The 55,090-nt window shown below is 65.8% G+C and carries 54 protein-coding genes, 1 tRNA gene, 1 pseudogene and 1 riboswitch (2 of these 57 cut by a window edge); of the genes and pseudogenes, 20 read left to right on the top strand and 36 right to left on the bottom strand.

All coding sequences use genetic code 11. The features are described from left to right. From HZZ16_RS15000 to HZZ16_RS14990, 3 genes are all read right to left on the bottom strand, one after another. A protein-coding gene (locus tag HZZ16_RS15000; protein ID WP_197949204.1) for a PAN domain-containing protein crosses the window boundary here: on the bottom strand, positions 1–406 show its 5' portion. 161 nt of this gene lie to the left of the window's left edge; only the first 406 of its 567 coding nucleotides appear in the window; it begins with the start codon at positions 404–406; the stop codon falls past the left edge of the window. 116 nt (positions 407–522) lie between these two features. Beyond that, positions 523–1,893 carry a glutamate--cysteine ligase gene (locus tag HZZ16_RS14995; RefSeq protein ID WP_197949203.1) on the bottom strand — a complete coding sequence of 457 codons (1,371 nt, stop codon included), beginning with the start codon at positions 1,891–1,893 and terminating at the stop codon, positions 523–525. A 99-nt stretch (positions 1,894–1,992) separates the two neighbouring features. Further along, positions 1,993–2,487 carry a MarR family winged helix-turn-helix transcriptional regulator gene (locus tag HZZ16_RS14990; RefSeq protein WP_197949202.1) on the bottom strand — a complete coding sequence of 165 codons (495 nt, stop codon included), beginning with the start codon at positions 2,485–2,487 and terminating at the stop codon, positions 1,993–1,995. 147 nt (positions 2,488–2,634) lie between these two features. Between HZZ16_RS14990 and HZZ16_RS14985 the strand changes: the two genes are divergently transcribed. Both HZZ16_RS14985 and HZZ16_RS14980 read left to right on the top strand, forming a co-directional pair. Then, positions 2,635–2,796: a glutathione S-transferase family protein gene (locus HZZ16_RS14985; protein WP_197949201.1), complete on the top strand. Its 162-nt coding sequence runs from the start codon at positions 2,635–2,637 to the stop codon at positions 2,794–2,796. Positions 2,797–3,096: 300 nt separating this feature from the next. Further along, on the top strand, positions 3,097–3,405 hold the full coding sequence (locus HZZ16_RS14980; RefSeq protein WP_210342468.1) for a hypothetical protein: 309 nt from the start codon (positions 3,097–3,099) through the stop codon (positions 3,403–3,405). A 356-nt stretch (positions 3,406–3,761) separates the two neighbouring features. Here the strand turns inward: HZZ16_RS14980 and HZZ16_RS14975 are convergent, their stop codons facing one another. The 4 genes from HZZ16_RS14975 to HZZ16_RS14960 are packed head-to-tail and all read right to left on the bottom strand — an operon-like array spanning position 3,762 to position 9,476. Next, the gene (locus HZZ16_RS14975; RefSeq protein WP_197949200.1) at positions 3,762–5,975 is read right to left on the bottom strand and encodes an FAD-dependent oxidoreductase; all 2,214 of its coding nucleotides are present in this window, start codon (positions 5,973–5,975) and stop codon (positions 3,762–3,764) included. A 19-nt stretch (positions 5,976–5,994) separates the two neighbouring features. Continuing rightward, a complete protein-coding gene (locus HZZ16_RS14970) occupies positions 5,995–7,203 on the bottom strand; it encodes an acetyl-CoA C-acetyltransferase (protein ID WP_197949199.1) in 1,209 nt (402 codons plus the stop codon). Between the two features lie 55 nt (positions 7,204–7,258). Beyond that, positions 7,259–9,049 carry an acyl-CoA dehydrogenase C-terminal domain-containing protein gene (locus tag HZZ16_RS14965; RefSeq protein WP_197949198.1) on the bottom strand — a complete coding sequence of 597 codons (1,791 nt, stop codon included), beginning with the start codon at positions 9,047–9,049 and terminating at the stop codon, positions 7,259–7,261. A gap of 40 nt (positions 9,050–9,089) precedes the next feature. Next, on the bottom strand, positions 9,090–9,476 hold the full coding sequence (locus HZZ16_RS14960; RefSeq protein WP_197949197.1) for a nuclear transport factor 2 family protein: 387 nt from the start codon (positions 9,474–9,476) through the stop codon (positions 9,090–9,092). A 196-nt stretch (positions 9,477–9,672) separates the two neighbouring features. Between HZZ16_RS14960 and HZZ16_RS14955 the strand changes: the two genes are divergently transcribed. The 3 genes from HZZ16_RS14955 (at position 9,673) to HZZ16_RS14945 (ending at position 16,086) form a co-directional block, all read left to right on the top strand. Further along, positions 9,673–10,260, top strand: a complete 588-nt coding sequence (locus tag HZZ16_RS14955) for a PadR family transcriptional regulator (protein WP_197949196.1) — start codon at positions 9,673–9,675, stop codon at positions 10,258–10,260. A gap of 370 nt (positions 10,261–10,630) precedes the next feature. Further along, entirely contained in the window at positions 10,631–14,044 is a 3,414-nt protein-coding gene (locus tag HZZ16_RS14950; RefSeq protein WP_197949195.1) for a tetratricopeptide repeat protein, read from the top strand. Between the two features lie 398 nt (positions 14,045–14,442). Further along, positions 14,443–16,086: a lysine--tRNA ligase gene (locus tag HZZ16_RS14945; protein WP_197949194.1), complete on the top strand. Its 1,644-nt coding sequence runs from the start codon at positions 14,443–14,445 to the stop codon at positions 16,084–16,086. Between the two features lie 11 nt (positions 16,087–16,097). On the opposite strand, the gene HZZ16_RS14940 is transcribed toward HZZ16_RS14945, so the two are convergent. Together HZZ16_RS14940 and HZZ16_RS14935 are read right to left on the bottom strand one after the other, a co-directional pair. Next, the gene (locus HZZ16_RS14940) at positions 16,098–16,583 is read right to left on the bottom strand and encodes a cupin domain-containing protein (protein WP_197949193.1); all 486 of its coding nucleotides are present in this window, start codon (positions 16,581–16,583) and stop codon (positions 16,098–16,100) included. 194 nt (positions 16,584–16,777) lie between these two features. Continuing rightward, complete coding sequence (locus tag HZZ16_RS14935) at positions 16,778–17,548, bottom strand: helix-turn-helix domain-containing protein (protein WP_197949192.1); 771 nt, start codon at positions 17,546–17,548, stop codon at positions 16,778–16,780. Between the two features lie 215 nt (positions 17,549–17,763). Between HZZ16_RS14935 and HZZ16_RS14930 the strand changes: the two genes are divergently transcribed. Continuing rightward, positions 17,764–18,120 (top strand): antibiotic biosynthesis monooxygenase family protein, encoded by a 357-nt coding sequence (locus tag HZZ16_RS14930; RefSeq protein WP_197949191.1) that lies wholly within the window; start codon positions 17,764–17,766, stop codon positions 18,118–18,120. On the opposite strand, the gene HZZ16_RS14925 is transcribed toward HZZ16_RS14930, so the two are convergent. Both HZZ16_RS14925 and HZZ16_RS14920 read right to left on the bottom strand, forming a co-directional pair. Continuing rightward, entirely contained in the window at positions 18,099–18,851 is a 753-nt protein-coding gene (locus tag HZZ16_RS14925) for a carbonic anhydrase (RefSeq protein WP_197949190.1), read from the bottom strand. The two genes, HZZ16_RS14930 and HZZ16_RS14925, sit on opposite strands and share 22 nt — an antisense overlap. A 102-nt stretch (positions 18,852–18,953) precedes the next feature. Further along, positions 18,954–19,610 (bottom strand): S24 family peptidase, encoded by a 657-nt coding sequence (locus HZZ16_RS14920; protein WP_197949189.1) that lies wholly within the window; start codon positions 19,608–19,610, stop codon positions 18,954–18,956. Here HZZ16_RS14920 and HZZ16_RS14915 point away from each other — a divergent pair. The 3 genes from HZZ16_RS14915 to HZZ16_RS14905 are packed head-to-tail and all read left to right on the top strand — an operon-like array spanning position 19,572 to position 21,342. Further along, positions 19,572–19,901, top strand: a complete 330-nt coding sequence (locus HZZ16_RS14915) for a hypothetical protein (RefSeq protein ID WP_197949287.1) — start codon at positions 19,572–19,574, stop codon at positions 19,899–19,901. The two genes, HZZ16_RS14920 and HZZ16_RS14915, sit on opposite strands and share 39 nt — an antisense overlap. Positions 19,902–19,903: 2 nt before the next feature. Continuing rightward, positions 19,904–20,248, top strand: a complete 345-nt coding sequence (locus HZZ16_RS14910) for a DUF952 domain-containing protein (RefSeq protein WP_197949188.1) — start codon at positions 19,904–19,906, stop codon at positions 20,246–20,248. Then, on the top strand, positions 20,245–21,342 hold the full coding sequence (locus tag HZZ16_RS14905; RefSeq protein ID WP_197949187.1) for a quinone-dependent dihydroorotate dehydrogenase: 1,098 nt from the start codon (positions 20,245–20,247) through the stop codon (positions 21,340–21,342). The genes HZZ16_RS14910 and HZZ16_RS14905 overlap by 4 nt, the downstream gene beginning before the upstream one ends. 151 nt (positions 21,343–21,493) lie before the next feature. Here the strand turns inward: HZZ16_RS14905 and HZZ16_RS14900 are convergent, their stop codons facing one another. The 5 genes from HZZ16_RS14900 to HZZ16_RS14880 all read right to left on the bottom strand — a co-directional run bounded on the left by HZZ16_RS14900 (position 21,494) and on the right by HZZ16_RS14880 (position 26,858). After that, a complete protein-coding gene (locus HZZ16_RS14900) occupies positions 21,494–22,819 on the bottom strand; it encodes an MATE family efflux transporter (RefSeq protein WP_197949186.1) in 1,326 nt (441 codons plus the stop codon). A gap of 3 nt (positions 22,820–22,822) precedes the next feature. Then, complete coding sequence (locus tag HZZ16_RS14895) at positions 22,823–23,557, bottom strand: MBL fold metallo-hydrolase (RefSeq protein ID WP_197949185.1); 735 nt, start codon at positions 23,555–23,557, stop codon at positions 22,823–22,825. 27 nt (positions 23,558–23,584) lie between these two features. Then, positions 23,585–23,890, bottom strand: coding sequence for a DUF6460 domain-containing protein (locus HZZ16_RS14890; RefSeq protein ID WP_197949184.1), 306 nt, complete (start codon positions 23,888–23,890; stop codon positions 23,585–23,587). 272 nt (positions 23,891–24,162) lie between these two features. Next, positions 24,163–25,824, bottom strand: coding sequence for an ATP-dependent DNA ligase (locus HZZ16_RS14885; RefSeq protein ID WP_197949183.1), 1,662 nt, complete (start codon positions 25,822–25,824; stop codon positions 24,163–24,165). Continuing rightward, on the bottom strand, positions 25,821–26,858 hold the full coding sequence (locus HZZ16_RS14880; RefSeq protein ID WP_197949182.1) for a ligase-associated DNA damage response exonuclease: 1,038 nt from the start codon (positions 26,856–26,858) through the stop codon (positions 25,821–25,823). Before HZZ16_RS14880 ends, HZZ16_RS14885 begins: the two co-directional genes overlap by 4 nt. A 133-nt stretch (positions 26,859–26,991) precedes the next feature. Between HZZ16_RS14880 and HZZ16_RS14875 the strand changes: the two genes are divergently transcribed. Further along, entirely contained in the window at positions 26,992–27,918 is a 927-nt protein-coding gene (locus HZZ16_RS14875; RefSeq protein ID WP_197949282.1) for a class I SAM-dependent DNA methyltransferase, read from the top strand. Between the two features lie 115 nt (positions 27,919–28,033). Further along, entirely contained in the window at positions 28,034–29,263 is a 1,230-nt protein-coding gene (locus HZZ16_RS14870) for an ABC transporter substrate-binding protein (RefSeq protein ID WP_197949181.1), read from the top strand. Positions 29,264–29,516: 253 nt separating this feature from the next. Here the strand turns inward: HZZ16_RS14870 and HZZ16_RS14865 are convergent, their stop codons facing one another. The 8 genes from HZZ16_RS14865 to HZZ16_RS14830 all read right to left on the bottom strand — a co-directional run bounded on the left by HZZ16_RS14865 (position 29,517) and on the right by HZZ16_RS14830 (position 38,227). Continuing rightward, positions 29,517–30,359 carry an amidohydrolase family protein gene (locus tag HZZ16_RS14865; RefSeq protein ID WP_197949180.1) on the bottom strand — a complete coding sequence of 281 codons (843 nt, stop codon included), beginning with the start codon at positions 30,357–30,359 and terminating at the stop codon, positions 29,517–29,519. A 3-nt stretch (positions 30,360–30,362) separates the two neighbouring features. After that, complete coding sequence (locus HZZ16_RS14860; protein ID WP_197949179.1) at positions 30,363–31,340, bottom strand: aldo/keto reductase; 978 nt, start codon at positions 31,338–31,340, stop codon at positions 30,363–30,365. Between the two features lie 103 nt (positions 31,341–31,443). Next, positions 31,444–32,376, bottom strand: coding sequence for a sugar-binding protein (locus HZZ16_RS14855; RefSeq protein ID WP_197949178.1), 933 nt, complete (start codon positions 32,374–32,376; stop codon positions 31,444–31,446). Positions 32,377–32,469: 93 nt separating this feature from the next. Next, positions 32,470–33,540, bottom strand: coding sequence for an ABC transporter permease (locus tag HZZ16_RS14850; protein ID WP_197949177.1), 1,071 nt, complete (start codon positions 33,538–33,540; stop codon positions 32,470–32,472). Then, positions 33,540–34,298, bottom strand: coding sequence for an ATP-binding cassette domain-containing protein (locus HZZ16_RS14845; protein ID WP_197949176.1), 759 nt, complete (start codon positions 34,296–34,298; stop codon positions 33,540–33,542). The genes HZZ16_RS14850 and HZZ16_RS14845 overlap by 1 nt, the downstream gene beginning before the upstream one ends. Before the next feature lie 13 nt (positions 34,299–34,311). Further along, on the bottom strand, positions 34,312–35,634 hold the full coding sequence (xylA, locus tag HZZ16_RS14840) for a xylose isomerase (RefSeq protein WP_197949175.1): 1,323 nt from the start codon (positions 35,632–35,634) through the stop codon (positions 34,312–34,314). Continuing rightward, a complete protein-coding gene (gene xylB / locus HZZ16_RS14835) occupies positions 35,635–37,086 on the bottom strand; it encodes a xylulokinase (protein WP_197949174.1) in 1,452 nt (483 codons plus the stop codon). 82 nt (positions 37,087–37,168) lie between these two features. Then, positions 37,169–38,227: a LacI family DNA-binding transcriptional regulator gene (locus HZZ16_RS14830; RefSeq protein WP_197949173.1), complete on the bottom strand. Its 1,059-nt coding sequence runs from the start codon at positions 38,225–38,227 to the stop codon at positions 37,169–37,171. A 110-nt stretch (positions 38,228–38,337) separates the two neighbouring features. Between HZZ16_RS14830 and HZZ16_RS14825 the strand changes: the two genes are divergently transcribed. Then, positions 38,338–38,865, top strand: coding sequence for a DUF1003 domain-containing protein (locus HZZ16_RS14825; RefSeq protein ID WP_311974138.1), 528 nt, complete (start codon positions 38,338–38,340; stop codon positions 38,863–38,865). Position 38,866: 1 nt separating this feature from the next. On the opposite strand, the gene HZZ16_RS14820 is transcribed toward HZZ16_RS14825, so the two are convergent. The 4 genes from HZZ16_RS14820 to HZZ16_RS14805 all read right to left on the bottom strand — a co-directional run bounded on the left by HZZ16_RS14820 (position 38,867) and on the right by HZZ16_RS14805 (position 40,433). Next, positions 38,867–39,340 carry a GNAT family N-acetyltransferase gene (locus tag HZZ16_RS14820; protein ID WP_197949171.1) on the bottom strand — a complete coding sequence of 158 codons (474 nt, stop codon included), beginning with the start codon at positions 39,338–39,340 and terminating at the stop codon, positions 38,867–38,869. Positions 39,341–39,364: 24 nt separating this feature from the next. Beyond that, entirely contained in the window at positions 39,365–39,946 is a 582-nt protein-coding gene (locus tag HZZ16_RS14815) for a helix-turn-helix domain-containing protein (RefSeq protein WP_197949170.1), read from the bottom strand. Between the two features lie 160 nt (positions 39,947–40,106). After that, positions 40,107–40,316 (bottom strand): hypothetical protein, encoded by a 210-nt coding sequence (locus HZZ16_RS14810; protein ID WP_197949169.1) that lies wholly within the window; start codon positions 40,314–40,316, stop codon positions 40,107–40,109. Between the two features lie 43 nt (positions 40,317–40,359). Next, positions 40,360–40,433 (bottom strand) — tRNA-Gly (locus tag HZZ16_RS14805). A 173-nt stretch (positions 40,434–40,606) separates the two neighbouring features. Between HZZ16_RS14805 and HZZ16_RS14800 the strand changes: the two genes are divergently transcribed. From HZZ16_RS14800 to HZZ16_RS14775, 6 genes and pseudogenes are all read left to right on the top strand, one after another. Continuing rightward, positions 40,607–41,185 (top strand): methylated-DNA--[protein]-cysteine S-methyltransferase, encoded by a 579-nt coding sequence (locus HZZ16_RS14800; protein ID WP_197949168.1) that lies wholly within the window; start codon positions 40,607–40,609, stop codon positions 41,183–41,185. 10 nt (positions 41,186–41,195) lie between these two features. Continuing rightward, on the top strand, positions 41,196–42,035 hold the full coding sequence (locus tag HZZ16_RS14795; protein ID WP_197949167.1) for a helix-turn-helix transcriptional regulator: 840 nt from the start codon (positions 41,196–41,198) through the stop codon (positions 42,033–42,035). 106 nt (positions 42,036–42,141) lie between these two features. Next, positions 42,142–42,423 carry a hypothetical protein gene (locus tag HZZ16_RS14790; RefSeq protein ID WP_311974137.1) on the top strand — a complete coding sequence of 94 codons (282 nt, stop codon included), beginning with the start codon at positions 42,142–42,144 and terminating at the stop codon, positions 42,421–42,423. A gap of 101 nt (positions 42,424–42,524) precedes the next feature. Continuing rightward, complete coding sequence (locus HZZ16_RS14785) at positions 42,525–42,884, top strand: VOC family protein (RefSeq protein ID WP_197949166.1); 360 nt, start codon at positions 42,525–42,527, stop codon at positions 42,882–42,884. Between the two features lie 145 nt (positions 42,885–43,029). Then, positions 43,030–43,431, top strand: a complete 402-nt coding sequence (locus HZZ16_RS14780; RefSeq protein WP_197949165.1) for an SRPBCC family protein — start codon at positions 43,030–43,032, stop codon at positions 43,429–43,431. Positions 43,432–43,544: 113 nt separating this feature from the next. Further along, a pseudogene (locus HZZ16_RS14775) lies at positions 43,545–43,957 on the top strand (hypothetical protein). Here the strand turns inward: HZZ16_RS14775 and HZZ16_RS14770 are convergent. From HZZ16_RS14770 to HZZ16_RS14760, 3 genes are all read right to left on the bottom strand, one after another. Then, the gene (locus HZZ16_RS14770; RefSeq protein WP_197949164.1) at positions 43,954–45,396 is read right to left on the bottom strand and encodes an MATE family efflux transporter; all 1,443 of its coding nucleotides are present in this window, start codon (positions 45,394–45,396) and stop codon (positions 43,954–43,956) included. The pseudogene HZZ16_RS14775 and the gene HZZ16_RS14770 sit on opposite strands and share 4 nt — an antisense overlap. A 166-nt stretch (positions 45,397–45,562) precedes the next feature. Beyond that, the gene (locus HZZ16_RS14765; protein ID WP_197949163.1) at positions 45,563–46,615 is read right to left on the bottom strand and encodes a hypothetical protein; all 1,053 of its coding nucleotides are present in this window, start codon (positions 46,613–46,615) and stop codon (positions 45,563–45,565) included. A gap of 193 nt (positions 46,616–46,808) precedes the next feature. Further along, on the bottom strand, positions 46,809–47,945 hold the full coding sequence (locus tag HZZ16_RS14760; protein WP_376707570.1) for a 2'-deoxycytidine 5'-triphosphate deaminase: 1,137 nt from the start codon (positions 47,943–47,945) through the stop codon (positions 46,809–46,811). An 80-nt stretch (positions 47,946–48,025) separates the two neighbouring features. Beyond that, a riboswitch (SAM riboswitch) is annotated at positions 48,026–48,105 on the top strand. Between the two features lie 75 nt (positions 48,106–48,180). On the opposite strand from HZZ16_RS14760, the gene HZZ16_RS14755 reads away from it, so the two are divergent. Then, on the top strand, positions 48,181–49,368 hold the full coding sequence (locus HZZ16_RS14755; protein WP_197949161.1) for an O-succinylhomoserine sulfhydrylase: 1,188 nt from the start codon (positions 48,181–48,183) through the stop codon (positions 49,366–49,368). Between the two features lie 114 nt (positions 49,369–49,482). Here HZZ16_RS14755 and HZZ16_RS14750 read toward each other — a convergent pair whose 3' ends face one another. Genes HZZ16_RS14750 through HZZ16_RS14740 form a run of 3 tightly spaced genes read right to left on the bottom strand, consistent with a single transcriptional unit; the run spans position 49,483 to position 52,517 of the window. Further along, positions 49,483–50,469, bottom strand: coding sequence for an SGNH/GDSL hydrolase family protein (locus HZZ16_RS14750; RefSeq protein ID WP_197949160.1), 987 nt, complete (start codon positions 50,467–50,469; stop codon positions 49,483–49,485). Positions 50,470–50,481: 12 nt separating this feature from the next. Then, positions 50,482–51,261, bottom strand: coding sequence for an SGNH/GDSL hydrolase family protein (locus tag HZZ16_RS14745; protein ID WP_197949159.1), 780 nt, complete (start codon positions 51,259–51,261; stop codon positions 50,482–50,484). Further along, positions 51,261–52,517 carry an OpgC domain-containing protein gene (locus tag HZZ16_RS14740; protein ID WP_197949158.1) on the bottom strand — a complete coding sequence of 419 codons (1,257 nt, stop codon included), beginning with the start codon at positions 52,515–52,517 and terminating at the stop codon, positions 51,261–51,263. The genes HZZ16_RS14745 and HZZ16_RS14740 overlap by 1 nt, the downstream gene beginning before the upstream one ends. A 193-nt stretch (positions 52,518–52,710) precedes the next feature. On the opposite strand from HZZ16_RS14740, the gene apaG reads away from it, so the two are divergent. Beyond that, positions 52,711–53,103, top strand: coding sequence for a Co2+/Mg2+ efflux facilitator ApaG/CorD (gene apaG, locus HZZ16_RS14735; protein WP_024337101.1), 393 nt, complete (start codon positions 52,711–52,713; stop codon positions 53,101–53,103). A gap of 167 nt (positions 53,104–53,270) precedes the next feature. On the opposite strand, the gene HZZ16_RS14730 is transcribed toward apaG, so the two are convergent. Beyond that, positions 53,271–54,278, bottom strand: a complete 1,008-nt coding sequence (locus tag HZZ16_RS14730) for an Hsp33 family molecular chaperone (RefSeq protein WP_197949157.1) — start codon at positions 54,276–54,278, stop codon at positions 53,271–53,273. A gap of 278 nt (positions 54,279–54,556) precedes the next feature. Continuing rightward, positions 54,557–55,090: the 3' portion of an ornithine carbamoyltransferase gene (argF, locus tag HZZ16_RS14725; RefSeq protein ID WP_036042744.1), read on the bottom strand. 402 nt of this gene lie beyond the right edge of the window; the window shows 534 of its 936 coding nt (coding positions 403–936); its start codon lies off the right edge, out of view; its stop codon occupies positions 54,557–54,559.

The raw sequence follows: 55,090 nt of genomic DNA, 5'->3' as shown, positions 1-55,090 counted from the left end.
TTTCGCCGTCCTTGATCTCGAAATTGCGCAAGTCGCCGCCGGGGCGGTCGATCGACGTCTCGACGCCTTCGACGCGCGGCTCGATCACGCCGGCGCCGCGCACCCCGGAGATACAGCAGCTGCCCGGCACGCGCGCGGGCACGGTGTTCTTCAGCCAGCACACCGCCGAGCCGCCTTCGATATCGGGATAATTGAAGCTCCAGGAGCGGCAGCGGCGATCGCGCTCGCACAGCAGCGCGCAATCCTCGGGATCGCCCGAGGTGACAGGCGTACTGAAATAGTCGCCGCCGGGCCGGTCGAACGCCGTCTGGGCAAGCGCCGGCGCGCTCGCAAATGCAAGCGCAAGCAGCGTGACACATGCCGCGACGCTGGCCATGACGGCCCCGGACAGGCGGCCCTTCCCCATCGGAACAGCTTTCGAGTTATTGACGACGCTCAGGTTTTTTTTCAGCCGGTCATTTGATCGCCGCAAACCTGTATGGGCGATGAACGGCTGAATCCCGGATGCCCGGCTTCAGAGGTCTAGAACGCGTATTCCGCGTAGGCCGGTTCCACCGAGTTCTTCCAAGAACCGTTGAATTTATCCAGCATCTCCTCGGCCGGCGTCCGACCGGAATCGATGATGCGATCGAGCGGCTCGAGATGCCGCGTTTCGTCGCGGCCGAGTTGATCGATCCGGCCGCGCCGGCGCAGGCCGGCATGGGCAAGAACGAGGCATTCCTTGGCGATCTCGAACAGATAGCGGTCCTTGATCCGCGCCTTGAAGCCGAGACGTGGCACGTCGTCGCGCAAGGCCTGGCGCTCATGCGAGGTCCAGTGCTTCACAAGGTCCCAGGCGGCATCGAGCGAAGCGTCGTCGTAGAGTAGGCCGACCCAGAACGCCGGCAGTGCCGGCAAGCGGCCCCACGGGCCGCCGTCGGAGCCGCGCATCTCGAGATAGCGCTTGAGCCGCACTTCCGGGAAGATCGTCGAGAGGTGGTTGGCCCAGTCCGACAAGGTCGGACGCTCGCCGGGAAGGTTGTTGTTGCGGCCGTCGAAGAAGGCGCGGAACGAGGAGCCGGATACGTCGATATATTCCTCGCCGCGCTTGACGAAATACATCGGCACGTCCAGCGCATAATCGACATAGCGCTCGAACCCCATGCCGTCCTCGAACGCCCACGGCATCATGCCCGCGCGCGCGTTGTCGGTGTCGCGCCAGATTTCGGACCGGAACGACAGGAAGCCGTTCGGCCTGCCCTCAGTGAACGGGGAATTGGCGAACAGCGCAGTTGCGACCGGTTGAAGCGCGAGCGAGACGCGCAGCTTCTTGACCATGTCGGCTTCGGAGGAGAAGTCGAGATTGGTCTGCACCGTGCAGGTCCGGTACATCATGTCGAGGCCGTATTGACCGACCTTCGGCATGTAATTGGTCATGATCTTGTAGCGGCCCTTGGGCATCACCGGGATGTCGGCGCGCGACCAGGACGGCGTCATGCCGAGGCCGAGGAAGCCGATGCCGAGCGGCGTTGCGATCTCGCGCACCTGCGCCAAGTGCGCCATCAGCTCGCTCTGGGTCTGGTGCACGTTCTCGACCGGCGCGCCGGACAGTTCGAACTGGCCGCCGGGCTCGAGCGAGATCGCGCCGCCGCCGGTGACGTCGTAGAGGCCGATGATGTTGCCCTGCTCCATGATCGGCTCCCAGCCGAGCAGGAGCTTCATGCCTTCGAGCAGCGCACCGATGCCGCGCGCGCCCTCGTACGGCACCGGACGATGGCCTTCGAGCGTGAACGGCGTCTTCTCGTGCTCGGTGCCCATGCGGAATTCGGACGGGTCCTTGCAGCCGGCCTCGAACCACGCGACGAGCTCGTCGCGTGATTGCAGCGGCGTCATGTCGATCTGGTCTCGCGCCATATCAAACTCTAATCAAAAGCGCTTCGACCGAACGCGCGCGGGTGACAGGGACGGCCCGCGAACCCACCGGTTGCACGGGCGAGCGGGGTTGCCGCGCGATCATCGCGACGGCATGCTTTCGTTGGCGGCCACGGGCGGCAGTTTCATCTCGCCGCAAGAGCAGCCCAGGCGATCGAGCAGATTGCTGAGCTTGACGGCGTCGGCGTCCGACAGTTTCGAACCGACATATTTCTCGATCGCGGCCGAATAGGCACCCCACATCCGCTTCTGCAGCTCGCGGCCCGCTTCCGTGATCTCGACGAACTGGCCGCGCTTGTCGATCTTGCATTCGCGCCGCGAGGCGAGACCCTCGTCGACCAGCCGGTCGATCAGCCGCGAGGTCGAATATTGCGGGATCAGCATCTGCCGCTCGAGCTCGACCGGCCGCAGCTCGCCCGAGGGCGCCCGCGACAGTTCGAGCAGCGCGTCATACCAGGCCAGCGGTGGGAAGCCGGCCTTTTTCAAGTCCTGCTCGACGCAATCGAGCACGCGGCTCTGCACCCGCATCAGGCGGATCCAGGCGGCGGTTGCCTCGGTCGATGGTTTGCGTTTCATGGTCCCGCTCAAGCTCGTCGCCCGTCTCTTACTCCATTCGATGCACCTGCATCAATCTTGACTATTTCAGGCAGGTGCATGTAGTCGCTCTTTCGGCCGAACCAAGCTTCAGGGGAAGGAATTCCTCGAAACCGGACGGTTTGCCCGGTGAGTGCCCGCCGTCCCCACATCGTGCTTCTGGAGGCCAGCCCGCCCTATGGCCTGGTCGAGGTCGGTAGCGACGCCAAGAAGCGCGAAAATAGTGAGGATTATCTGAAGCTGACCCCCCTTGGGGCCAGAGGTCCCTGCCTGGGCCTCGACAGCAAATGAGATCGTGACGGAAGGCCAAGCGATTGTCCAGATGATCGCCAATCAGGTCTGGTCCACCGTTCGCGAAGCACGACAGGCGGGGCGACGAAGAGCCGGACGGATGATTCGGCTCTTTCCTTGCCATATCCGCGAAATCCGAAGATTTGCGATGCGCTGACGCCGATTTTTACGAGCATTGTCCGGGTTAACAATAACTCGGCGTTGTGCGCTCCGCGGACGTCACCACCCTTGTGGGAGCAATGCTCTTGGCTCAGCTTCAGCGTGAGACAGGACGCTAACCGTCCGACCGGAAAAACTATCGTGACGACTGCACTCCTCCTCCTGCTCGCGAGCGCAATCACCGGCTTGGCGACGGGGCTAATCTTCCGAGTCTGGACTCTATTGCTGGTCTCGCCGGCGACTGCGATCCTTGCCGCGACGATCCTTCAGACCTCAGGCTTTGGATTCTGGACGGGCGTTCCAATCGTCGTCGGCTGCCTGATCGCCGGCCAGGTCGCCTATTTGGCGGCGACATTCTATGTGCACAGAGGTGAGCTTTCAGTGCAGGACGAGATCGACGGCAAACCAGGCAAGCACGGCCAACGCCACATCAAAGATGAGGACGAGTAGGGCCAGGCCGACCCACGAAGGAATTTTCCTGCGCCGCCGGAGGAGCCGGCGGCGCGGCCACGGCCGACCCAGCAGCAACAAGGGGGCGTATCTTACCGCAACGCCGGCTGCGCTGTCTTGAGACACCGTGGAGATCATTGCGGGACACCTTCAATGTCGATCAGCCATCCGGTGGATCATCAGCAAGAGCGGTGCCAGGGCGAAGCGAGCGTGGCCAGGGTGGAGATTGGGTGAGGAGGGCCAGTCTCGCCGACGATGCGGTATCGGGCCGCGCCTTCTTGCCCTTCGGCGACGAAAATGAAAAAGGCCGGATCGATGATCCGGCCTTTTGTTTGGGCATGGTCCCGAGGCTTCCGTCAGGCTGCTGCCTTCTTCGGCGCGAAGCGGCCATAGAAGGTCTCACCCTTCGCCGCCATCTCCTCGAGCAGCTTCGGCGGGGTGAAGCGCGAGCCGTATTTCGCCTCCAGCTTGTGGCAGAGCTCGACGAACTTCTTCGTGCCCATGAAGTCGATATAGGACAGCGTTCCCCCGGTGAACGGCGCAAAGCCGAAGCCGAGGATCGAGCCGACATCGGCTTCGCGCGGGTCGGTGATGACGTGATCCTCAACGGTGCGCGCGGCCTCCACCGCCTGCACCACCAGGAAGCGCTGCTTCAGCTCCTCGACGTCGAGCGTGTCGGGGTCGAGCTGCTTCGGCTGCAGCGCGGAAAGGCCCGGCCACAGGCTCTTCTGGCCCTTGCCCTTCTCAGGGTAATCATAGAAACCCTTGCTGTTCTTGCGGCCGAGACGACCCTGCTTCTCGACCATCTCCACCATCAGCTTCTTCTGCTCGGGATTGATCGCGTTGGGGCCGAGATCGGCTTCGGTCGCCTTCATGATCTTCAGACCGAGGTCGAGCGCGACCTCGTCCGAGAGCGAGAGCGGGCCGACCGGCATGCCGGCCATCTTGGCGCAGTTCTCGATCATGGCCGGCGGCACGCCCTCCAGGAACATCTCGTTACCTTCGGCGACGTAGCGGCCGACGCAGCGATTGGCGAAGAAGCCTCTGGAGTCGTTGACCACGATCGGCGTCTTGCCGATCTGGCGGACGTAGTCGAGCGCGGTCGCGAGCGCGACATCGCCGGTGTTCTTGCCGAGGATGATCTCGACCAGCATCATCTTCTCGACCGGCGAGAAGAAGTGGATACCGATGAACTTGCCCTGGTCCTTGAAACTCTCGGCCAGCGAGGTGATCGGCAGCGTCGAGGTGTTGGAGGCGAAGATCACGTCGGGCTTCAAATATTGCTGCGCCTTGGCGAAGGTCTCCGCCTTGACCTTGCGGTCCTCGAACACGGCCTCGATGACGAGGTCGACGTCCTTCAGCGCCGCGTAGTCCGCGGTGGCCGTGATGCGCGCGAGCAACGCTTCGGCGTCCGCGGGCTTGGCGCGGCCCTTCTTGATCTGCTCCTCGATCACCTTCTGCGCATGCGCCTTGCCCTTGTCGGCGCTCTCCTGGTCGCGGTCGATCAGGACGACGTCGAGGCCGGCGCGGGCCGAGACGTAGCCGACGCTCGCGCCCATGAAGCCGGCGCCGATCACGGCGATCTTCTTCACCTTGGTCGGTGGCACGTCCTTCGGACGGCGCGCGCCCTTGTTGAGCTCCTGCATCGACAGGAACAGGCTGCGGATCATCGCGGCCGCTTCCTTCGAGCGCAGCACCGAGGTGAAGTAGCGCGACTCCACGCGCAGCGCCGCGTCGATCGGCAGCTGCAGGCCCTCATAGACGCAGCTCATGATCGCCCGCGCGGCCGGATAATTGTCGTAGGTCTCGCGGCGATAGATCGCATTGCCGGCCGGGAACATCATCATGCCGGCCTTGGAGAACACCGGGCCGCCCGGGAGCTTGAACCCCTTCTCGTCCCACGGCGCGACGGCCTTGCCGCCGCCCTTGATCCAGTCCTTCGCCGCCTTGATGAGGTCGGCGGCGGGAACGATGGCGTGGATCAGGTTCAGCGCCTTGGCCTTGTCGACCGTGACCGGATCGCCTTTGAGCAGGATGGTCATGGCATCCTGCGGCGGCACCAGGCGCGGCACGCGCTGCGTGCCGCCGGCGCCGGGGAACAGGCCGACCTTGACCTCGGGCAGGCCGAGGCGCGTCTTGGGATTCTCTGCCGCCACGCGATAGTGGCAGCACAGCGTGATCTCGAAGCCGCCGCCGAGCGCGAGGCCGTTGATCGCCGCCGCCCACGGCTTGCCCGAGGTTTCGATTCCGCGCAGCACCTGCGAGAAGCGCCGGCTCTGCTCGAACAGCATCTGGTTCGCCGCGGTCTCGCCCTGCTCCTTGAAAACCTTCGCATAGGCCTGGTTCATGCCTTCGAGCATGGACAGGTCCGCGCCGGCGCAGAACGCTTCCTTGGCCGAGGTGATGACGACGCCCTTGACCGCGGCGTCCGCCGTGGTCGCCTTGACAATCGCCTCGAGCTCGTTGGTCGAGGTCTCGTCGAGCACGTTCATGGAGCGGCCCGGGATGTCCCAGGTGACGAGCGCGATGCCGTCGGAATCGGTCTCAACCTTGAAGTTCTTGTACGACATGTTGGTTGCTCCCCTACCCTTAGACGCGCTCAATGATGGTCGCGGTGCCCATGCCGCCGCCGATGCACAGCGTGACCAGGGCGGTGGACTTGTTGGTGCGCTCGAGCTCGTCGAGCACGGTGCCGAGGATCATCGCGCCGGTCGCCCCGAGCGGATGGCCGAGCGCGATGGCGCCGCCATTGACATTGATCTTGGCATTGTCGATGTCAAAGGCTTGGATGTAGCGCAGCACAACGGAGGCGAAGGCCTCGTTGAGCTCGAACAGGTCGATGTCCGACTTCTTCATGCCCGAGCGTGCAAACAGCTTCTCGGTGACGTCGACCGGACCGGTCAGCATCATCGCAGGCTCCGAGCCGATGTTGGCAAACGCCCGGATCTTGGCACGCGGCTTCAGGCCGTACTTGCTACCCGCTTCCTTGCTGCCGAGCAGCACGGCGCCGGCGCCGTCGACGATGCCCGAGGAATTGCCGGCGTGGTGCACGTAATTGACGCGCTCGATCTCCGGGTGCGACTGCACCGCAACGCCGTCGAAGCCGCCCATCTGCGCCATCATCGTGAACGACGGCTGCAGCTGCGCCAGCGACTGCATCGTGGTATTGGGCCGCATATGCTCGTCCTTGGCAAGGATGGTGAGGCCGTTGATGTCCTTCACCGGCACCACGGACTTGTCGAAGCGGCCTTCGTCCCAGGCCTTGCCCGCACGCTGCTGGCTCTGCACGGCATAGGCATCGACGTCGTCGCGCGAGAAGCCGTACTTGGTTGCGATCAGGTCGGCCGAGACGCCCTGCGGCATGAAGTAAGCAGGCACCGCGATCGAGGGGTCCATCGGCCAGGCGCCGCCGGAGGCGCCGATGCCGACGCGGCTCATGGATTCGGCGCCGCCGCCGATCACGAGCTCATGCTGGCCGCTCATGATCTGCGCCGCGGCGAAATTCACGGCATCGAGGCCGGAGGCGCAGAAGCGGCTGATCTGCACGCCAGGGACGGCTTCGCCGAGACCGGCCTTCAGCGCCGCGAAGCGCGCGATGTCGGAGCCCGCTTCGCCGACCGGATCGACCACGCCGAGCACGACGTCGTCGACCGAATCCTCAGGCAGGTTGTTGCGTTCCTTCAGGGCTTTCAGCGGCACGGTCGCAAGCGCGAGCGCGGTGACTTCGTGCAGCGCGCCGTCCGGCTTGCCGCGGCCGCGCGGGGTACGAACGTGGTCGTAGATGAATGCCTCAGGCATGACGCCCTCCTGATGTGATGTTCGGTACGGTTGGGAGCAGGCAGCGGAAACAGGCTCAGAAGGCTTCCGCCGGCAGTTCCATGATGGTGGCGCAGCCGGCCTGGATGCGCGCGAGATTGGCCGCGGTCTCCGGCAGCATCCGCTCCATGAAGAAGCGGCCGGTGACGAGCTTGGTCGAGAGATAGGGCGTCGCGCCGCTCTCGGCAATCTTGGCCTGTGTCACCTTGGCCATCCGCGCCCACATGTAGCCGAGCGCGACGAAGCCGAAGAGATGCAGGTAATCGGTTGCGGCGGCACCGGCATTGTCGGGCTTCGCCATCGCGTTCTGCATCAGCCAGGTGGTGCCCTGCTGGAGATGGCCGAGCGAGGTCGAGAGCGGGGTGATGAAGGGCTTCAGCGCCTCGTCGCCGCCGTTCTCCTTGGCGAAGGCCATGACCTCGCCGAAGAAGGCCATGATGGCGCGGCCGCCGTCGCGCGGCAGCTTGCGGCCGACGAGGTCGAGCGCCTGGATGCCGTTGGCGCCTTCGTAGATCATGGCGATGCGCGCATCGCGCACGAACTGCTCCATGCCCTGCTCGGCGATGTAGCCGTGGCCGCCATACATCTGCTGCGCCTGCACCGCGTTGGCGAAGCCGTAGTCAGTGAGGAAGCCCTTCAGCACCGGCGTCATCAGGCCCATGTGGTCGTCGGCGGCCTGGCGGTCCTTGGGGTCTTCGGAGCGATGGGCGACGTCGCTCTTCAGTGCGGTCCACATCACGAAGGCGCGCGCGGCCTCGTTGAAAGCGCGGATCGAGAGCAGCGTGCGGCGCACGTCCGGATGCACGATGATCGGATCGGCCGGCTTGTCCGGCGCCTTGGCGCCGGTGAGCGCGCGGCCCTGGATGCGCTCGCGGGCATAGGCGACCGCGTTCTGATAGGCAACCTCGGACTGCGCAAGGCCCTGCACGGCGACGCCGAGCCGGGCCTCGTTCATCATCACGAACATGCCCTGCATACCCTTGTTCTCTTCGCCGATCAGCCAGCCGGTGGCGTTGTCGTAGTTCATCACGCAGGTCGAATTGCCGTGGATGCCCATCTTGTGCTCGATCGAGCCGCAGACGACGCCGTTGCGCTGTCCCACCGAACCGTCGGCATTGACCAGGAACTTCGGCACCACGAACAGCGACACGCCCTTGATGCCGGCGGGCGCGCCCTCGATGCGGGCAAGCACGAGGTGGATGATGTTCTCGGCGAGATCGTGCTCGCCGGCGGAGATGAAGATCTTGGTGCCCGTGATCTTGAAGCTGCCGTCGGCCTGCCGCACCGCCTTGGTGCGGAGCATGCCGAGGTCGGTGCCGCAATGCGGCTCGGTCAGGTTCATGGTGCCGGTCCATTCGCCGGCCACCATCTTCGGCACGTAGGTCTTCTTCTGCTCCGGCGAGCCGTGCACCAGAAGCGCCGCGGTCGCGCCCATGGTGAGACCGCCATACATCGAGAACGCCATGTTGGCGGAGATCTGGAATTCATTGACCGCCTGCGAGAGCGTCACCGGCAGGCCCTGGCCGCCATATTCGGTCGGCGCCGACAGGCCGAGCCAGCCGCCCTCGGCGACCTGCTTGAAGGCCTCCTTGAAACCCTTCGGCGTGGTGACGCTGCCGTCGTCGGCGCGCTTGCAGCCTTCGAGATCGCCGACGCGATTGAGCGGCTGCAGCACCTCCTCGGCGAGCTTGGCGGCTTCGCCGAGAATGGCCTCGCGCACGTCGCTCGATGCATCGGAGAAGCCGGCGAGGTTGTCGTAGCGATCGATCTGGAAGACGTCGTTGAGCAGGAAGTTCACGTCTTCGACAGGGGCTTTATAGATCGGCATGGCGTTCTCCCGGCATGGGGCTTGAAGGGGGATGTTGGGCTTATGATTGGGCGGCGGCAAGCTGCTCCGCCATCAGGCGGTGCAGCATGTTGATGGCCTTGAGCGGACGCACCATCACCTTGAAGTGAGTGATGCGTCCCTCGGCATCGAAGCTGATGATGTCGACGCCGTTGATCTCGATGCCGTCGATGACATTCTTGAATTCGAGCACGGCGCCATTGTCGCTGCGCCACTCGCCGACATAGGTGAAGCCGGGGCCGCCGAGCACCTTCTCGGCACTGGAGAGGTATTTGAAGGAGATGTCGCGGCCGGCTTGCGGCGTGTGCACGACGGGGCTTTCGAACACGGCGTCAGGATGCAGGAGGTCCCAGAGCGCGGCGCGGTCGTGAGACTTCATGTAGGCGTACCAGGAATCGAGGCCGGTCATTCTCGGGTGCCTCCCTCAAGGCCAGGGCAAAAAGTGCGAAAACAACCCCATGCACAGTAGCGAGGAGATTGATTTCGCATGATTATTCAGTCGGGCCTGTGGCCCGCCTGAACGCTGCCTCATATGCACATTGACGCATATGCGCCGATGCGCATAAAGTCAAGCAACTTGGTCAAACCTCAGAAGGGGGCCGATCATGGCACTCGGCGACGCAATCCTCGCATGCCTGACGGAACGCCCGATGACGGGCTACGAGCTCGCCAAGACGTTCGATTCCTCGATCGGCTTCTTCTGGAAGGCCGACCACCAGCAGATCTACCGCGAGCTCTCCAAGCTGCGCGAACGCGGCTACATCCAGGGCCGCGAGGTCGTGCAGTCGGGCAAGCCCAATAAACTAATCTATACGCTGACTCCCGAGGGCCGAACAGCACTGCGGCACTGGGCCGCGCGGCCAAGCACGCCGCCCTCGATCAAGGACGACCTCCTGGTGCGGCTGCATGCGCTCGACAGCATCGACATCGAACCCATGCGCACCGACCTGATGGCGCGCCTCGAGCACCACCGCGACCGCCACGCCAATTACGAGCGCATCCTGAAGAAGCGCTTCCCCGACGGCACGGCGGAAGGCCGGCTCGATCTCGGCAATTTGCTGCTGCTCCAGCTCGGCGCCCGGCACGAGCAGATGGTGGCCGACTTCTGCGAGGAGGCGCTGGAAGCGCTGTCGGCAATGAGCGGCAAGGCGAGTGTGGTGCCGCTGGACGACGGCAAGCGGGAGAAGGGCTGAGACGACTATAGGCAGTGCCGGTCACCTCTCCCGCTTGCGGGAGAGGTCGGCGTGTCCGTGCGATGCGAAGCATCGTCCCGCGCGCCGGGTGAGGGCTTTCTCCTCTTGGGGAGTCTTCGTTGTTGAAGCACCCTCTCCCCAGCCCTCCCCCGCAAGCGGGGGGAGGGAGCGCACCTCGTTCGTGGCTCAGCTCCCCCGTCCAACTTTAAGACCCCGGCGCCGCATTCCTTAACTCGTTATTTACCGTAACAGGAAAAAGTCGGTTTTCGAGGCAGACGACCCGCGCCAAATTCGATTGTCTTTACAACCGGCACGCGTGGGGAAGCTGGAGGCGCCGGGTGGGGTGCCGAAGTCGGAACCGGACAGAGTCATGAATTCGCGCGTATCGTGGAGTGTCGACGGCATCGATCCATCCGTCCGGGAGCGGGCCGAGGCTGCTGCGCGTCGCGCCGGCATGTCGCTCAACGATTGGCTGAACTCCACGCTCGGCGAAACCGCCCCACCCAACTTCCGCGGACCTTACGATCAGCGTCCGCAGCACGTGCCGAGCCAAGGACCTAGTCAGGAGAGCCGCGAAGTCGCCGACATCCACCAGCGGCTGGACGCGATCACCCAGCAGATCGAGCGGATCTCAAAACCCCCGCCGCGCCAAGACCCATCGAGACCGGACGTCTCGCGCGAGCAGGGCGTCGCGCGCCAGCTCAACGACGCGATCTCGCGGCTCGATGCGCGGCTATCGCAAATCTCCCGCCCGCAGCGGCAAGCGCCGCAGCCGCAGGCCCCTCGCCCCACCCCGGCCGAGGCGCGCCAGCATCAGGCCGATGCCGTCGAGCGCGCCGCCGCGCAGGTCTATCGCAGCTCACCACCCCTGAGCCCGGCCTCGTTCGACGTCGCGGTCGCCGAGATCACCGCGCGCCAGAGCGAGCTCGACGGCTTTACGCCGCGGCCGATGCCGCCGCGTGCCGCGCCGCCGCTTGCGCCAACGGCTCCATACGCGCCGCCGATGGCGCCGCCCGCCCCTGCCTATGCGCCGCCGCCATCGCAGCCGGGGCCGGATTTTTCCTCGCTCGAGCGCCATCTGCTCAAGATCACGAGCCAGATCGAATCGCTGCAACGGCCCGACAATACCGAGCAGGCCATCGCCGCCTTCCGCAGCGAGCTGGCCGAAATCCGCGCCGCCATCACCGAGGCGATGCCGCGGCGCGCGATCGAATCGATCGAGAACGAGATCCGCTCGCTGCACCGTCGTATCGACGAGACCCGCTCCAACGGCACCGACGGGCAGGTTCTTGCCGGCATCGAGCGCGCATTGTCCGACATCAAGCAGGTGCTGCGCACGCTGACGCCGGCCGAGCAGCTCACCGGCTACGACGAGGCGATCCGCAATCTCGGCGCCAAGCTCGACCTGATCCTGCGCGCCAATGACGACCCCTCGACCGTGCAGCAGCTCGAAGGCGCGATCTCCGCGCTGCGGGCCATCGTCTCCAACGTCGCCTCCAACGAGGCGCTCGCGCGGCTGTCCGAAGACGTACAGCTGCTGTCGTCCAAGGTCGACCAGATCACCCGCGCCTCCGGCCACGGCGACAGCTTTGCAGTGCTGGAGCAGCGCATCGCGGCGCTCACGGCGGCGCTGGAAACGCGCGAGCGGCCGCAGCCGTCCGAGAGCACCGAGCATCTGGAAGCTGCGATCCGCGCGCTGTCGGACCGCTTCGACCGCATGCAGGTCGGGAACGATTCCGCATCGACCTTCGCCCACCTCGAACAGCGCGTCTCCTATCTGCTCGAGCGGGTTGAGGCCGCCGCCGATCCGCGCAACGGCAGTTTGAGCCGCGTCGAGGACGGCCTGCACGACATCCTCAGGCACCTCGAACGGCAGCAGGCGACCTATGCCGCGCTGGCCGAGAGCCGCAACTCCGCGCCGCCGCCCGATTCCGGCATGGCCGACCTCGTCAAGCGCGAGCTCTCCGACATCCGCTTCAGCCAGGCCGAGACCAACCGGCACACCCAGGACTCGCTCGAGGCGGTCCACAGCGCGCTCGGCCACGTCGTCGATCGCCTCTCGATGATCGAGGGCGATCTGCGCGCGGTGCGCACCGCGCCGCCTCCGCCTGCCCCGCAGCCGATGCCGATGCCGATGGCGGCCCCGATGGAGCCGGCGCCGATGGCGCGCGAGCCGCGGCCGCAGCCGCAAGCACAGCCGCCGAAACACGATCCGAAGCCCGAGCTGCCCAATCCCGCTGCCGCGCAGGCGGCGCCGGCCACCTTCGTCGCCGCGCCGCGCGAATTCCACGCCGCCACCCCCGCCGCGCCGCCGCCCGTGCCGGCGGCTCCACCGGTTCCGCCGCGCGCGATCAGCGAGATCCTGGAGCCGCACACTGCGCGCGCTGCGCTCGCGCCGGAACTGCCGCCGGATCACCCGCTCGAGCCGGGCACACGGCCGGGCGGACGCCTCGCCACGCCGTCGGAGCGCATCGCCGCCTCCGAGAGCGCGATCAGCGGAATCGCCGCCGCGCCGAAGGAGCCGGTGTCGTCGTCGAGCTTCATCGCCGCCGCGCGCCGCGCCGCCCAGGCCGCCGCCGCGCAGCCGGAGAAGACCGGACGTGCTGCGAAGGCCGGCGCTGATCGGTCGAAGGACAAGGGCAAGGACGGCGGCTCGACCATCACCTCAAAAATCCGCTCGCTGCTGGTCGGCGCGAGCGTGGTCGTGATCGTGCTCGGCACCTTCAAGATGGCGATGAACCTGCTCGAAGGCGGCAGCCCGTCACCGACGCCGCAGGCGATGCAAAACATTCCGAGCGAGCCGGCACCGCAGCCCGCGCCGCCGCCGGTCGAGACCAAGCCAACCGCGCCCGAGCAGATCACCCCCTCGATGACGTCGCCGACACCGATCGGACGGCAGTCGCAGAACAATGGCGCATCGGCGCCCCTTCCCAATTCCGGCAGCTCGGCCTCGGTTGAAATCCCGCAAGCGCCTGCCGCGGCGGTACAGCCGCCGGCCTCCAGCGACGTCACCGGCGCGCTGTCGGGCACGAGCCGCGCCAGGCTCGGCGTCGTCCAGGTGCCGCCGAGCGAGAAGCTGCCTGACGGCATTGGCGGCCCGGCCTTGCGCAGCGCCGCGATGAAGGGCGATGCGACCGCGGCCTACGAGATCGGCGTGCGCTTTGCCGAAGGCAAGGGCGTCGCCACGAATTACGACGAAGCGGCGAAGTGGTACGACCGCGCGGCGCAGGCCGGGGTCGTCCCCGCAATCTTCCGCCTCGGCACGCTCTACGAAAAGGGCTTAGGGGTGAAGAAGGACGCCGACATCGCGCGCCGCTACTACACCCAGGCCGCCGAGCGCGGCAACGCCAAGGCGATGCACAATCTCGCAGTGCTCGATGCCGACGGCGGCGGTCGCGGCGCCAATTACAAGAGCGCGGCGCAGTGGTTCCGGAAAGCGGCCGATCGCGGTGTGGCCGACAGCCAGTTCAACCTCGGCATCCTCTATGCCCGCGGCATCGGCGTCGAGCAGAACCTCGCCGAATCCTACAAATGGTTCAGCCTCGCGGCCGCCCAGGGCGACGCTGATGCCGCCGGCAAGCGCGACGATGTCGCCAAGCGCCTCGACCCGCAATCGCTCGCCGCCGCCAAGCTCGCGATCCAGACCTTCAGCGCCGAGCCGCAGCCCGACGATGCCGTCAACGTTGCGGCCCCGAACGGCGGCTGGGACAGTGCACCGCAGGCGAGCGCGAAGCCGGCCCCCAAGCAAGTCGCGACCAAGCGCTCGGCCTCAGCGGCGCATTGAGCCGCATCGCGTTCGACTCGGCTGCCGGACGATGCGATGCATCGTCCCGCGCTCTCGCATATCGACTTCACGACGACTGTCTGCGGGTTTGCTCCGCCTCTCCCGCTTGCGGAGAGGCCGACGCGCCCCGGGCGATGCGAAGCATCGTCCCGCGCGCGGCGGGTGAGGGCTCTCGCCGCGCAGGGACATCCTCGGTCCATTCTCAACAACCCCAACGCGGAGGCACCCTCTCCCCAACCCTCCCCCGCAAGCGGGGGGAGGGAGCCCAGTGCCGATGCCGCTGCATCGTGCACACGACATGCGATAGCCCTGCGCAAGCGGGAGGGCTGGGGGGTATCAGCTCGCAACTTTTGCATTCTGCGGGGAAATCGCTATTTTCCGCGGCCCGGAGGCCCCTGATGTCCGTTATTGATCTAGCCGCAAACCCGAGCGAGTTGCGTGCGCTCGCCGAACAATCCAACGCTTGGCCGTTCGAGCAGGCGAAGGCCATTGTCGCGCGGCTGAAGAAAAGCCCGAAGGACGAGGTGCTGTTCGAGACCGGCTACGGTCCGTCCGGCCTGCCGCATATCGGCACGTTCGGCGAGGTGGCGCGCACCTCGATGGTGCGCCACGCCTTCCGCGTGCTCACCGAGGACAAGATCAAGACGCGCCTTTTGGCGTTCTCCGACGACATGGACGGCTTCCGCAAGGTGCCCGACAACGTTCCGAACAAGGAGATGCTGGCGGAGCATCTCGGCAAGCCGCTGACGCGGGTGCCGGATCCGTTCTCCAACGAATACCCGTCGTTCGGCCACCACAACAATGCGCGGCTGCGCGCCTTCCTCGATCATTTCGGCTTCGACTACGAGTTCGCGAGCTCGACCGACTATTACACATCAGGCCGCTTCGACGCGACGCTGCTGAAGATGCTCGCCGCCTACGACAAGATCATGGCGATCATCCTGCCGACGCTGGGACCGGACCGCCGCGCCACCTATTCGCCGTTCCTGCCCATCAGCAAGACCACGGGCGTCGTGCTGCAGGTGCCGATGATCCGCCGCGACGTCGCGGCGGGCACGGTGACCTATGTCGATCCCGATACCAACCAGGAAGTTGAGACGCCCGTCACCGGCGGCAACGTGAAGTGTCAGTGGAAGGCCGACTGGGCGATGCGCTGGGTCGCGCTCGGCGTCGACTACGAGATGGCCGGCAAGGACCTGATCGATTCCGTGAAGCTGTCCGGCGCGATCGCCAGAGCGCTCGGCAGCGCGCCGCCGGAAGGTTTCAACTACGAGCTCTTCCTTGACGAGAAGGGCCAGAAGATCTCGAAGTCGAAGGGCAACGGCCTCACCATCGATGAATGGCTGCGCTACGCCTCGCCGGAATCGCTGTCGCTGTTCATGTATCGCGAGCCGAAGGCGGCCAAGCGGCTTTATTTCGACGTCATCCCGCGCAACGTCGACGATTACCAGCAATTCCTCGACGGATTTCCTAAGCAGGACGGCAAGCAGCAGCTCGGCAATCCGGTCTGGCACATCCACAACGGCAAGCCGCCGAAGGGCGACATGCCTGTCACCTTCCAGCTGCTCCTGACGCTGGTGTCGTCGTCGAACGCGGAGAACGCCGAGACGCTGTGGGGCTTCATCGGCCGTTACCGTCCCGGCGTGAGCCCGCAGACGCATCCGAAGCTGGATGCGATGGTCGGCTATGCCATTAACTATTATCGCGACTTCGTCGCGCCGACGAAGCAGTTCCGCGTGCCCAGCGACAGCGAGCGCGCGGCGCTGCAGGATCTGCGCGATGCGCTGTCGCAGCTTGCGCAGGACGCCACCGCCGAGGACATCCAGAACGTCGTCTACGAGATCGGCCGCCGCGAGCCGTTCCTCGACCAGGTCAAAAAGGGCAAGGACGGGCGCCCCGGCGTGACGCTGGACTGGTTCAACATGCTCTACCAGGTGCTGCTCGGCCAGCAGAAGGGCCCGCGCTTCGGCTCCTTCGTCGCGGTCTACGGCGTGCAGAACGCGGTGAATATGATCGACGGCGCGCTGGCGAGGAGCGCGTAGTATCGGGTCGCCTAGAGCGGATCGCCCGCCTTGGTCGTGAACTTGTAGACGCCGTCCGGCCCGAGCACGGCGTGCATGTCGACGTCGGGATAGCTGATCTCGTCGTCCGCCGCGCGGTCGCCGATCACGAGCAGCTTCACGTCGCGCGTCGTGTGATTGACGAAGCGGTGAGCGTCGCCGGCGCCGGCGGGGAAGCCGGCGCACATGCCCGCCGTCAGCACTTGCGCGCCGGAGTTGGTTTCGAGCACGACCTCGCCCTCGATCACGAAGACAAACTCGTCCTGGCGCGAATGGGCATGACGGAACGAAGACTGGCCTCCCGGGATGATGCGGGTCAGGTTGACGCCGAAATTCTTCAATCCCGCATGGTTGCCGAGCCGGCGATTGTAGCGCGTCTGATTGGCGGCCCGGTGCATCTCTGGATAGCTCGTGAAATTGCTCTCGCTCACGTCGTCCGGATCGAAAGCCGGAGGTCTCGGTTTCGATGGTGCGGTCACTTCGCTTTCTCCGTCAGGCCAGGGATCGGGCGTATCCGTCCGCCGCGCGCATCAAGCTCACCAGCAAGCGGCAGAGCGGCGTCGCGATCTGGTGGCGCTCGTCTTGCGCAGCGGTGACGGCGTCTCGGCATGGTAGCTCCGGCGCATCGCTGTAGGGCGTGCGTTGTCCGACAGTATTGGCTGAAATTGCGGCGTCAGCCTGCCCGCGCGGCCTGCGCAAATTGCAGGGGCGTGATGCCATAGCTGCGCCTGAAGTGCTTGTTGAGGGCGGCCTGGTCGCAAAAGCCCGCCGCCAGCGCGCTGTCCGCCAGCGAATGGCCGCGCCTCAACAAGCGGCAGGCCGCGTTCAGTCTGATGTGGACGAGATAAGCGTGCGGGGTGAGTCCGACCGTGCGCTTGAACAGCCCTATCAGCTGGAAACTGCTGAGGCCTGCTATGCCGGCGAGCTGGTCCAGGCTCAGATTTTCGGCGTGGCGCTCCCGCATCAGGGCGACCAGCCGCGTCACGACGGCGTCACCGCCGGCCGGGATTTTGCTGGGGCGTCCGTCGCCGTAGCGCTCAAACAGCTGGCCGAATGTGTCGGCGACGAGCTCATCGGTAAAAACATCGTCCTGCTGGGTTTCGAGCACCCGGTGCAGCCGGCCGAAGCGCCCGATCAGATCATTGTCATGGAGCATGCTTTGCCCAAGATGGGGCAAGGTGTCGGTGCCGAAGCGCCGCGCCAGGTCCTCGATCGCCGGCCGCGCGAGATAGAAGGCGCGATAGCGCCATCGGCTGCCGTCGCCCATCCGCGCCGACTGCCGGTCGTCCGGATTGGAGACGAACAGCGCGGAGGCGTCGACCCTTTGCACGACATTGCGATTGCGGATTTCGGCGCCGCCGGACTGGGTCACCGCGATCACATAGGCATCATGGGTGTGTGAACCGTAGTCGTGATGACGGAAATCGGCGCGCAGCAGGCTCATGCCGGGAATCCGCCGGCTGTGCCAATAGCTCGTGTGATTGCCAGTGTGCCGGCGCGCCATCTTCGGTCCGCGTGCTCCATCTCACGCGCATCATGACGCGGCCAGAGGTCCGGTACGAGAGGCAAGATCGGGATGGGAGCGTTGTCGCAATTTCAGCCAATACGGCTCCGAGATCGCTGCCGATATTCGGGCCTTGACAAGCGTTGGGGAGAAGAATGATCGCTCGCATCTGGCGTGCGGCGGCTACGCTCGACAAGGCCGTCCTTTATGAGCATCACTTCGCAACCCGGGTGATACCGCATCTTCGAGGCATCGATGGCTTCGCCGGCGCCTCACTATTGCGCCGGGACGTTGAAGGCGGCACCGAGATGCTGGCTCTGACGCTGTGGCGGGACCTCGACAGCATCCGCACCTTCACGGGGCCAGATCCCGGCAAGGCCATTGTCGATCCCGAGGCGCAGACCATGCTGATGGCCTACGATATTGCGGCCGCCAACTATGATGTCGTCATGGACGTCCGCCAGAACGTTCCGAGTGCCGAGGCTGCGTCTCAAATCGATCGCAGCACGTAGCGGCGGTTGTCCTTCTGCACCGGCCTTGCGTTCATCGGGTACAGCTTTGCGAACGCGGCGACGTCGCTGGCCGCCACCTGGATCGGGTCGGTCAGCAGCAGCCATTCGACCACTTCCGAGCAGGGCGGCGTCGTCAGCGAGCCGGGATAGCGGTAATAGCTGAGCTTCGGCGGCAGCATGGCGTGGGGATCGATGGTTGCGTCGGCCTTCACCGCGGGCCCTTCCGCCGCCGGCATGGTCTTGACGATCTTGCCGAACGCCGCGTTCGGCCTGCCCTCGGTCATGAGCACGCCGACCACGGCGAGCCCGCCGGCCTCGTTGCGATGGACGAAATGCGCCTCCATCGGAAAATTCTTGCCGCCGATCATGTGTTCGCTGGGCCGGTGGAAATGCACCTGGAGCAGCTTGTACTTGACGTCGCCGAGAAGAAGCGTGCTGCCTTCGGCGAAGTTGAGCTGGATGGTGTGCCCGTTGTTGACGATGGTGTCGGCGCTCTTGCCCCAGCTCAGCTTCAAAACCGGCAATTGCGACTTGATCGTCGCCTCGATGTCGATCGGCGATTGCTGCAGGCCGACCCCGCAGGCCTTGTTGGCCGCGTCGAGATCGCCCCATTTGGCGGGGCCGCCGGCGCCCTCATAGCTCCAATGCGCGCCTTCGGCGGCGAAGCCTGGCTTGCATACCGGACAAAGTGCGAGACCCACCAAGGCCTTCAATGCGTGGCGGCGATTCATTGTATTCCCCCTCCAGATGAACTTGCTTGGCAACAGGTGCGCAACCTATGCGAGAGGCGTAGTGAGTCGCAATGGGGGTCGCACCATGGTGCGATCACGCGATCACTGGCTTGCCCACAGGATCCGCGCGATCCACGCCACATCGCCAGCCGCCATCGTGCATTCGGCCCGCGTCGCATCGAGCGGCCGAAGCTCCAGCACCTTGGCCGTTCGGCGCTTCAGTGTCGCGACCGTCATTTCGCCCGCCTTGCTCCGCACCACCACGCGATCGCCCTTGCGGATCGGCGCCGCAGGCGAGACCAGGACGATGTCGCCGTCGCGATAGACGGGCGTAAGCGCAGCGCCGGAAATCTCCAGCGCAAAGACTTGACCGTCCTCGGCGATTGGAAGCGCGATCTCGGTCCAGCCCCTGCCGGATGGACGGCCGGCCTCATCGAAGGCGCCGCTCATCCCGGCCTGTGCAAAGCCGAGCAGCGGCACCGAGCCGCGGCCGCTTACACCATCGTCCTCAATCAGCTTCGCAAAGCTGTCGATCGAGGCGTCGGCCGCGGCCAGCGCCTTTGCGATCGATTCGGTCGAGGGCCAGCGCTCGCGCCCGTCGGCGGTGACGCGCTTGGATCTGTTGAAGGTGGTGGGGTCGAGCCCGGCACGCTTGGCAAGGCCGGACGGAGACAGTCCGGCGCGCGCCGCCAGCCGGTCCAACGCGGCCCAGATCTGGTCGTGAGTCAGCATCCTCTGCGCTTTGGCCTGTCTGACCATGGAAGGTCCAGCCCGTCGCAACTCAGGAAAACTGTCTTCAAATCAACAGGTTTTCCGTTTTTCGCGCAAGAGGCGGGGAGAACGGCGTTTGCAAACGAAGCGGGTACCCGTTCGCATGAGGAAAACGCGTCAAAACAAGAATCTGATGCCCGCGCCGATTTCATCGGCGCGGAAAAGGCTCTAAGTCTTGAGTTCGGAAGGGGCGGCCTTTACGGTCGCGGTCCGGGTTTCGAGGACCCGCGAAAAGCGAAAAAACTCAAGAGTCTCAAAGAACAAACAAGGCTGCGGTAGCGGTGGTCAAGATCTACAAAATCTGTCCGGCCTCGGCCTGGCGCGAGGCGGAACGGCAGGGTGTCTACCGGGGCAGCGCAGATGACGTGCGCGACGGGTTCATCCATTTCTCGACCGCGGCCCAGGTTCCCGAGACCCTGCGCAAACACTATTTCGGGCAGCGCGCGCTATTCCTGGTCGAGGTCGACGGCGATGCGCTGGGGAGCGAATTGCGGTGGGAACGGTCGCGCAATGACGAGCTTTTCCCCCATCTCTATGGCGAGCTCGATCTCGGCGCGGTCCTTGCGGTGACGAACCTCAACATGCGCTCCGACGGCGGTCACGATGTTCCGGAGCTGTTGCCGTGATCCGCGCGTTCGACTCCTTTTCGCTGCCGGTGTTGCGCTGGCTCGATCCCGAAGACGCGCATCGCCTCGCGATCCAGGGCCTGCGTTTCCTGCCGCCGGTCAAGCCGCGTGCCGATGATCCCAAGCTCGCGGTGCGCGCCTTCGGGCTGAACTTTCCCAATCCGATCGGCATGGCCGCGGGCTTCGACAAGAGCGCCGAGGTGCCGGATGCGCTGCTGCGGCTCGGCTTCGGTTTCGTCGAGATCGGCTCGGTGACGCCGAAGCCGCAAGCCGGCAATCCGCGGCCGCGGCTGTTCCGGCTTGAGCGCGACGAGGCGATCATCAACCGCATGGGCTTCAACAATGACGGCGCGGAGGCGGCTCTGCGCCGGCTTGCGGCGCGCGCGCAGCACGGCGGCATCGTCGGCGTCAATGTCGGCGCCAACAAGGATTCGCCGGACCGCGTCGGCGACTACGTCAAGCTGATCGAGACCTTCGCGCCGGTGGCGAGCTATTTCACCGTCAACGTCTCCTCGCCGAACACGCCGGGCCTGCGCAACCTTCAGGAAGGCGCGCTGCTCGACGATCTGCTCGCGCGCGTGATCGACGCCCGCGAGCGTGTCAGGCAGAAGGCCGGCGACACGCCGGTGCTGCTCAAGATCGCGCCGGATTTGAGCCTCGCCCAGCTCGACGACGTCGTCCAGGTCGCGCGTTCGCGCCGGGTCGACGGCATGATCGTGTCGAACACAACGATCGCGCGGCCGAGCACGTTGCGTGAAGAGACGCGGGCGAAGGAGCAAGGCGGCCTGTCCGGCCGGCCGCTGTTCCGTCTGTCGACACGCATGGTCGCGGAGACCTATGTGCGCGTCGAGGGCGCATTCCCGCTGATCGGCGTCGGCGGCGTGGATTCGGGCGGCGCCGCGCTGACCAAGATCCGCGCCGGGGCCAGCCTGATCCAGCTCTATTCGTCGCTGGTCTACAAGGGCCTCGGCCTCGTCGACGAGATCAAGCGCGACCTGACCTCGACGCTGCTCCGCACGGGTCGGGATTCGCTCTCCGAGATCGTCGGCGCCGATGCGGCGACGCTGACGGCGGAAGACTGGCCGGGAATGTGAGGCAGTCTCGTGCCCCGGACGCAGCACAGCGCGCCGACTTCGGCGTGGTGCGCTGCAGAGCCGGGGCCCATGTGACAGCGAGCTCGATGACAAATGGGTCCCGGCTCTGCGCAGCAGCGTTTCACGCTGCAGCGCGTCCGGGACACGAGAGCTACGGTCTCGCGAACGTCGCCCGATACAGCGCCGGATACCTCGCCCCCTGCAAGCCGCCGCGCGCGACGTAGAACGCGATCAGCGCGCTCCACAGGCCGGCATTGCCGAACGATTGCAGCGCCAGCCAGACGGCGAAGAAGATCGCGAGCGAGAGCAGCATCAGGTTGCGCATCTCCCGCGCCCAGGTCGCGCCGACATAGATGCCGTCGAAGCCGAAGGCGAACACGCCGGGAACCGGCGCCAGCACGATGAAGGGCAGGAACTCGCGCGCGGCGCGGCGGACGTCCTCGCTCGCCGTCATGACGTTGATGATATCAGGGCCGAAACCTGCGAACAGCACGGCGACGACGACGGCGAAGCCGAGCCCCCACCTCAGCACCAGTCTGGTCGAATCCGCAAATCCCTTGGCGTCGCGCCCGCCAAAGGCGCGGCCGCAGAGCTGCTGGGCCGCGTTCGCAAGGCCATCGAGGAAGAAAGCGCTGACCAGGAGGAAATTGTTGAGCACGGAGTTCGCCGCCAGCGTGACGTCGCCGGCCCGCGCGCCCTTGGCGGTGAAGAACAGGAACACGGCAATCAACGCCGCGGTGCGGATCAGGATGTCGGTGTTGACAGCCAGGAGCCGCATCAGCTTTTCGCGATCGAACAGCGTTGCACGAGGCACGGCAAAACCGCCGACCGCATGGCGCCGGCACACGATCACGCCGAGCATGAAGCCGATCGTCTCCGACAGAAGCGCGGCGATCGCCGCGCCGGCAATGCCGGTGTCGTAGACCAACACCAATAGGATCGTCGCCACCATGTTGATGAGGTTGATGACGACCTGGAGCGCAAGCGCCGGATTGGCACGGGCCTGCCCCACCAGCCAGCCGAGGATGACGTAATTGGCGAAGGCGAAGGGCGAGGACCAGATCCGGATCATGAAATAGGTCTTTGCCGCGCGCGTCACGCCGTCGCTGCCGCCCATCAGGTCGAAGAGCAGGCCTGCCAGCGGCAGCTGCAGCACGATCAGCGCCGCGCCGATCAGGCCGGCGACGATGAAGCCGCGCACCAGGATCACGGTTTGCTCGCGGCTCTCGCCCGCGCCGAGCGCCTGCGCGGTGAACGCGAGCGTGCTCATGCGCAGGAAGCCGAACAGCCAGAACAGGCAGTCGAAGATGACGGAGGCCATCGCGACGCCGCCGAGCAGCGCGGCATCGTCGAGCCGTCCGATCGCGGTGGTCGAGACCACGCCGATCAGCGGCGTCGTGAGGTTCGCGACCATCGCGGGCCCCGCGATGGCAAAGACCTGCCGGCTGCCGACGCGGTGATGGACGGGTGCGTGCATCGATCAGAACACGAGCACCATGCCGTCTTCGGCGGCGAGGTGCTCGACTTTGCCCAGGCGCGACAGCATGTCGTCGCTCATATGGGTGAGGACGAGCCGCTTGGCGCCGATGTCGGGCAGATGCTGTTCCAAGATCTTCAGGCTGAGATGGTTCTTCACCACCTTCTCGTACATATAGGCCTCGGCGATGAAAAGGTCTGCGCCATGCGCCAGCGGAATGAGCGTCTCCGTCCATTCGGTATCGGCGCTGTAGGCGAGCGTGCGGCCCTCGGTCGCGACGCGATAGGCCAGGAAAGGCCCGCCGGATTCGCCGTGCACGACCGGATAGGGCGTCACATTCACCGCGCCGAAGCTTTGGCGTTGCCCGGGTGCGAGCTCGACCACGTTCAGCTCGAAGCGCTGCTTGGTCTTTGAGGAATGCTCGAACAGCGCCTCCATCACTTCGCGCAGCCGCCGCTCGATGCCTTGCGGGCCCGCGATCGTCAGCGGCCGCGTGCGTCGCGAGAATTGCGCGTCGAGCAGAAAGAACGGCAGGCCGGCAAAATGGTCGCCGTGGAAATGCGTGATCAGGATCAGATCGATGTCGCCCAGATCGATCTCAAGCCGCTTCAGCGCCGGCAGCGCCGACGCACCGCAATCGATCAGGAAGTTCGCTTCGCGCCCCGAGACGTGGAAGCAGGTGTTGAGCCTGCCGCCGGAACCGAAGGCATCACCGCAGCCGACGAAACGCAGTTGCATCGGCTGCGCACTCCCTCGATCACATGCTCACCGGCCGCGCGGCGCGCCGAACACGCGCGACAGCAGCCAGATCGGAATCACGATGACCGCACCGAGCAGGAAGTAGCGCCACAGCCAGTTCACCGCATCGAAGCCGAGGTCCCACAGCCGCTGGAACAGGAGGCGGATGCTATAGATGATGTTCCAGGGGTCGAAGCCGATCGCCGCCAGCACCACGCCGACCAGGATCGAGAGCAGCACCAGGCGGAACGCGACCGCCAGCGGAGAGCCGCCGAGAAAGCGGTGCAGGCCGTCGCTGCGGCCGGCCGGCAAATCTCTGACGTCTTGGACCATCGCAAACTCCTGAAGCGGATACGAGCCATTATAGGCACGGCGGGGGACATGGGGAACCCGCAAGCGCGCGTCAATCGGGTTACGGGAGTTTAATTCGGGTAAGATGCGCCACGGGCTCGTTCACCTCTCCCGCTTGCGGGAGAGGTCGCGCCAAAGGCGCGGGAGAGGGCTTTCTCCTCTAGGGGAGTGTCCCAATGCGGAGACAGCCCTCTCCCCAACCCTCTCCCGCAAGCGGGCGAGGGGGCGCACTGTCTTCTTGGCGGTATCGAGCCTCAGACATCGATCTCCGCCGGCTCGGCCTTCAGCATCTTCTCCAGCGTTTCCAGCCTGTCGGCCTCCCGCGGCGGCTTGTCCCAGCGCAGGCGGCTGATGCGGGGGAAACGCATGGCGACGCCGGATTTATGCCTGGGCGAGCGCTGCAATCCCTCGAAAGCGACCTCCAGCACCAGCCCCTTGTCGCCCTCGTGCACGACGTGACGCACGGGGCCGAATTTTTCCGTGGTGTTGCGGCGGACGAAGCGGTCGATTTGCAAGAGCTCCTCGTCGGTGAAGCCGAAATAGGCTTTTCCGACCGGCACCAGCTCCTCGCCGTTCTCGGTCTCGGTCCAGACGCCAAAGGTGTAGTCGGAATAGTAGGACGAACGCTTGCCGTGGCCGCGCTGCGCATACATCAGCACGGCATCGATGATGTGCGGGTCGCGCTTCCATTTCCACCATTGCCCCTTCGGCCGCCCCGGCAGATAAGGCGCATCGCGCCGCTTCAGCATGACGCCTTCGACGGCGTCCGCATCCTCGCCCGCGCCGGCGCTGGCGGGATCGGCGCGCGCGGCGGTGAGTGCCTCCCAGCTGTCGAAGGGAACGGTGGGCGAGAGATCGATGCGGGGATCGTCGAGCTTTGCGATGAATCGCTCCAGCCGCTCGCGCCGCTCGGCAAAAGGCAGCTCGCGCAGATCATTCTCGTCGTCGCCAAGCAGATCGTAGGCGCGCAGGTGAATCGGAAACTCCTTGATCAGCTTCGGCGAGACGACCTTGCGATTGAGGCGCTGCTGCAGGACGTTGAAGCTCTGCACGCGGCCATCGCGTAGGATCAAGAGCTCGCCGTCGATGGCGCCCGGCAGGCGCAGCGACGGCACGAGATCCGGAAAGCTCCCCGTGATGTCCTCGCCGGTGCGCGAATAGAGCCGCGCAGTCATATGGCCGCGCTCGTCGCGGCCGGCGACCGCCTGAACGCGGATGCCGTCCCATTTCCATTCGGCGATGTAGTCGGCGGGGTCGAGCCCGGCGAAATCGCCGTCCTCGATGGCATGCGCCAGCATCACGGGGCGGAACGGCGCGGGATCGCGGTTGACGGGCTTGTCGCCGCGGCCTTCCAGCCAGGCGAACAGGTCGAGATAGGGCGGGATGAGCCCCGGCCAGATCAGTTCGATCTCGTGCGGGTCCTTGTCGCCGAGCGCGGCAGCCGCAGTCTTTGCAAGACGCGCGGAGATGCCGATCCGCAAGCTCCCGGTGACGAGCTTCAGCAGCGCCCAGCGGCCGGTCTCATCGAGCTCGTCGAGCCAGCGCTCGAGCTGCTTGGGCAGCTCGGTCTTGCCGAGCGTGCGCAGCGTGGTGACGACTTCGGTGAGGCTCGGTGGCGGTGGGTTGTTGTGGGCGGCGAGCGCGGCCTTCGGCCACATCAGCGCCACCGTCTCGGAGAGATCGCCGACATAATCGTAGCTCAGCCCGAACAGCACCTCATCCGTGCGTGCCGCGATGAGATCGCGGATCAGCGCGGGCTTGGCGTGCTTGAAACTGAGTGCGCCGGTCAGCGCGGCGAGCGCGTAGCCGCGGTCGGGATCGCCGACCTCGCGAAAATAGCCGGTGAGCAGCCGCAGCTTGTTGTTGCGGCCGGGCTCATAGGCGAGGCGATCGAGCAGCTCGGCGAAGCGGTTCATGCTTCGGCCTCGCCCTGAATCGGCGTCTCGCTCTCGTCCTCGTCGCCATAGCCGACGAGGTCGAGCGGCTGCGCCTTCAGGCCCTTGCTCCAGCACCAATGCACCAGCGCATCCTCCTGGCCGTGGGTGACCCAGATCTCGCCGGCGCCGGTCGCCGCGATGGTTGCAGTGAGGCCGTCCCAGTCGGCGTGATCGGAGATCACCAGCGGCAGCTCGACGCCGCGCTGCCGTGCCCGGGCGCGCACGCGCATCCAGCCCGAGGCGAAGGCGGTGACCGGATCGGGAAAGCGCCGCGTCCAGAGATCGGAGGTGGCCGATGGCGGCGCCAGCGTGATGGTGCCGGCGAGCGCCGCCTTCTTCATGCCCTTCACCGGTTTGAGCTCGCCGAGGTCGATCCCGCGGCTCTGATAGTAATGCGTGATCGTCTCCATCGCACCATGCAGGTAGACCGGCGCATCATAGCCGGCCTGGCGCAGCAGCTTGATCACGCGCTGCGCCTTGCCGAGCGAGTAGGCACCGACGAGATGCGCGCGCTCCGGAAACAGCGCGACGGAAGCGAGCAGCTTCTTGACCTCGTCGCTCGCATCGCCATGTCGGAACACCGGCAGGCCGAACGTCGCCTCGGTGATGAAGACGTCACAGGGCACCAGCTCGAACGGCGTGCAGGTCGGGTCGGGCGCGTCCTTGTAGTCGCCGGAGGCGACGATGCAGGTGTCCTTGCACGAGACGGCGATCTGCGCCGATCCCAGCACGTGGCCGGCCGGGTGAAACTTGACCTTGACGTCGCCGAGCCGGATCTCCTCGCCATAGCGAATGGCCTGGGTCGAGCCGGCAAAGTTCTCGCCGTAACGCAGGCGCATCATGTCCAGCGTTTCCTGCGTCGCCAGCACGGCGCCATGGCCCGCACGGGCATGGTCGGAATGGCCGTGGGTGATCACGGCCCGCTCCACGGGACGGACGGGGTCAATATGGAAGCCGCCGGGCTTGCAGCACAGGCCGGCAGCATTTGGCAGCAGGATGTCTTGCGGGCGCATGGTGGTGATATAGGAAGTTGGCGCCTCAAATTAAGCTGTCATGCGCGGGCTTGACCCGCGCATCCATCCTCTTAGAAGGTTGCTTTTTTGATGGATTGCCGGGTCAAGCCCGGCAATGACAATCGGTTCCTCAATGCCGCTCCGCCTGTTCCTGACCTCCGGCGATCTCATGGCCGACCGCCGTTTCGAGTTCGCACGCGATCTCCAGCTCAAGGGCGACCTGCCCGCCGCCGCGGACCTTCTGGAGCAGGCGATCGAGCTCGCACCTGATTTCACCTCGGCCTGGTTCACGCTCGGCGAGATCCGTCAGCAGCTCGGCGAGCGCGACAAGGCCATTATGGCCTTTCGTGAAGCGCGGCGCTGCGACCCCGAGGACCAGCACGGCGCCGGCCTGCACCTGATGCGGCTCGGCGATGCCGAGATGGCGGAGATGCCCAAGGCCTACGTGCAGGCCTTGTTCGATCAATACGCGCCGCGCTTCGAGCACGCGCTGATCAACGATCTCGGCTATCGCGCCCCTGCGCTGATCTTCAAGGCGGTGCTGGCCGCGCGGGTCGCCGCCAAGAAGCCCGCCTACTTCAAGCACACCATCGATCTCGGCTGCGGCACCGGGCTCGCGGCGGCGGCTTTCGCCAAGCAGGTCGACCGTTTCACCGGCATCGATCTGTCGCCCGGCATGATCAAGGAGGCACGGGCGACGAACCTCTATGCCGAGCTCGAAGTCGCCGACATGATCGAGGGCCTGCGCGGCAAGCCAGATGCCAGCGCGAACCTCGTCGTGGCCGCCGATGCGTTCGTCTATCTCTCCGATCTCGCACCGGTGCTGAGCGAATCGAGACGCGTGCTTGTGTCAGGAGGCGTGCTCGCCTTCACCCTGGAGACGCATGACGGCAACGGCATCGTGCTCGGCGAGGGCCTGCGCTATGCCCATTCCGCGGAATATGTGCGCGGCGCCATCGCGAAGGCGGGGATGAAGCTGCTGACGCTGGAGCCGGCCTCGCCGCGCAACGAGAACAACGAGCCGGTGCGTGGCCTCGTCGTCGTCGCCGAGAAAACTTGAGTCTAGGCGCTAACGCCTGGCGATTTGAGCGTCATTGCGTCGCAAAGCTGCGACTTCCCACTTGCGAGCCGAGCTGCGATGTCAGCACAATGCGCGCATCAGGGAGAAAACAACAATGACCAAGAATCCATCGCGGCGCGATTTCAGCGCCGGCGCACTCGCCACCATCGCAGCATCGACATTGCCCGCGCCCTACGTCTGGGCCGCGGAGAAGAAGTACGATGCGGGCGCCAGCGACACCGAGATCAAGATCGGTCAGACCGTGCCGCATTCCGGCCCCGGCTCGCTCTACGGCGTGCTCGGCCGCGTCGGCGAAGCCTATTTCCAGATGCTGAACGAGAAGGGCGGCATCAACGGGCGCAAGATCAAGTTCCTCACCATGGACGACGCCTACAGCGCGCCGAAATGCGTCGAGGCGACGCGGCGCCTGGTCGAGCAGGAGGAAGTTCTCGCGCTGTACGGCTCGCTCGGCACCGCGCCGCAAACCGCCGTGCACAAATACCTGAACTCCAAGGGCGTGCCGCAGCTTCTGCTCAACACCGGCGCGTCGAAGTGGAATAATCCGAAAGAGTTCAAATGGACGATGGCGGGCCTGCCGCTCTATCCGACCGAGGCGCGCATCCTGGCGCGGCACGTCGTCAGTGTGAAGCCGAACGCCAAGATCGGCATCCTCTACCAGAACGACGATTTCGGTCGCGACTTCCTTGCGCCCTTCAAGAAAGTGCTGGCGGATGCCGGCGGCACCGCGCAGGTGATCATGGAGCAGACCTACGATCTCACCGAGCCCACCGTCGATTCCCAGCTCGTCAATCTCTCGAAGTCGGGGGCCGACGTCTTCTACAATATCTCCACCGGCAAGGCCTCGTCGCAGTCGATCCGGAAAGTGGCCGAGCTCGGCTGGAAGCCGCTGCAGCTTCTTTCCGCCGGCTCCACCGGCCGCTCGATCCTCAATGCCGCGGGCCTCGAGAACGCCACCGGCATCGTCGCGATCCGCTACAACAAGGAGGTCGGCCTGCCGAAATGGGAGACGGACCCGGATGTGATGGCGTTCGAGGAGCTGCGCAAGAAGTACACGCCGGCGATCGATCCCGACAACACCATCGCCTTCGCCGGCTACGGCCAGGCCGCGACCATGGCCGAGATCCTGCGCCGCTGCGGCGACAACCTCACCCGCGCCAACGTGCTGAAGCAGGCATCGAACCTCCAAGGTTTCCACTCGCCCTACTTCCTCGACGGCGTTACCTACAGCTACACGCCCGAGGACTACACGCCGATGAAGACGCTGTTCATCTCCACCTTCACCGGGAAAGATTGGGACATCTCCGACAAGCCGATGTCGGAGTAGGCTCGGGACGAGAGGCGCGCCGCCGCTTCTTCCCTTCTCCCCTTGTGGGAGAAGGTGGCGCGAAGCGCCGGATGAGGGGTTGCTTCAGCAAACTCACATGTGAAATGTGACTCGCGGAGAAAGACCCCTCACCCGTCTCGCCGCTCCGCCATAGCCGATGCAAAGCATCGGCGTTCTTAAGAACGGCGGCCAGAGGCCGCCTATGCCACCCTCTCCCACAAGGGGAGAGGGTAAGAGCACGCATCCACTGCAATTAACCAAGCCGATACGCCTGCGCTGCATTCACGCCGAACGCCTTGTCCCGCGCACGCGGGCCGAGCCTCGCCAGGCAGGCCTCCAGCGCGCTCTTGATCTCGCCGTAGCTGCCGGCGAGCAGGCATACAGGCCAGTCCGATCCGAAGATCAGCCGGTCCTCGCCGAAACACTTTGCGGCATGCTCCACGAACGGAAACAGCCGTTCCGCATCCCAGTCGTTCCAGACCGCCTCGGTCGCCAATCCCGAGATCTTGCACCAGACATTGCCGCAGGCAGCCAGCGCTGCGATGCGCTCGGCCCATTCTGCGCTCCCGCCGGCCGCAATCGGCGGCTTGGCGGCGTGATCGAGCACGAAACGCGCGTGCGGAAAGGCCTGCGCGGTTGCGATCGCGGCAGGCAGCTCGCGGGTGCGGACAAGGAAATCGTAAGCGAGATCGTGGGCGAACACCGCCGCAAGTCCGCGCTGGACGTCCTCGCGCAGCAGCCAATCCGCATCCAGCTCGTCGTGGACCTGGTGGCGGATGCCGACCAGCTTGGCACCGCCAGGCAGAGCGCGCAGCCGGCCCAGCGTTTCCTCGAGCGCAGCATCGGTCAGATCGGCCCAGCCGACCACGCCGATAACTGAGGGCGTCGCAGCCGCGATACGCAAGAACTCCTCGGTCTCCTGCAGCGCCGAGCGGCATTGCACCAGGATGCTGGCGTCGATGCCGTTCGCCAGTAGCAGCGGCGCGAGGTCGGCCGGGCCGAAGGCACGGCGGATCGGCGCCAGCTCGTCCGCCTGCATCCAGGGATAATCGGCGTGCGCCGGATCCCAGAAATGCTGATGGGCATCGACGATCATGTCCTACGCTCCGCCGGGAAGAGGCGCGCGCGCATCGACGACCTTTCGTGTCCGCAGTTCCTGCCAGAATGCCGGCGGCACCGCCTTCTCGGACATCGCGATGTTGTCAGCGACCTCGGCAGCATTGCGCGCGCCCATCACGACGACCGTCACCGCCGGATGGGCCATGCAGAATTGCAGCGCGGCGGCTTTCAGCTCGGTGCCGTGCCTGCGGCAGAGTTCGTCGAGCTCCAGCGCACGTGCCACGAGCGCAGCATCAGCATCCTGATAGTTGAATTTCGCGCTCGTCCTCGGATTGGCCAGGATGCCGCTGTTGTAGATGCCGCCGAGCAGGATGCCGATTTTGCTTGCCTGGCAGAGCGGAAACAGCGCATCCAGCGCGCCCTGGTCGAGCAGCGTGTAACGGCCGGCGAGCAGGAAGCAGTCGACCGGCAGGGCTTGCGCGAAGCGAGCCAGCATCTCGGACTGGTTCATGCCGGCGCCGATCGCCTTGACAGTGCCCTCCTCGCGCAGGCGCTGGAGCGCGCGGAAGGCGCCGCTGACGGCATCTTCGTAATGATCGTCGGGATCGTGCACGAGCAGGATGTCGACGCGGTCGAGGCCGAGGCGCTGCAGGCTCTCCTCCACCGACCGCATCACGCCGTCATAGCTGAAGTCGAACACCGGCCGCTCGCGCGGCGTGCCCTTGTAGTGCTCGTCCTCCGGGGCAGCACCATCAGGTGCGCGAAGCAGGCGGCCGACCTTGGTCGAGATGACGTAGGAGTCGCGCCGCTGTTGCCGCAGAAAGGCGCCCAACCGCCGCTCCGCGAGGCCGAAGCCGTAGAGCGGGGCGGTGTCGAAGAACCGGACGCCGAGCGACCAGGCGCGTTCGATCGTCGCTTGCGCATCGGCATCGCTGACGGGCGAGAACAATCCGCCAAGCGGGGCGGAACCGAGGCCGATCGAGGTGACATCGAGGGCGCCGAGCCGCGATCTTTTCATTCCATTGCCTTCGAGCAGTCGTCTTCCATTCCGAATCATGTCTCCCGCTTGCGGAAACCGCAAGCGGGAGAGGCATGCAGGAGCGCGGGGCTGGGCAGCGCTCCTACTTCAACATCTGCGCGACGTTGTCCTTGGTGACGAGATCGAGGCCGGTGTAGACGATCTCCGGCACCTTCTCGCCCTTCTTGATGGCGAGCAGCGTGTCCATCGCCTTCTCACCCATCTCGAACGGACGCTGCCCGACCAGCGCATTGGCATAGCCGTCACGCAGCAGCTCGAGCTGCATCTTCAGCGTATCGGCGACGACCAGCGTGAACTTGCCGGAATCGATGTCCTTCTTGTTCTTGCTGGCGAAGGCCTTGAAGCCTTCGGGCGCGAACATCGGCCAACCGCCGATCGGCACGATGGCGGCGAGATCCGGCGTTGCGGTGCGCATGTCGGTCATCTGCTGGACCGCGAGCGCGGGATCGTCGTTGCAGAAGCTCGGCGAGCCCGCGACCTCCGTCCATTTCGAGCCCTTCAGCGCCTCGCGCACGCCGTCGACCCGCTCGGCGAGGTTCTTGGCGCCGGGGCCTCCGGAAACCATCGCGTATTTGCCGCCGTCGGGCCGCAATTTCAGCAATTCCTTGCCGAGCGCGAGACCGAACTCCTTGTTGTTGGTGCCGATATAGGCAATGCGCTTGGAGCCCGGCGCGTCGGCATCGAAGGTGATGACGGGAATGCCGGCCGCGGTCGCCGCCTCGATCGACTTGGTCATGGCCGCGACGTCCGCGACCGAGATGGCGAGACCATCGACCTTCTGCGTGATGAAGTCCTGAATGATCTGGGCCTGGGTCGCCGGCTCATGCTCGACCGGCCCCTTGTAGATGCATTCGATGTTGCCGAGCTCCTTGGCGCGCTTCAGGCAACCGTCGCGCGCAAAGTCGAAGAACGGATTGTTCATCGCCTTCGGCACGATGACGAAGCGGTAGTTCGCAGCGAATGCCGGCGTCGCCATCATCGCAACCGCGATACCGGCTAGAAGCAGTTTCCTCATTGTCTCCTCCACTCTTGTTGGTGCCTATCCCCTCGAAAGCCCCCGGGAAGCGGATAGGCGGCGTTTTCCTTGCCTTCCCGAGATGTCTTCAGTTCAGGTCATCCGCGAGCGGACGCGGTCGACCAGCACAGCCAGAATGATGATCACGCCGACCAGCGCCTGCTGCCAGTACGAGCTGACCTGGGCCAGCACGAGCCCGTTGCGGATCACCTCCAAAAGCACGCAGCCGACGATGGCCCCGAGCGGACCGCCGATGCCGCCGGCGAGATTGGCACCGCCGATCACGGCCGCCGCGATCACGTTGAGCTCGTAGGAGGTCGCCATGTTGGCCGGCGCCGATCCGAGCCAGCCGGAGATGATGATGCCCTGCAGGCCCGCGGCGAGCGCGCAGATCACGTAGACCTCGATCTTCACCCGCACCACCGGAATGCCGGTGAGCTCGGCCGCCTTCTCGTTACCGCCGAGCGCGAAGACGTGGCGGCCGAACGAGGTGTGGTGCAGCACCACCGCCATCGTCAGCGCCAGGATCACGAGATAGATGAACGGCGCCGGCACGCCGAGCACGTCACCGGAGGTGAGCGCATAGAAATAATCGGCGTCCGGCCCGCCGGGGAAGCTGCCGCGTCCGTTGGAGACGACATAGCCGAGCCCGCGCACGATCGAGAGCATGCCGAGCGTGGTGACGAAGGGCGACAGGCCGAGCACGGCGATGCAGAAGCCATTGAAGAGGCCGGCAATCAGCGCGACGCCGAGGCCGGCGAGGATCGAGATAAGCAGGATCAGCCCCGGAACATTGGCGAGCACCGTCTTGCCGTCGGCGGCCATGTGCACCAGCGGCGAGCCGGGCGCCGACAGCTCGGTCATCACCATCGAGGTGATCATGGCGGAGAAGCACATCATCGAGCCGACCGACAGGTCGATGCCGCCGGTGATGATCACGAAGGTGACGCCGAGCGTTGCGATGGCGATGAAGGAAAAGTTCTTCGCCACGTTCTGCATGTTACCCTGGCTGAAGAAGTACGGGCTGGCGAAATGCATGATCACCAGCAGCACCGCCAGCGCGAGCAGGACGTAGCCGGTCTGCGAGGCGAAGATGCCGCGCTGCCACCATCTGATCTTGCCGACATTGGTGAAGCTGATCGGGGATTCCATGGGCATAGCCATCACGCCGCCTCCTTCGCACCGGTGATGAGGGCGGTGACCTCCTCGGGGGAGGTCTGGTGAATCGGCTTGTCGGCGCGCTTCTCGCCGCGCCGCATGACGACGACGCGGTCGCAGACGGCGAACACGTCGGGCATGCGGTGCGAGATCAGCATCACGGCCACGCCCTGCTCCTTCAGCCGGTGAATCAGGCCGAGCACCTGCTCGACCTGGCGCACCGAGATCGCGGCGGTCGGCTCGTCCATCATGACGAGCCGTGCATTGGAAAGCCGGGTGCGCGCGATCGCGACCGCCTGGCGCTGGCCGCCCGACATCTGCTTGACGAGATCGTCGGGGCGCGTCTCCGAGCGCAGCTCGCCGAACAGCTCGAGCGCACGCGCGGCCATCGCCTTGTGGTCGAGCAGGGCGATGGGGCCGAACCTGCGCTTCAGCTCGCGGCCAAGAAAGACGTTGGCGGCGGCCGAGAGGTTGTCGGCCAGCGCGAGGTCCTGGTAGACGACCTCGATGCCGACGGCGCGGGCATCGACCGGCCGGTAGAAATGCACTGCGCTGCCGGCAAAGCGCATCTCGCCATGCGTGGGGCGGAAATTGCCGGCGATGATCTTGACCAGCGTCGACTTGCCGGCGCCGTTGTCGCCCATCAGGCCGACCACCTCGCCAGGCCAGACCTGCATGTCGACGTCGTGCAGCGCGCGGATCGCGCCGAACTCCTTGCCGATGCCGGTGAGCTCGAGCACCGGTGTCGCGTCAGCCTTCGTCATCAACGGTGTTTCCTCAGACATAGCGGTTGACCAGGGATTCCAGATATTCCTGCCGGCCCGAGCGCGGCTGCGGGTCGAAGCCGGGAGACATCGCGCGGTCGGCGAGATCGGCGAGCGAACGCTGGCCGGCGAGAATGGCGCGGCCCTCTGGCCCGGCCCAGCCCTCGTAGCGTTTTGCGAGCGGCGCACTCAGCGTGCCGGCGTCGAGCATGTCGGCGGCGGCGAGGAAGGCCCGCGCACAGGCATCCATCGAGCCGACATGGGCATGGATGAGATCATCGGGATCGATCGACTGGCGGCGGATCTTGGCATCGAAATTGAGCCCGCCAGTGGTGAAGCCGCCGCGGTTCAGGATTTCGTGGAACACCAGCGCCAGCTCCGGCACGTTCATCGCGAACTGGTCGGTGTCCCAGCCGAGCAGATCGTCGCCGCGATTGACGTCGAGCGAGCCGAACACGCCGAGCGCCTCGGCCAGCGCCACCTCGTGATGGAAGGAATGGCCGGCGAGGATGGCGTGGTTCTGCTCGATGTTGAGCTTGACGTCCTTGAGCAGGTCGTAGCGCTCGAGGAAGCCGTAGCAGGTGGCGACGTCGAAATCATATTGATGCTTGGTCGGCTCCTTCGGCTTCGGCTCGATCAGGAGCGGGCCCTTGAAGCCAATTTTGTGCTTGTGCTCGACGACCAGCGAGACGAAGCGGCCGAGCTGATCGAGCTCGCGCTTGAGATCGGTGTTGAGCAGCGTCTCGTAGCCCTCGCGTCCGCCCCACAGCACGTAGTTCTGCCCGCCGAGCCGGTGCGTCACCTCCAGCGCAGCGCGGACCTGGCCGGCGGCATAGGTGAAGATGTCGGGGTCCGGGTTGGTGGCCGCGCCCGCCATGTAGCGGCGGTGCGTGAACAGGTTCGCAGTGCCCCAGAGCAGGCGAACCTTGCTCGATGCCATCTTCTGCTCGAACAGATCGGCGATGGCGTTGAGGTTGGCGACGGACTCGGCGAGCGAGCTACCTTCCGGCGCCGCATCGACGTCGTGGAAGGTGAAGAAGGGAACGTCCAAGAGGCGGAACAGCTCGAAGGCGACGTCGGCCTTGGCGCGCGCCATTGCCATCGCATCGGTGCCGTGATGCCAAGGCCGCAGGAAGGTCTCGCCGCCGAAAGGATCGCCGCCCGGCCAGCAGAACGAATGCCAATAGCAGACGGCAAAGCGCAAGTGATCCTCGAGCCGGCGGCCATGCACCAGGCGGTCCTTGTCGTACCAGCGGAAGGCGGGCGCGCCTTCGGCCTCCTTGCCGCCGAAGGCGACGGGTGCACTTGCATCGAAGAATTTGGCTGGCGCGTTCACTTAAGACTCCTTCAATGCGGGATAGAGCGCGCGCCATCGCCGATAGGCCTCGTCATAGGCCGCAGCGGCGGACGGGCGGGGTGTGAAGCTCGCGAGCCGCCGCGGGCGCGTGCAGACGTCCGCGGGGTTCTCGCCTGTTACGGCGAGCCGGCCGAGCCGCGCTGCGCCGAGCGCGGCGCCCACCTCGCCCTCCTCGACGCGGTGGACGGGCATGCCGAGCACGTCGGCGCAGATCTGCGCCCACAGCAGCGAGCGCGAGCCGCCGCCGACGAGATCGACCTCGGCGATCGGCCCGCCGGCTGTGCTCAGCGCCGCCAGATTGTCGCGCGCGGCAAAGGCGACGCCTTCGAGCACCGCCTGCACGATCTGGGAGCGGCCGGTCGCGCCGCGCAGGCCGACGAAGGCGCCGCTGGCGGCGGCATCGTTGTGCGGCGTGCGCTCGCCGTCGAGATAAGGCAGGAACTGGATCGGGCTTGGTGCATCGACGCGCTCGCCCAGCGGCGCCAGGAGCGCTGCGGCCGGCGTCTCCATCACGCCAGCGAGCCAGGCAAGCGAGGCCGCGGCCGACAGCATCACGCCCATCTGATGCCAGAGGCCGGGAAGCGCGTGGCAGAAGGCATGCACGGCCGAAGCCGGCGCCGGAGCGAAGCGATCGGTGACGCGGAACAGGACGCCCGACGTTCCCAGCGACAGGAAGGCATCGCTAGGTGCGATGGCGCCGAGCCCGATCGCGCTGGCCGCATTGTCGCCGGCCCCGCCCGCGACCACGACATTTTTCGCCATGCCCCAGCGCTGCCCGTATTCAGGCGCAAGCACCGCACTCACCGCACTGCCCTCGACGAGACGCGGCATGTGGTGCAGATCGAGCCCGGTGGCATGCAGCAGCAGCGCGGACCAGCGGCGCAGGCCGACGTCGAGCCACAGCGTGCCTGATGCGTCCGACATGTCCTCGACCATCTCCCCGGTGAGGCGATAGCGGACATAGGCCTTCGGAAGCAGCACCTTTGCCACGCGGTCGAAGATCTTCGGCTCGTGCCGTGCCACCCAGAGCAGCTTCGGCGCGGTGAAGCCCGGCATCGCGAGATTGCCGGCGATCGCGTGCAGCGAGGGGCAGCGCCGCTCCAGCGCCGCGCATTCGGCCTGCGAGCGGCCGTCGTTCCAGAGGATGGCCGGACGCAGCGGGCGGCCGTCCTCGCCAAGCAGCGTCGCGCCGTGCATCTGACCCGACAGGCCGATGCCCCGGACCTGCGCGACCTCCCGGGCATGGCGCGCGGCGAGATCATCGACGGCACCGACGGCCGCATCGACCCAGGCGTCGGGATCCTGCTCGGACCACAGCGGCGCCGGGTGCGACAGCGCAAGCTCGCGCGCCGCCGTCGCGGTCACCGCGCCGGCTTCGCTCACGAGCACCGCTTTCACACCGGACGTGCCGATGTCGATCCCGAGATACATTCGTCCTCCCTTTCGCCTGAGACGGTGAGCGATCTTGCGTCGCTTTTCCCCGCAGGCCTCCTGTTGCCAAATCCACCTGCCGCTAGGGCAGATTGTCCCGCATCACGATGTCGATCCTGATCTTCTCCTGTTCGCTCAAGATCGGCTCGCCGCGGGCGAGCGCGAGCAACACGCGGACGGCCGCGCGCGCTTCATGTCCGGGGTTCTGCGAGATCGCGGCATCCATCACGCCCTGCAGCAGCAATCGGCGCGTCAGCGCGGTAACGTCGTGCCCGACGAACACCACCTGCTTGTCGCGCCCGGCCGCCCCCAACGCCTTGTCGTTCAGCGCTTTGGCGACGCCCTGCGTGCCGGCGCCGACGTTGTAGAGGCCGACGATGTCGGGATGCTTGCCGAGCAGCCGCGCCAGCAGTTGCTCCGAACGGTCGTCCTCGTCCCGCCCTTCCAGCACTGGCAGCACGCTGAGATCGGGGAATTCGGTCGCCATCACCTGGTTGAAGCCGAAGATGCGCTCGGCATGGTCGCGCAGCCCCTGCGAGCCCGCGACGATCGCGACCTTGCCGGACCTCTGGCCGACTAAGCGCCCGACCAGCGCGCCGGCGGTGCGGCCCGCAGCGATGTTGTCGATGCCGACATAATGGTGGCGGCGCGAGGACGGCACGTCCGAGACCAGCGTCACGACCTTGGTGCCGGCATCCACGAGGTCGTTGATGGCGGCGCGGACGCTCGGATGGTCCAGCGCCACCACAGCGACGCCGTCATAGTCGCCCGACAGCGCCTCGAGCGAGGCCGCGAGCGCGGCAGGTTCAAACACGTCGGTCGCGATCATCTCGACATTGAGGCGGCGGGCCGACAGCCAGGCCGCCATCTCGCCGAGATAGGCCTCGATCTGCTGCATGAACGGGTTCGGCCCCGACGGCATCACGAAGGCGAAGCGGCGGGCGCGGCCGCGCGCGAGCTCGGCGGCGGCCACATGCGGCTGGAACGAATTGCGCGCGATGGCGTCCTTGACGCGCCGGACCGTATCCGGGCGGACCCCCGGCCGGTTGTGCAGCACGCGATCGACCGTGGCGAGGCTGACACCGGCCTCGCGGGCGATGTCCTTCAGCGTCAGCACAGTCGGGCTCAGGGTCTCGGCCATGGCTGAAGGCTAGCAGAGGTGTTTTGAGGTACGCAACTCATTTAATGAGGGGGTCGGTCTTTTTGCGTCCTGGCCGAGGAACAGCTCCCCGAGCGGACCGTTGCCGGGGCGTGCCTAACGATATCACCCATGAGTCCGGCGAGGGGCTGAGCCCGACGCTCGAGCGCAACATCCAGGCGCTGGTCGCCCGGCGCCGCCGCGAGCAGCGCGCGGCAAGCGGCCAGGACAAGCTCGCGGACGCGATCACGGCCTTCACCGGCAGCATGATCTTCGTCTACCTGCACCTCGCCGTGTTCGGGTTCTGGATCATCGCCAACCTGCATTGGATTCCGGGGCTTCCTGCCTGGGACGAGAGCTTCGTCGTGCTGGCGATGATCGCCTCGGTGGAGGCGATCTTCCTCTCCACCTTCGTGCTGATCTCGCAGAACCGCATGACCGCGGCGGCCGACAAGCGCGCCGATCTCGATCTCCAGATCAGCCTGCTCGCCGAGCACGAGCTGACCAAGGTGGCCCGCCTGCTCACGCAGATCGCCGACCGGCTCGACGTCAAGCCGGACGCGGAGCGCGACCTGCAGGAAGCGGCCCGGGACATCGCCCCCGAGCGCGTGCTCGACAAGATCGAGGAGACGCGCTCCTGAGCTATCGCTGCGCCGGCGCCGACAGGTCGAGCATCAGGAACAGGCTGTTGGGATCCTCGACATAACCCTCGAACGGGCTACAGGCGACGAAACCGTGCGCCAGGTAGAGTGCGTGCGCCGGCTTGAAATAGTCCCACGAGCCGGTCTCGAGGCTGAGCCGCGTCAGGCCGCGCGCGCGGGCCTCCGTGATGATGTGGCGCAGCATCTGGCCGCCATAGCCGCGCCGGCGCGCGGTCTGCAGCGTGTGCATCGACTTGACCTCGCCGTGTTCAGCCGAAAGCGTCTTCAACGCACCGGTCGCGACCAGCGTCTCGCCGTCCCAGCCGGTCCAGAACGCGACCTCGGGTGCACGCAAGCCCGCGAGATCAAGCGCATGGGCGCTGCCCCGCGCCGTCTGCGCCCGCGCGGTCGTGACGTGGTGATCGAGCAGCGCGACGACGCGCGGATCGTAGGTGTCGCCGGTACGGATCTGCATCGTGCTCGTCTCCATGCCCTGCCCTCACATCTTGCCGTAGGACGCGCCGCGCCGCGTGATGATGACATAGCGCGCGTCTTGCCTGGTTTCGTTCTCGAAGATCACGGCGCGCATCACGTCGAAATCCAGGCAATCGCCCTCGCGCAGCCGCACCGCCTTGGCATCGATATGCACCGCGATCGCGCCCTCCAGCATCAGCAGCTGCTGGGTGAAGGCGTTGCGGCCCCAGGGGCTGTAAGAGACGCGCGCGCCGGCCGGAAGGTCGACCACGATGATCTCGATGCCGCTGGCCGCATCCGGGGGCGAGGCATGACGCCGGCGGTAGCCGCTGTCGGGGTCGCGCCAGAGCGGCTGGTCCGCCAGCCGCACCAGGCGCTCCGGCGGCTTCTCGGCGAGCGCGACGACATCGCTGAGCGTGACGTCGAGCGCCGCGCAGAGCTTGTTGAGCAGCGCCGCCGTCGCACTGCTCTGCGCCCGCTCCACCCGCCCGATCATGGCCCGGCTGACGCCGGAGCGGCCTGCGAGCTCATTCAACGTCATGCCCGCCTGCGTCCGCAGCGTCTTCAGGCGCCGGCCGATTGCACGGTCGAGTTTTTGTTGGTCCATGACCTCATCCCAATATTGCCCGGCGCAAGGACCGCATCCACAGGGCGAGAGCGAACTTAGGGCCGACGAGGCAGACGTGCCGAGAGCGAGAGGCTAACATATTAGAATCTTCGCCTGCGGTCGCGGCTCTTCCGGCGACCAAATGGCCTGAAGCTTACGCTCAATGTCGTGAGTTCTTGTCGCGAAGAAACTCTTCCATGTTCAGGCTCTCGCCCTTGCCTGCATCGAGCGAGCGGATGCCGCGGCCAATTTCGCACCGAATGGTGCTCAGCCTTTCGACATAGGACAGTAATTTCCGGCCGAGGTTTTCCTGATCGGCGACCGGCAGTCGGGAGATTGGCGCAATGGCTTGTTCGAGCTTCCCAACCATAGCTTCAGCCTACTATTTGGGATATCGGCCAGACCGAAAGCTTTGGAGCGGGCGAAGGGAATCGAACCCTCGTATGCAGCTTGGGAAGCTGCCGTTCTACCATTGAACTACGCCCGCGAGATGCGCGGTTCACGCCCTCCTGATTAGCCGAGACGGCGCGCCCCGCCAAGCGGTTTGGAGCGACCCGCCGGGCGGTTGTTAACGTCCTGATAAGATTCCAGGTGCGCCGGATTGTGGCGGTGTTATGATCGCCGCTCCGGGGAGAAACGTGCACTGAGTGGGGCGTGTGCATGGCGGGGCGGGCGTACGCGATATTCGACACGGCCATCGGCCGTTGCGGCATCATCTGGAGCGACACGGGTGTGGTCGCGGTGCAATTGCCGGAGGCGCGAGAGATCGACACCCGCCGCCGGATCTTCCAGGTCCATCCCGAGGCGCGGGAGCAACGCCCGTCCGAGAATGCCGAGCTTGCGATCGAGGGCATCACCGGCCTGCTGCAAGGCCACGATCCCGATTTCTCCGAGGTCAGCCTGGACGCCGGCGGGGTGCCCGGCTTCAACCGGCGCGTCTACGAGTACGCCTGCAGCATTCCCCGCGGGGAAACGCGCACCCATCTCGAGGTCGCCCGGGCGCTTGGCGCCTCCGGCGCGGTCTATTCCGTGGCGCAGGCGATTGCGAAAAATCCATTCATGCTGATCGTGCCCTGCCACCGGGTGCTGGAAACAGGCAATTACACCGACCGGCTCTCGCCCTATGGCGGCGTGATCTCCAAGCGGCGGCTGCTGGCGCTCGAAGGCGCCCATCCCATCGCCAGCAAGACATTGTTCGAGGTGCTGCTGCCGGTTGCCCCACCGAGACCCTCCACCTAGATAAGGCGGCATGCACGCCACCACGCTGCTGACGACGCCATCGATAAGTGTTTCCGAGTTTCGCTGCGATGCGGGACCGGACGACACGCCGTTCGCGGAATGCCGCACCGGCCATTCCATCGCCTATGTCCGCTCCGGCAGCTTCGGCTGCCATTGCCGCGCCGGCTTCTTCGAGCTGGTGGCGGGCTCGCTGCTGATCGGCGCCCCCGGCGAGGAATACACCTGCACGCATGAGCACGTGTCCGGTGACGTCTGTCTCGGCTTCTTCTTCAGCGAGGATTTGGTCGAAGCCCTCGGCGGGCGGCGCGAGATCTGGCAAATCGGCGCGACGCCGCCGCTGCCCGAGCTGATGGTGGTCGGCGAGCTGGCCCAGACGGCAGCAGATGGCAACAGCGATCTCGGCCTCGACGAGATCGGCCAGATCCTGGCCGGCCGTTTTGTCGACGCCGTCTCGGGCAAAGCGCGCAAGCCAGCCGCCCCCACCGCACGCGATCGCCGTCGTGCGGTGGAGGCGGCGCTGTGGATCGACGATAACTCGCATACCGAGCTCGACCTCGAGCAGGCAGCAAGGCAGGCGGGATTGAGCCCGTTCCATTTCCTGCGGCTGTTCTCGAGCGTGCTCGGCGTCACCCCGCATCAATATCTGGTGCGCTCGCGGCTGCGGCACGCCGCGCGCAGGCTTGCCGACGAGAACATCGCCGTCACCGACATCGCCTACGACGTCGGCTTCGGCGATCTCTCCAATTTCGTCCGCACCTTCCATCGCGCCGCCGGCGTCTCGCCGACCAAGTTCCGCCAAGCGTCGAGGGGGGAGCGCAAGATTCTCCAAGAGCAGCTTGCATTGAATTGACGAGGCAGCCGTGCGCTAAGCGTTCGTTGACCAGATGCGGCGGAATAGATCGCCGCCCACAGCGCAGTGCGCTAACGTTTGGTCGCAGCGCGCGGCGAGACGCAACGTGGAATGGATCCTCATCATTATCGGCTTCGGTGCCTTCGCCTACTACCGCATGAGACGTGCACATGAAAAAGCGGCCGAATATGCCGCAACCGGTATGGCGCGATCGCCGCTGTACTGGTCGACCGCGGCGCTCACCATGACGCTGCTCGGCCTCTCCCTGTACATGGCACATCTCGGGCACGACGGGCCGATCCCATGGCCCTATTGGCTGATCGTGGTCGTCCTGGTCATCGTCATCCTGCTGCTGCGCCGCGCCTTGAAATGGCGCTATCCGATCTAACAAGGTGGACCGCAAGATTCTCCAAGAGCAGCCTGCCCTCAATTCACTAGGCTCGTCTCCGACGCGTGCCATTCGCGGCACGCTTCTGCAAGGAGACGATCATGTACGACCACATCGGATTGCGCGTTGCCGATCTCGACGCCGCCACGCGCTTCTACACCGCGGTGCTGGCGCCGCTCGGCTATGTCCTGTGCTCGAGCGGCGACGGCTATGCCGGCTTCGGGCCGAAGGGCGAGCCGGCGCTGTGGCTGCACCTGAACAAGGGCCGGAAAGCCGACGGCGCGCATATCGCGTTTCGCGCCAAGAATCATGACGCGGTCAAGGCGTTTCACAGCGAGGGCCTCCGGCATGGCGGCCGCGACAATGGCGGCGCCGGGCCGCGGAAGGATTACAGCCCGACCTATTATGCAGCGTTCCTGATAGATCCTGACGGCAATAATGTCGAGGCGGTTTGTGTGTGAGCGCTAGCCACTCGCTCCGTCATTGCGAGGAGCTCTTGCGACGAAGCAATCCAGCCTGTGCCTGCGGATACAGTTCTGGATTGCTTCGCTTCGCTCGCAATGACGGTGCTTGTTGCAATGACCGAATACAATCAAGGACACCTCCATGGCCTCCATCCACAACGACATCTCCCTCCCCGCCTCCGCGCGCGACGTCTGGGACGCGGTGCGTGATTTCGGCGCGCTGCACGAACGGCTGGTGCCGGGCTTCGTCACCGCCTGCACGCTCGACGGCGACGCGCGCATCGTCACCTTCGCCAACGGCTCGGTGGCGCGCGAGGTGCTGGTCGATTGCGACGATGCGCGCCAGCGCCTGGTCTATGCCATCAGCAACGAGCGGCTGAGGCATTACAGCGCCTCGGTGCAGGTGATTTCCGAGGGCGAGGCGCGCTGTCGCCTCGTCTGGATCATCGACATGCTGCCGAACGAGCTCGCGCCTTACGTTCAGGGGCAAACCAAGGAGGCCGTGGCCGCCATGCACAAGGCGTTTCCGCCCGCGGCGGCCTGATCATTCACTGTGAGTTTTCTCACAGAAGCCCGTCCTCGCCGGCCGTAACCATGCCCGCGTGCGTCCGGTCGGCTCCGCTCTCCCGGCGGCGCCACGCACGCGAGGAGCATGCCATGAGAGGTGCGGACAAGGTGATCTGCCAGGCAGCGCGGTGCTGCTGCTGTTTTCGATCTCGAGCGTGCCGGCACAGGCGCAATTCCTCGGCGGTGGCGGCGCCGGCGGCGAGGACATGATGACCCAGATGGCGCCGATGCTGGAGATGATGAAGGCGAAGATGGGCAAGCGCCGCTTCGCCATGCTGATGCAGACCATGGGCCCGATGATGAGCCGCATGATGGAGAACGGCGGCGGGCTCGGCGGCTTGATGGGCGGCGGCACCATGCCGGTCGGGATCGGCGGCATGGGCGGCGGCGACATCATGGGCATGCTCGGCGGCACCGGCGGCAGCGACATGATGGCGATGATCCCGCAATTGATGCGGCTCGCCAATACCGGCGGCGGCCATCGCCGCCACAGGCGCCGCTAGTCGGCCGCCGAAAGCACTGGCTTGATCGCAGGCTTCGGCTCGCGCGGTCCCCAACGGGTCAGCATGACGCTGGAGCACGACAGCAGGCCGAGCACGACCATCGAGCTTGCGGCGAGCCAGAAGAAACTCTGCGCGCTGGCGCCGTGCCTCGATAGCCACCAGCCGACGCCAGCGATGTAGACCAGCCGCGCCGTCTGCGCCAGCACCGGGCCAATCACCTTCGCCGCGCCTTGCGAGGAGAAATACATCGTCGTTGCAAGGCCGAAGAAGGCGTAGAACGGTCCGACCGTCGAGAGATATTGATGGCTCGCCGCGCGCACGGCCACGCTGTCGGTGAACATGTTGACCCAGAGATCGGGGAAGATCGCAACGAGGCATGCCGGCGCGCCGACCGCCACGAAAGCGGCAACGCTTGCCGTCCAGGCGATGCGGCGGGCGCGCGCGACGTGGCCGGCGCCGATCGCCATCCCGACCATCGGCACGCAGGCGATGCCGAACGAGAACGCGATCGAGGTCAGCAGGAATTCGAGCCGCGCGCCGACGCCGTAGCCGGCGAGGATCGCGGTGCCGAACTGCGCCAGCATGTGGGTGAAGATCGAGATCGTCAGCACCGATTGCAGCGGCGAGAAGCAGGCGATGGCGCCGACCTTCAGGATGTCGAAGAACATCGCCCATTGGATGCGCAGGCCGCGCAGCTTCAGTGTGATCCGCGCGCGGCCGGAGAACAGGTACCAGCTCATGATGCCGATGTTCATGGTGTAGGCGATCAGCGCGCCGGCGGCGACGCCGCGCATGCCGAGCTGCGGCACTGGGCCGAGCCCGAGGCCGAGCGTGCCGCCGAGCACGATCTGCCAGGCCGCGGAGTTGAGGATCAGGAACGACGGCAGCTTCATGTTGCCGGTGCCGCGCAAGATGCCCGCCATGGTGTTGAGCAGCCAGGGCAGCACGGCGCCGCCGAAGAACACCTGGGTGTAGGCGATCGCATGCGTCAGCACATCGCCGCGGCCGCCGAGCATCTCGAGCAATCTCGGCCCGAAGATCAGCATGCCCAGCATGAAGACGAGGCCGAAGCTGATGCCGATCAGCATCGCGTGCACGGCCAATGCGCCGGCGCGCTCGCGGTTCCCGGCGCCGAGCGCACGCGCGATGGCCGAGGCCACCGCGCCGCCCATGGCGCCGCCGGACATCGTCATGGTCAAAATGATCGTCGGAAACACCAGCGCCATCGCCGCCAGCGCCTCGACGCCGAGCCGGCCGACATAGGACGTCTCGGCGATCACCACGCAGATGCCGGCCGACAGACCGATCACGTTCGGCCAGGCGAGCGAGAGCAGCGTGCGCAGGATCGGCCCATCCGTCAGCGCGCTTCTAATCGGCGGCGGAGGCGGCGGCAGCGGGCGCTCTTGCTCATCGACCGGAATTTCGGCGATGTCGGACATGTCCTCTCCCGGGCGCGGGCGCCGTTTGCGGCGCGGCAATCACTTGGTGTGCCAATAACTTCGTTCGCGCGAAAGGCGCGGCTGAGGCTTGTTAGCACGGCGCGCTCCGATTCTGCCTGCGCCTGATGCAGGCGTGCCCTGCGGCAGCGCATTTCAAGCGGTGGAATTACCCAATCGTCCAGACCAGCGGCGGGCGGCCGCCTGGAGCGGTGCGCATCTGCACGCCGATGTGCCGGCCGCAACCTGCAGCGAGGCCTTCGAACAATCCTTCCAGCACCCTGGCGCAGGCGCGGTGATAGTCGGCGACGTCGTCCATCAGCTTCCAGCTCTGCTGGCGGATCTCGAACGCGCCTTCGGATGGCGTCGTTTCGGTCGCATCATCCTGCGCGGCGAGCAGCGCGTTCAGGAATGATGCGAACTCTCGCGCGCCGCCGCGGGTCGTCGACAGCGTCGCGGCGATCTCGTCGAAGAATTGCATGCCGATCAATTTGCCGGTGATGTGCAGGAGATAGCCGGCGTCTTCGACGCCGAACAGTTGCACCATCACGGGCGCGGCGGTGCGCACATATTCCATCGCATAGTTGCGATAGGCTTTTTCCAGCCGTGGTTTCGGCCAGCTTGCAACCGGTAACGCCGGCGCGGTCGCCGCGTCGAACATCGGCGCCTCCAGATGTCGTGCGAACACCAGACGCTGGTCGAGCTCGAGTGGGTGGTCGTATTGATGGTAATAGCCTTCGAGCCCGTCCTGGCCGTCGACGCTCTGCTTGGTGCAGACGAAGCCGAGCCTGAGATCGCCGAGCGTAACGCCGTTGTTGGCGTGCCAGCCGCGCAGCATGGCGCGGGAGACTTCGCCCGGAACGCCGCAGATCGCCGGCCCCTTCCAGATCCAGCGCGGCGGCGGATAACGGATCCAGGCCTTGGTGTCGCTCTCGTACATGTACTCGACATGCACGCCGCCGATCCAGTTGGAGAGATAGTGGTATTGCGCGGCCGCGACCGCCGGCGGCAGATGGTCGATCCCGAGCTTCTTCAGCCCGGGCAGGAAACGCTCCTGCTGCTGGCGCCGGAACACGCGAAAGACGAATTCGGCCGCATCCGCCGTGCCGCGGCGCGTGACGACGGTGAGGATCAGCCCGGTGAAATAGGCATGATAGAGATCGGCGACCGCGCGCCAGCGCTTCCATTGCGCTTCCTGCGCGAGGTCTGGTGCGGCGGTCATGTTCGCTCCCGGCGTGTTGTTTTGCGGGAGTGTGTCATCGCGGATGGGACGGCGCAACCGGACGCGATCTCGGTGTCATCGCCCGCGAAGGCGGCGATCCAGTACTCCGAGACGGTCATGCTTGAATCGAGAGGCCGCGGCGTACTGGATTCCCCACCTTCGCGGGGAATGACAGCGGTGGGTGAGGTTAGCACTACACCCTGAAATGCTTGCTGAGCTTGAGCCCTTGCGCCTGGTAATTCGAACCGATGCGCTGGCCGTACATCGCGTCGGGGCGCGCCAGCATCTTCTCGTAGACGAGCCGGCCGACGATCTGGCCGTGCTCGAGGATGAACGGCACCTCGCGCGAACGCACTTCCAGCACGGCGCGCGATCCTGCCCCGCCGGCCCCGGCATAGCCGAAGCCGGGATCGAAGAAGCCGGCATAATGCACGCGGAATTCGCCGACCAGGGGATCGAACGGCACCATCTCCGCGGCGAAGTCGGGCGGCACCTGCACCGCTTCCTTGGAGGCGAGGATGTAGAACTCGCCGGGGTCGAGGATCAGGCTGCCGTCGGGACGCGCCGAGATCGGCTCCCAGAAATCCTCCACCGCGTAGCCGGCGCGGCGATCGACATCGACGACACCGGTGTGGCGCTTGGCGCGGTAGCCGACGAAGCCGCCTCCCTTCTCGCCCGAGAGATCGACAGAGACGGCGACACCGCCGGAGAGATCGGCATCGTCGATGTCGACGAGACGCTCGCTGGCGTGCAGCGCATCGAGCTCGTCGGCATTGAGGATGGCATCGCCGGTGCGGAAGCGCACCTGGCTGAGGCGCGAGCCCTCGCGCACCAGCACCGGAAACGTCTTCGGGCTGATCTCCGCATAGAGCGGGCCGTGATAGCCGGCGCCGATCATGTCGAAGCGACGGGTGCCGTCGGCGATCACGCGGGTGAAGACGTCGAGCCGGCCGGTCGAGCTCTTCGGATTGGCGGCAGCGACGATCTCCGGCGGCAGCGCCAAGCTCTCGAGCAGCGGCACGATGTAGACGCAGTTGGTCTCCAGCACAGCGCCGTCGGCGAGGCTGAACTCGTGCAGCTTCAACTCGTCGATGCGCTCGGCCACGGTGGCACCGGGACCGGGGAGGAAGCTGGCGCGGACGCGATAGGCGATGTCGCCAAGGCGCAGATCGAGGCTCGCCGGCTGGATCTGGCTCTCGACGAAGTCGTAAGCGGGCAGGATGAGACCCTCTTCCGCCATCGCCGCGATCATGCGGTCGGGCAGGATACCATTGGCGTCGGCGGCGACCGTGAACGTCAACCGGGGATCCTCATCAGGCGTCAAACGCATCCGGACATGCCGGAAATACAGGTCTTTTACGGCTATCCGATGGACGCCTTGACGGAAAGGGCATTGCGGAATATGAGCATCACTTATCCCGTGGTGATTTGAGCCGGCCGGCTTGCAGCCACGTTAAATAACTCGCTAAACAGGCCGGGGACCTCTGTGATCCCGGCCCGTGGAGATATCCAGGCCGGTTTTTTTGTGACCGTTTTGCCTCGACGGTCATGTCGGAGAGGGTCCTATGTCGAAGTCGTCTGCTGCCTACCGCCCCGAAACCCGCCTGGTCCATTCCGGCACCCTGCGCTCGCAATATGGCGAGACCTCGGAGGCGCTGTTCCTGACGCAAGGCTACGTCTACGCCAGCGCGGAGGAGTGCGAGGCGCGGTTCAAGGGCGAGGATCCCGGCTTCATCTATTCGCGCTATTCCAACCCGACGATTGCGATGTTCGAGCGCCGCATGATCGAACTCGAAGGCGCCGAGGCCGCGCGCTCAGCGGCAACCGGCATGGCGGCGGTGACGACCGCGATCCTGGCGCCGCTCAAGGCCGGCGATCACGTGGTCGCCTCCCGCGCGCTGTTCGGCTCCTGCCTCTACGTCATCCAGGACCTGTTGCCGCGCTATGGCATCGAAGCCACGCTGGTCGACGGGCTCGATCTCGACCAGTGGCAGCGTGCGCTGAAGCCCAACACCAAGACGTTCTTCCTGGAGAGCCCGACCAACCCGACGCTGGACGTGCTCGATATCCCCTCGATCGCCGAGATCGCGCACAAGGGCGGCGCGCGGCTCGTCGTCGACAACGTGTTTGCGACCCCGATCTGGCAGAGCCCGCTCGCGCTCGGCGCCGACGTCGTCGTCTACTCAGCAACCAAGCACATCGACGGCCAGGGCCGCTGTCTCGGCGGCATCATCCTGTCCTCAGAAGCCTTCATCGCCGAGCACATCCACAATTTCATGCGCCAGACCGGCCCGTCGATCTCGCCGTTCAATGCCTGGGTCCTGCTCAAGGGCCTGGAGACGCTGGGCGTGCGCGTGCGCGCGCAGACCGACACGGCCGCGCGCATCGCCGAGGTGCTGGCACGCCATCCCAAGATCTCGCGGCTGGTCTATCCCGGCCGCGCCGATCATCCGCAGGCGGCGCTGGTGAAGAAGCAGATGCGCGGCGGCTCGACGCTGGTCGGCTTCGAGGTGAAGGGCGGCAAGGCGGCGGCGTTCCGTGTGCTCAACGAATTGAAGCTTGCCAAGATCTCGAACAATCTCGGCGACGCCAAGAGCCTCGTCACGCATCCGGCGACCACGACGCATCAGCGCCTCAAGCCGGAAGACCGCGCCGCGCTCGGCATCAGCGAGGGATTCATCCGCTTCTCGGCGGGGCTCGAACATGCCGACGACCTGATCGAGGATCTGACGGCCGCGCTGGAAAAGGCGTGACGAAGCGAGGTCTCGTAGGGTGGGTTAGCCGAAGGCGTAACCCACCAACTTCGTTCGGCATTCGTTGATGCACGGTGGGTTACGGCTTCGCCTAACCCACCCTACGGCAGAAGCCTACATCGGCCGATACGTCCTTACATCGGCGGGCACGTTCACCCCGAGCTTGATCTGGCCGACGGAGCGGATGATGTCGTCGCCGAGCAGCTGGGCGAAGCAGGCATAGCCCCAATCGTTCATGTGCAGGCCGTCGGCGATGACGAAGCTCTCGACCGGGATCGACTGGTTCTCGTGCCAGTCGCGCATCACCTCGAAGCGGGGGAAGATGCCGACCTTGCGGAGCTCGGCGACGTTGCCGAGCAACTTGATCATCTTGCCGGCGCTCTCCTTGCGCTGGTTGACGGCCGGCGAATATTGCGGATCGACCAGCACGATGTCGGTGCCGCCGGCGGCCTGAATGCGGCTGATGCCGTCCTCGACCAGCTTGGCTGTGTCGGCAGGATCGAGGTTGCGCAGCACGGCGTTGGTGCCGACCTGCCAGATCACGAGATCCGGATGCACGTCGATGACCTGCGTCTGCAAGCGCTTCATCATCTCGGGCGCATCCTCGCCGCCGACGCCGGCATTGACGACAGAGATGTCGGCGGTCGGATAGTGCCGGCGCAGCTGCGCGGCCAGGCGGTTCGGATAATTGAACTCCGGCGAGCTTGCGCCGAAGCCCGCGGTCGACGAGGAGCCGAACGCGACGATGACGACGGGCTTGCCGGCGACCAGCTTGCTCGCGACATGCGGCAGCGAGCCCATCGCCTTCGAGCCGCCCTTCGGCGGCAGGCAGGGTACGCGGCTGAAGATGTCGGCGGCGGATTTCGCGACCTCCTTCACCTTGTCGATGGCGCGCGAGGTGGCGCCGCGCTGCTCGGGCGACCTCGCGGCGACGGTGGTCTGGGACGGCGAAGCGGGCGCGGGATCAGGCGACTGGGCGGGTGCGGCGGTCGCCGGCTGGGCCGGCGTCTGGGCATGCGAGGCGGGCATCAGCAACAACAACACTGCTGCTGCAGGCACGGCCAGCCATGACGTCAGGCAAAAAGGGCGGAGAGAACTCATTAACGCTAGACCTCAATTTTGCTGCTGGGCCGGCTCCAGATGAGCAGCGTCAATCACGAACTGTGCCAACGCCCGGCCAAGGCAATCATGGACCTGCTTCGCCAGCTCAGGCCCGCGGGACGGGTTGAACAGATCGAACTGGCCCTGTTCATTCCACTGCCGCATGATCGCGAAACGATCGAACAGCGGGATGTCGTGCTCCTGCGCCACAACGCGCATATTATCGAGAAAAGGCTGCGCCGAGATCATGGTCTCGGTGCGCGGGCTATATTGCAAATTCATCAAGACGACGTCTGCCCCTGCCTTTTGCAGCGCAACAACCCCGTCGGTCAGCGCGCCACGAAATTCGTCGGGATCGATGGATCGGATAGCATCCACGGTCCCGGTCTGCCAGATGACCAAAGTAGGCGTTTTTGCTTCCATCAGCTTAACGAAGGTGGACGCGGTCTCCTCTGCGGTTTTCTTGCTCTGTATTTCTACGGAGACGTGCACCACCTCGGAGGGCGGCAGCTTCTCCTTGAGGATCGCCTCCATCCGAGCCGGATAGGAGCTGCTCTCAGACGACGGAATCGTGGTCGAGCGGCTGCCGATGACCAGGATGTCGAGCGGTTTGCCGGCCTTGATCGCGTCGGCGACCCTGGGCAGCTGGCTTTCACTGGTCAGCAGATAGGACGGCAATTCGCAGGCCGCAGGCGCAGGGGATGGGGCAGACGCGGCATCGCCCGCACGCGCCGTGGGCGCGGCGAGGCTACCGCATAGCAGGACCAGGCTCAGGAGAACCTTCGCCTTCATCAGCCCCCTCCCGCCAGATCGGCATTGCCGACGGCGTTCTTGGTTTTCGCACCGCTCTTGTCAGCCACACGCTTGTACCACGAAATGATCCAGGCAACTCCCCACATGATCAGGATTCCGGAGAGGCTAATCAACGCATGCATCACCGGTCCGCCGGAGACTTCGGCGAGGACGAAATGGCCGGCAAAGGCCAGGAAGACGCCGAGGCAGAAGATCTCGAGCGAATGCTGGCCACATAGAATCAATGGGCGCAGCCAGCGCGATTTCAAGCCCGGCCAATCGCGGGGCAGGAAGCGCACGGTCAGCGCCGCCAGCGCCAGGAAGTGCGTGAAGCGCAGCACGTCGAGGTCGGTCTTGTCGATCGGATACATCCATTGCTCGATCCGCTTCGGCATGAACTGGGAGAGCTGCGGCACGTACCAGGTCAAGGTCACGTAGAACGCCGCGACGAGATAGGCGATCGAGATCCACATCGTCACGTTTGAGGCCAGGATGCGCGACATGCGACGCGCACCTCCGAGCGCGCACCAGGCACCGAACACGAACAGCAATTGCCAGGCGAACGGATTGAAGGCCCAGAAGCCGTTCGGATAGGCCGACAGGTAAAGGTCGTACTCCCAGGTCACCGCGTAGAGCACGACCGACAGCCCGAGCGTGACGTCAGGCCGCCATTTCATCGACCACAGGATCAGCGGCAGCGCCAGCATCAGCACGATGTAGAGCGGCAGCACGTCCATGTTGACGGGACGGAAGCGCAGCAGCAACGCCTGCACGATGGTGACGTCGGGCTGCTTGAGGAAGTCCATGATGCCCATCTCTTCGGTGTAGAGCGGGTTCTCGAACCTGGTCGCCACATAGGAGATCTCGGCGAGGAAGATCGTGAACAGGAAGACGTGGGCGACATAGATCTGCCAGACCCGGCGCAGGATGCGCGCGGTGGCGATGAGAACGCCGCTCTCCAGCATGGCCCGGCCATAGACGAAGGCCGCGGTGTAGCCGGAGATGAAGATGAAGATCTCGGTGGCGTCGCTGAGGCCGTAATTGCGGATCGTGAACCAGGTCAGCAGACTGGGCGGCAGATGGTCGATGAAGATCAGCCACAGCGCGAGCCCGCGGAACAGATCGAGCCGAAGCTCGCGCTCGCCGATGGCGGGCAATGTGATGGCTGGCGCTGCGGCGCGCAGCTTGGTCCCTGCGGGCTTGGCGCCCGCGGTTCCTGCGATGGTCGATCCCGTCACTTGGTCGGCAATGGTCATCGGGGCCTGGAAACCCTTCCGCAAATCGCGACGTTGAAGCAGTGTAATAGTCCGGGCGTCGTCTCGCAAAGCGGCCAGATCACATAAGGTGTCTCCCTCGGTGTGTGCTTTCCCGCCAATTCTGGCGGGACGATGTCGCCAAGGCGCCCGCGGGGGTTTGGTTCCCGGGGCGGATTTCGGTATGATGACAGCCATGTACCGCGCCGTGACCCGCCAGATCGAAGTGACCGTCGAGCCGAACTTTGTTCCGGAGCAATCGTCGGCCGACCGCTCGCGCTACTTCTGGTCCTACACCATCGTCATCACCAATTCCGGCGAGGAGACCGTGCAGCTCAAGACGCGGCACTGGATCATCACCGATGCCTCCGGTCGCCAGCAGGAGGTGAAGGGCGAGGGCGTGGTCGGCGAGCAGCCGATCCTGGCCCCCGGCGAGCGCTTCGAATACACCTCCGGGGTGCCGCTCTCGACCGCCTCCGGCTTCATGACCGGCCGCTACCAGATGGTCAGCGAAACCGGCGAGCGCTTCGAGATCGACGTGCCGACGTTTTCGCTGGACAGCCCGGACAACAAGCGGGTGCTGAATTAGGGGGCTCGGTCTCGCGTCCCGGACAAGGTGCCGTAGGGTGGGCAAAGACGCATAGCGTCGTGCCCACCATTCTCGATCACGGCATGAGATCGTGGGCACGCTTCGCTTTGCCCACCTTACGATATCCGAGTGCCTGGCGAACAGCGAGCGTCGCGACGAAGGAGACGCTACGCGTCCTCCACGCCCGCCTCGTGCGGCGTGAACTGGTACACCGACGAGCAGAACTCGCAGGTGACGACGACCTTGTCATCCTTGACCATGGCGGCGCGGTCGTCGTGCGAGAAGCTCTTGAGCATCGCGGCGACCGCATCGCGCGAGCAGGAGCACCGCGCCTCTAGCACCTGCGGATTGAATACGCGCACGCCGCGCTCGTGGAAGAGGCGATAGAGCAGCCGCTCGCCGGAGAGCTCGGGATCGATCAGCTCGACGTCTTCGACCGTCTCGATCAGCGAGCGTGCCTCGACCCAGGCATCGTCTTCCTCGACGCTGTGCACCTCCGTGCCGTCGGGCGCATCGCCGGGATGCAAGTCGGCCTGCCGTGCGCGCTCCGGCGCCTTCGGCAGAAATTGCATCAGCATGCCGCCGGCGCGCCAGCGATGCTTGCCGCCGTCGCTCGAACGCCACTCCTCGCCGACCGCGAGGCGCACGCGCGTCGGGATCTGCTCGGAGCGCAGGAAATATTCGTGGGCGGCGTCTTCCAGGCTGCCGCCGTCGAGCGCAACGAGGCCCTGGTAGCGGCTCATGTCGGGGCCCTGGTCGATGGTCATGGCGAGATGGCCGCGGCCGAGCAGCGTGCCGGAATCCTTCGCCGTGCCCAGGCGCGAGACATCAAAGCGCGCATAGGCGCGCAGGCGGTCCGGAGCCTTGTAGTCGACCACCAGGAACGACACCGGGCCATCGGTCTGGGCCTGAAGAATGAAGCGGCCCTCGAATTTCAGCGCCGAGCCGAGCAGCGTCGTCAGCACGATGGCCTCGCCGAGCAGCTTGCCCACGGCTGCGGGATAATCGTGCTTGGTGAGGATGTCGTCGAGCGCAGGACCAAGGCGCACCAGGCGCCCGCGCACGTCGAGCGCGTCGACCTCGTAAGGCAGCACGGCGTCATCGATCGGAACCGGTGATGGCGCGCGAACCGGGCCTTCAGGCCCGGTATTCATCTCAGGAGATTGGGAAACCATGGCGCTTTATCTGGGGTCGGAGGACGGAAATGGAAGGGGCGCGTTCCGGATGCGATGAGGGTGCACAACGCTACAGCAAACTCGGTGTCGTCCCGGGGCGCGCAACGCGCGAGCCCGGGACCCATAAACATAGGACCACGTCATCATGCGAGATGACAACTCCGAGTCCTCGCCAAACTCGATCCTGTGGTCATGGGTCCCGGATCGGCGCGCCGCTATGCGGCGCTTGTCCGGGACGACAGCGGAGAATGGAGCCGCGACGCAGCGCCACCCCGCGATTACTTCACCGCATCGAAGCACCAGGCCAAGATGCCCTTCTGCGCATGCAGGCGGTTTTCGGCCTCATCGAACACGACCGATTGCGGACCGTCGATCACCTCATCGGTGACCTCCTCGCCGCGATGGGCCGGCAGGCAATGCATGAACAATGCGTCCGCCTTGGCCAGCGACATCAGCTTGGCATTGACCTGGTACGGCTTGAGCACGTTGTGGCGGTGCTCGCCCTCCTTGTCGCCCATCGACACCCAGGTGTCGGTGACGACGCAATCGGCGCCGCGCACAGCGGCCTCGGGATCGGTGCCGAGCACGATCGGCGCGCCGGTCGCCTTGATCCAGTCGCGCATGGCCTTTTTCGGTGCGAGCTCTGGCGGCGTTGCGACATTGAGCTGGAATTTGAAGCGCTCGGCGGCATGGGCCCAGGACGCCAGCACGTTGTTGTCGTCGCCGGTCCAGGCCACCGTCTTACCCTCGATCGGGCCGCGATGCTCCTCATAGGTCATGAGGTCGGCCATCACCTGGCAGGGGTGCGAACG

The organism is Bradyrhizobium glycinis, assembly GCF_016031655.1.
Taxonomy (GTDB): domain Bacteria; phylum Pseudomonadota; class Alphaproteobacteria; order Rhizobiales; family Xanthobacteraceae; genus Bradyrhizobium; species Bradyrhizobium glycinis.
Note: the sequence above shows the minus strand (reverse complement) of the source record. Positions and strands in the feature narration are given on the sequence as shown.

Excerpts from the sequence above, each read along its gene's own strand:
- HZZ16_RS14850 (WP_197949177.1), bottom strand. The coding sequence starts at position 33,540 with ATGGCTATGCCCATGGAATCCCCGATCAGCTTCACCAATGTCGGCAAG.
- HZZ16_RS14875 (WP_197949282.1), top strand. The coding sequence starts at position 26,992 with ATGCCGCTCCGCCTGTTCCTGACCTCCGGCGATCTCATGGCCGACCGC.
- HZZ16_RS14990 (WP_197949202.1), bottom strand. The coding sequence starts at position 2,487 with ATGAAACGCAAACCATCGACCGAGGCAACCGCCGCCTGGATCCGCCTG.
- HZZ16_RS14870 (WP_197949181.1), top strand. The coding sequence starts at position 28,034 with ATGACCAAGAATCCATCGCGGCGCGATTTCAGCGCCGGCGCACTCGCC.
- HZZ16_RS14750 (WP_197949160.1), bottom strand. The coding sequence starts at position 50,469 with ATGAGTTCTCTCCGCCCTTTTTGCCTGACGTCATGGCTGGCCGTGCCT.
- HZZ16_RS14935 (WP_197949192.1), bottom strand. The coding sequence starts at position 17,548 with ATGAGCCTGCTGCGCGCCGATTTCCGTCATCACGACTACGGTTCACAC.
- HZZ16_RS14795 (WP_197949167.1), top strand. The coding sequence starts at position 41,196 with ATGCACGCCACCACGCTGCTGACGACGCCATCGATAAGTGTTTCCGAG.
- HZZ16_RS14780 (WP_197949165.1), top strand. The coding sequence starts at position 43,030 with ATGGCCTCCATCCACAACGACATCTCCCTCCCCGCCTCCGCGCGCGAC.
- HZZ16_RS14730 (WP_197949157.1), bottom strand. The coding sequence starts at position 54,278 with ATGGTTTCCCAATCTCCTGAGATGAATACCGGGCCTGAAGGCCCGGTT.
- HZZ16_RS14965 (WP_197949198.1), bottom strand. The coding sequence starts at position 9,049 with ATGCCGATCTATAAAGCCCCTGTCGAAGACGTGAACTTCCTGCTCAAC.
- HZZ16_RS14845 (WP_197949176.1), bottom strand. The coding sequence starts at position 34,298 with ATGACGAAGGCTGACGCGACACCGGTGCTCGAGCTCACCGGCATCGGC.
- HZZ16_RS14975 (WP_197949200.1), bottom strand. The coding sequence starts at position 5,975 with ATGTCGTACAAGAACTTCAAGGTTGAGACCGATTCCGACGGCATCGCG.
- HZZ16_RS14920 (WP_197949189.1), bottom strand. The coding sequence starts at position 19,610 with ATGGTCAGACAGGCCAAAGCGCAGAGGATGCTGACTCACGACCAGATC.
- HZZ16_RS14895 (WP_197949185.1), bottom strand. The coding sequence starts at position 23,557 with ATGCAACTGCGTTTCGTCGGCTGCGGTGATGCCTTCGGTTCCGGCGGC.
- HZZ16_RS14830 (WP_197949173.1), bottom strand. The coding sequence starts at position 38,227 with ATGGCCGAGACCCTGAGCCCGACTGTGCTGACGCTGAAGGACATCGCC.
- HZZ16_RS14945 (WP_197949194.1), top strand. The coding sequence starts at position 14,443 with ATGTCCGTTATTGATCTAGCCGCAAACCCGAGCGAGTTGCGTGCGCTC.
- HZZ16_RS14890 (WP_197949184.1), bottom strand. The coding sequence starts at position 23,890 with ATGGTCCAAGACGTCAGAGATTTGCCGGCCGGCCGCAGCGACGGCCTG.
- HZZ16_RS14880 (WP_197949182.1), bottom strand. The coding sequence starts at position 26,858 with ATGCGCCCGCAAGACATCCTGCTGCCAAATGCTGCCGGCCTGTGCTGC.
- HZZ16_RS14860 (WP_197949179.1), bottom strand. The coding sequence starts at position 31,340 with ATGAAAAGATCGCGGCTCGGCGCCCTCGATGTCACCTCGATCGGCCTC.
- HZZ16_RS14785 (WP_197949166.1), top strand. The coding sequence starts at position 42,525 with ATGTACGACCACATCGGATTGCGCGTTGCCGATCTCGACGCCGCCACG.
- HZZ16_RS14865 (WP_197949180.1), bottom strand. The coding sequence starts at position 30,359 with ATGATCGTCGATGCCCATCAGCATTTCTGGGATCCGGCGCACGCCGAT.
- HZZ16_RS14925 (WP_197949190.1), bottom strand. The coding sequence starts at position 18,851 with ATGAATCGCCGCCACGCATTGAAGGCCTTGGTGGGTCTCGCACTTTGT.
- xylB (WP_197949174.1), bottom strand. The coding sequence starts at position 37,086 with ATGTATCTCGGGATCGACATCGGCACGTCCGGTGTGAAAGCGGTGCTC.
- HZZ16_RS14745 (WP_197949159.1), bottom strand. The coding sequence starts at position 51,261 with ATGAAGGCGAAGGTTCTCCTGAGCCTGGTCCTGCTATGCGGTAGCCTC.
- HZZ16_RS14770 (WP_197949164.1), bottom strand. The coding sequence starts at position 45,396 with ATGTCCGACATCGCCGAAATTCCGGTCGATGAGCAAGAGCGCCCGCTG.
- HZZ16_RS14885 (WP_197949183.1), bottom strand. The coding sequence starts at position 25,824 with ATGAACCGCTTCGCCGAGCTGCTCGATCGCCTCGCCTATGAGCCCGGC.
- HZZ16_RS14765 (WP_197949163.1), bottom strand. The coding sequence starts at position 46,615 with ATGACCGCCGCACCAGACCTCGCGCAGGAAGCGCAATGGAAGCGCTGG.
- HZZ16_RS14955 (WP_197949196.1), top strand. The coding sequence starts at position 9,673 with ATGGCACTCGGCGACGCAATCCTCGCATGCCTGACGGAACGCCCGATG.
- HZZ16_RS14950 (WP_197949195.1), top strand. The coding sequence starts at position 10,631 with ATGAATTCGCGCGTATCGTGGAGTGTCGACGGCATCGATCCATCCGTC.
- HZZ16_RS14995 (WP_197949203.1), bottom strand. The coding sequence starts at position 1,893 with ATGGCGCGAGACCAGATCGACATGACGCCGCTGCAATCACGCGACGAG.
- HZZ16_RS14800 (WP_197949168.1), top strand. The coding sequence starts at position 40,607 with ATGGCGGGGCGGGCGTACGCGATATTCGACACGGCCATCGGCCGTTGC.
- HZZ16_RS14810 (WP_197949169.1), bottom strand. The coding sequence starts at position 40,316 with ATGGTTGGGAAGCTCGAACAAGCCATTGCGCCAATCTCCCGACTGCCG.
- HZZ16_RS14960 (WP_197949197.1), bottom strand. The coding sequence starts at position 9,476 with ATGACCGGCCTCGATTCCTGGTACGCCTACATGAAGTCTCACGACCGC.
- HZZ16_RS14900 (WP_197949186.1), bottom strand. The coding sequence starts at position 22,819 with ATGCACGCACCCGTCCATCACCGCGTCGGCAGCCGGCAGGTCTTTGCC.
- HZZ16_RS14740 (WP_197949158.1), bottom strand. The coding sequence starts at position 52,517 with ATGACCATTGCCGACCAAGTGACGGGATCGACCATCGCAGGAACCGCG.
- HZZ16_RS14855 (WP_197949178.1), bottom strand. The coding sequence starts at position 32,376 with ATGAGGAAACTGCTTCTAGCCGGTATCGCGGTTGCGATGATGGCGACG.
- HZZ16_RS14820 (WP_197949171.1), bottom strand. The coding sequence starts at position 39,340 with ATGCAGATCCGTACCGGCGACACCTACGATCCGCGCGTCGTCGCGCTG.
- HZZ16_RS14815 (WP_197949170.1), bottom strand. The coding sequence starts at position 39,946 with ATGGACCAACAAAAACTCGACCGTGCAATCGGCCGGCGCCTGAAGACG.
- HZZ16_RS14755 (WP_197949161.1), top strand. The coding sequence starts at position 48,181 with ATGTCGAAGTCGTCTGCTGCCTACCGCCCCGAAACCCGCCTGGTCCAT.
- apaG (WP_024337101.1), top strand. The coding sequence starts at position 52,711 with ATGTACCGCGCCGTGACCCGCCAGATCGAAGTGACCGTCGAGCCGAAC.
- HZZ16_RS14930 (WP_197949191.1), top strand. The coding sequence starts at position 17,764 with ATGATCGCTCGCATCTGGCGTGCGGCGGCTACGCTCGACAAGGCCGTC.
- HZZ16_RS14970 (WP_197949199.1), bottom strand. The coding sequence starts at position 7,203 with ATGCCTGAGGCATTCATCTACGACCACGTTCGTACCCCGCGCGGCCGC.
- HZZ16_RS14760 (WP_376707570.1), bottom strand. The coding sequence starts at position 47,945 with ATGCGTTTGACGCCTGATGAGGATCCCCGGTTGACGTTCACGGTCGCC.